Consider the following 42,323-nt stretch of genomic DNA (forward strand, 5'->3'; position numbering starts at 1 on the left):
CAGTTCCAAGGTGTTGCGTCCACTTCCAAAATCAAGGCCTTTGAGTCCGGAAGGGAAAAAAGCTAAACTCGGATAGGTAACGGCTCCCTTACTGGGAGTTGCATGATTTCCTAGACCAGAAAGATCTGACCATTGGCTCACTGGGTTTCCTTCAACAGAGCTGGCATCTGTGGCATTCAAGTGCAATACCAGTTCTGCGGCCCCTGGGCCAGACCCTGAATCGGATTCTTTGGCCCACTTCTGAACTAGAGCTTCCCGTTCAGATGCAAATGTTTTCGCGTCAAGAGAACCGTAGAAAATCTTCACTTCTCCTACCAGACCATTTAGATAACGGTTACTTTTAGTCGTCATACCTAGAAGTACCGGAGCGTTTTTCGAGAAATCTGCCGGAGGAACTATCGCGCCATTCGTAACACCGGATTGGGAATCCCAAAGCTCGAAAAGCTCAGTTCCAGCATGATAGTTTACCCCAACCACAACTGAATTTCCTTCTGCGACCGACCCGTTTTGACTCAATTCCTCACCATCTAAATAAGATTCTATGCCACCATTAGTCATACGAATCAAAAAACCAGATTTCGTATTCGATTCATTACCAATAAGGTCCTCACGGCTATTCCCAGCTTTTTTCACTCGTTTGTAAGCCATGAGCACGCTAAAGCCTGGAGGATTCTTACCTGACTGATCTAACCAATCGTCGGAGTCTTTCGCACTAAACAACTGCAAAGCACTGGCCGTAGAACCAAAATCTAAACCACTAAGTCCTGAGGCGAAGGTTTCTTCACTGGGATAGCTAATCAGACCTGTATTAGCAATTGCGTCATTGCTATTGCTGGACTGATCCTTCCAACGAGTTACTGGATTGCCATCTACTGAAGCGACCAAGGACGCATCTAGATGCTGCACTTGAACTGGATCGACCGGATCAACTGGGGGATCCTTAATTTGCCCAGGTTTTTGTTCCCAATTCCAAAGTAATTTGGAGAGGCGAGCCACTTCTCCAGCATATGCTGGATCATTCGCCACATTAATACGTTCCTCGGGATGCACCTCGTAGTCGTAAAGCTCGACATCGAACAAATCCTTTTTATTGCCCCAGCCTGTGCGCCACTCCACGTAACGATAACGTTCATCGCGAACCGCATGACCGACATCACCACTGCGTTTCACCACATGCCAAGCAGGAGTATTCCAACCAGGGTTGGCAGGATCCTCAAGCAAGGGACGTAAGCTAGCACCATCTCCAACAACGAGGGGGTCTAAGCCGCAAAGATCTAACATCGTCGGGAAAAGGTCGACTGATTCAACCATCTTGCTGGATGTCCTCCCAAATGTTTTAGAAAAGCCAGGTGCTGAGATAATCAAGGGCGCTCCCGCAGTCATTTCTAAATTAGTTGACTTGGTCCAGGATCCCAAATGACCGAGTTGGTATCCGTGATCACTCCAAAAAATGATAATGGTGTTATCGGTGAGCCCGCTTTTGTCTAACTGATTTAGAATTCGTCCGATCTGTGCATCTACAAAGCTGATACAAGCTGCGTAGCCTTGGCGGAGACGCTTTGCGTCTTTACCTTTCGGTTGATTGTTTTTGCTAAAGCCGTCCCCATATTTCCAAAGCTCGTGATTGTTCCGTAGCTGCTTCTTAGAGGCTTTTTCTGGTAAGCTTTCAAGCGTAGGCATAGCTGGCGGGTTATCCGGATCATAGAGGTCCCAATATTTTTTAGGCGCATTAAAAGGAAGATGCGGTTTTTGAAACCCCGCCATAAACATGAAGGGTCGGTCATCTTTTGCTGCGTCCTTAATCCACTTGATACACATGTCCGCTAACTGTCCGTCCATATAAGAATTATCAGGAACATCCAACGGACCCTCAGCCGCAGGGAGCTGGCCCTTGATCTCAGCGCTATTATCGCTATTTAACTTTTCACGAAGAGCAGATAATTTGGGGTCCGCGTAATAAGAACTTGCGTCCCCTTTCCAATACAACTCAAATTTGTCCTCCCTATCTTTTGGGACATCCCCCAAAGTATGCCAAATTTTTCCAAGTGTTGCCGTCATGTAGCCGGCATCAGTAAAAGTCGTGCCCATAGTCTGAACACCTTCTAGATCTAGCCACTGAGAGGGGCCATATGCCTGATTTGTTCGCTCGCAACGCACCCCAGTCAGCATCGCAGCGCGCGACGGTATACAAATGGGATTAGAAACGTAGTGATTGCGAAACAAAACTCCTTGAGCAGCTAGCGAGTCAATATTAGGGGTATGCATCTGGGTGTCGCCATAGCAGTTGAGCTGAGAACGTAAATCATCTACCGCAATGAATAATACGTTGGGACGTGTGTCGGCGTGAGAGGTAAGAGGATTCGTCAAGCAACCTGCAAGACTCAAAGCAGTAATGGACATTAACTTGTAATATATTTTCATAAAAAAGTAATTTTCAATTTATCAACTTAAGCTATCTCACTAGCTTCTACTGCTGATCGATATCCACCTTAATAAATATCCTTTCTTCTACTTCCGGTAGCGCATATATCACCTCTTCGTAATAGGTGTCGAAGTTGTTAGCACCTAGCTCGGTAAGCGTAAGCGGTGACCATGACCCCTGGCTTAAATCAGGACTGGCCAAAATCGTATATTGCAAAGTAGGGTCTCCAAGGCGCCGGAAATGTTTAAACCGCAGGGCAGATTCTACTTCTTCGACACTCATCGCTAGGGCACTGTCAGGACGCATAGGGTTTCCACCAAGAGCATATTCGACCAGATTGAGAATTCCGTCTTGATCGAAATCATCTTCGGGCCCGCCAATATCCATACCCAGTTCTGGCCACCAATAGTTGTCATAACCGTCGCCAATCCATTTTCCAAGCCAAGCAGCTTGTTCCTCAGCAAAGTCTGAAGTGCTTAAGGCTGCATTGTATATTTTAACTTCCCCAATCACACCTTGCGCGAAGCGACTACTGTTGGTTGTGGTACCAACTCGAACTGGATATGCTGTTGTGAAATTATCCGCACTAATATTAGCATTTAAAAGCGTATCATTGTAAGCGTCCCAAAATTGCACAGCGCCGGTGGCTGCATCGTAGTTGATAGCAATAATCGTCGATTGACCAACGGGCAGACTGTTTGCTTGGGTAAGTTTGAGGTTCCCTAAATGGACACGCGGGGCGCCACCTCCGCCCGAAGTAAGCTTGATACATAAGCCTTTACCACCCGAACTGTTGCCAAACAAATCCTGTGGACTTTTAGACCCAATTCGCTTGAAAGACAAAAATATTGCGAATCCTTTACCGTTGTCAGATTGATCAAGCCAGAGTGCTGAATCATCCGCATCAAAAAGCTTGAAAGAGGTTCGCTCGTTGCTGAATCCCACTCCCTTTAAGCCAGATGGGAAGGCCTCTTGGCTTGGATAAATTGGAGTCCCATGTTGTGCTTGGACATGATTTTTGAAGGTCGACATGTCGTTCCATGTAGTCATGACTGAACCCTCTATCGAGGAACCGTTGGCAGCAGTAGAATCTAGATGCAAAACCAAACTTGGAGGATCTTTAACTGGGGGGTCAGGTAAATCAGGATTTTCCCAATTCCACAACAAGCCGGATAGACGTGCGACCTCATCCGCATATGCTGGGTCGTCCACCACATTAATTCGTTCCTCAGGGTGAACTTCATAGTCATAAAGCTCGGTGCCCAACAAATTGCTATTTCGCCTCCAGTCTTTGCGCCACTCGATGTAGCGGTAACGCTCATCACGAATAGCACGACCACAGCCCGGCCCCCCACGCTTTACGACGTGCCATGCCGGATTGTTCCAGGCTGGATTCGCAGGGTCTTCTAACAGCGGACGCAGAGTTACTCCATCTGTCAATTGTAAAGGGTCCAATCCGCAGAGATCCACAAGTGTCGGAAAAATATCAACAGATTCGACAACTTTTGTAGATCGTGATCCATTGGTATTCGCAAACCCTGGAGCCGAAATAATCAAAGGGGCACCAGCGGTCATTTCCATATTAGTTCCTTTGGTCCAGCTACCGAGATGGCCAAGCTGGTACCCATGGTCGCTCCAGAAGACGATGACGGTGTTATCAGCGAGGCGAAGTCTTTCTAATTCAGACATTACTTTACCGATCTGCGCATCTACATAGCTGATACAAGCAGCGTAAGCTTGTCGCAGACGTTTTGCATCGTTTCCGGACGGCGGACGATTAAATCTAAAGCCATCTTCATAATTCCATAGTTCGTGATTGGTTCGTAACTGATTTTCATTTCCGCCTTCGGGGAGTGTTTCCAAAACCGGCATTCCGGGCGGATTATCCGGATCGTATAAATCCCAATATTTCTTCGGCGCGTTAAATGGTAAATGGGGCTTTTTAAACCCACACATGATGAGAAACGGCTTATTTTTCTTAGCCGCCTTGCCTAAGTATTCAATACATTTAGCGGCAATCAATCCATCGCCGTAGGCATCATCTTCTACATCAAGAGGGCCCTCAGCAGCAGGAAGCTTTTTTTTGTCTGTCACATTCTTGTGGCTAGGATCTGCAAAATCGGCGCTGTTTGGGTCTTTCCACGTTTCGTCGAAGCCTTTGCGATTTTCGGGGACATCATTATTCTGCGCGTGCCAAATTTTACCTATTGATACAGTATAATAACCCGCGTCATCAAATACACCCCCGATAGTTTCCACGCCCTCTAAGTCAAGCCACATCGATGGACCAAATTCTTGCTCGGTCCGCTCACAACGAATACTCGTTAGCAAAGCTGCGCGAGAGGGAATACAGACAGGATGAGATACGTAATGGTTGCGAAACAAAACCCCTCGACCTGCCAGCGAATCAATATTGGGAGTATACATTTGCGAATCCCCGTAGCAATTTAACTGCGATCGTAAATCATCAACCGCTATAAATAATACATTAGGGCGAGTATCAGCATTTACTTGTGCCACAGTGATCAATAACCCTGCTGCAATAGTGAGACTCAATCTGCAAGAAAGGAGTAGTAGAAATTTCATAGCGAGAGACCTTACATTGTTTATGCAATTACTAGGAAGTTAGTGTTTAATTTCCACTTCACCATGTCGTAGTTATTCTCGCAGGATTTATAGACGTCTTAGGTAATGAGCTAAAAACCATTAACACAAGCTGAGATTTATGCAAATAGCCCGATCGATCAAAATTGGACCAGGCCAGAAAATCTTCAAAGATAACTTTTATTGACTTTGCTATTTGTAGTGTGTTGCTCATAGTTAGTCCTGTGTTGAATTTAATAATTATAGCTTGTTAGCTAGTTTGTTACAATTTACTTATAGTTAACAGTAAGCGTCTAAAGTCTGCTTATAATACTAATTTATTACAATTATTACAATGTAAAAAATGACGACTGTTGTCAAGACTCTTTGTAATTAGAACCTAACTCATTCAAGCTTAATAAGTTAAGTTAAAGGAAATCCCCAAAATTGGCAATACCATCTTCAAAAAGTTGACGAGTACATGCTAATTAGATCCTTTTTAGAGTGCAGATTACCTCATCAAGCGAAGGGGGAGCTGAAAAACGCGGATAAAGCAGAGAGAACTCTCTCAGTAATCCAGAAAAATGCCACTTCGATAAAGCTCTATCTTATTTGGCCTCAAGACTTTATGCAAATATACAAATCTAGATCACATTTGCGGGTTGCGGCCTTTTCACTATCTCACGATTCAACTGCGGATAGAACGATAGCGAACAACAGGGCAATCTACTCAAGCCACTTATGTGGTAGTCTAAGCAAAAACTAGCTATCCTCATGTGGCATTCCCAAATGGAACTTCGAAGTCTTAGTTTCTTTTTACTCATTAAACTTCAACAAAGGGTCCTTTTTGTGCAGATTCTTATCCAGAACTCAGCTTAGAAGTAAATTTACTTCTTTGTCTTAATCACCGGATTACCCGCAGGATTGTTTACTATAAATATTTTAAATGCCTTTCTTTTACTGGAATTCTTATCAGTAGCGAATGGAGTAATATTGATCAACTTAGAATCCCTATCAATTTTAATAGAATCATTAGTAGCCCAATAGTAGCCTTCGTAATCCTCTTCATATTGGATCTCATAATTTTGAATTGTCATGTATCCGCTATAAGTCCTGATTGTTTTCTTATTAACTTTCTCTTGATTCATTATCTCTTTAAAATTAAATAACGAATAAGTGTAGGTGCCATCAATACTAGTGGATGAATATATCCAACCTTCTCTTCCTGGCACATCAACATCTGGACCAAACCCTGCTGTCTCGAGAAAAGAACCAGGTGGAGAAACAAGACCCAGATAAACATCTTTACCGTTATTAGCATCGGTCATATTGAACGCAGTTAATGTAAAATAATAGTCATCAGTTAAACTAAAACGGTCAAAGTCATTCTGCATGTAATCATCTATGTCCTGGCGTTTGATTACTGAATCTCTTTCATCCAATGTGATACACACCGCATCTTCTCTAAGTTTTGAAGGAGTTCTTTGTAAAAACCGTTGCTTTGCTTTTGAATAGATAACAACTGTATTTGTTGATTCCCCAATGCTAGGAAAATTATCATAACTCAGTATTTCAGGAGAATCCGTGTGCGCCGTATTTACAAGTGCAAAAGCTCCCAGTAATATGGTTAAATTGCTCTGATAAATGATTTTAATTGACTTTGTTATTAGAAGTTTATTTTTCATTATCTTTGAACCTTTCTTTTTGATTTATTTTTTGTCCTTCTCAAAAATTTCATTTAGCCCCCGGATCATCACAGTAAAAAATTTAACTACTTAATTCATTTACTAAGTCAAGTAAATCGGCTATTTTTGCGCTATATTTACACAGATAAAAGTAATGTTTATACTTTTATACAAGTTTGGCCTAGCACACCAATTTCATATCCAAAGAGATGTAGGGTTAGAATCTATTGCTTTGCCTCGGCAGCTCAGACCAGCATTCACCCTAACAAAACTACTTTTAAAATGTCGCCGCCAAGAAAAACGTGATAACCCAGGATAAATTTCTCAAATTTTTTGATTACGTGAGCAGAGCAGGAAAATAAATGGGAGTACGGGCAATTAGAAGCTCATAAGAAATAGATGAGCACGAGATAGAAGCGAAGGTAACCCGGGTGGCAGCGAAAGCTGAACAATTAGGTAGAGCCAAACATTTACCGGCCACAAAATATTAATTTACAGTCAAGCAAAGACTATTCCCGTTGGATTATTTGTAATAGTCACGACAAGATCTGACAAGGTTACCTGTCTGGGGTAGTTGAGATTGTTAGTTGTTCATGTTGTTTTGATTTAGATTATCTACTTTTTTGATCCAATCAAGTTTGCCTTCAAGGAGTGTATGAAGAGGCGTTCTACCGCAGCACATTTTGCCTTGATGGGTGCGTTTAGAGTTATAATCATCAATCCATTGGTCTAAGTCTTTTTGGAGCTCATCAAGGTTATCATATAATTTTTTCCTAAAAGCGATATTGTAAAACTCCTCAAGAATAGTTCGATGGAAACGTTCGCAGATTCCATTGGGTTGAGGGTGTTTAGCCTTTGTTTTAGAATGATCGATATTATGGATAGCCAGGAAAAGCTCGTAGTCATGAGAATCATGCTTACCGCAAAATTCAGTGCCTCGATCTGTAAGGATACGCAGGATCCCCAATTGATGCTCTTCAAAGAAAGGTAGCACCCTATCATTGAGCAAATCAGCAGCTGTAATGGGAGTCTTCATATTGTAGAGCTTAACAAAAGCAACTTTAGAATAAGTATCTACAAAGGTTTGCTGATAAATACGGCCAACACCCTTGATAGTTCCTACATAGAAGGTGTCTTGAGAGCCCAAATATCCAGGGTGCTCGGTCTCAATTTCACCATGAAATTGGTCATGCTCCTTCTTGCGCTCTAAAGCTACCATTTGAGTCTCTGTGAGGATAAGGCCTTCTTTAGCAACTTGTTGCTCCAGAGCTCTTAAACGAAGTTTAAAAGTATGAAGATTGTGTCTAAGCCAAACGCTTCGGACACCTCCACCAGATATACCCATCCCTTCCTGGCGAAGTTGATTACTCATACGGAGTTGTCCAAGTGCAGGATTTTGAAGTGTGAGCTCCAAAATGCGTTTCTCGATGAGAGAATCTACTCTGTTCTTGTGGTTAGGCTTGCGTCTGTTTTGTTCAACTAAAGATTCAAATCCACCTTCATCGCTAAGCTTTTTGTATCTATAAAAGGTATCTCGTGAGTATCCCATGATACTGCATGCTTTCGAGACGTTGCCTAGTTCTTGAGCTAGATTTAATAATCCGACTTTATTTTTAATGATCTTATCGTTTATAGTCATTTTGAGGTTATTCCTTTCTGTTTATGTGTTGGTTTGGTTTTCAACACCCAGGCTGGGTAACCTCTTTTCTTTTTCAAGTGTCAGATTTCATCGTGACTAATACAGATTATTCTTTAAATCTCAAGTCATCGATAACCGGCTGGTAAAGCTTACCTTTTGTACTAAGGTGAACGAGTGGTTTGCTTTTTTCTTTAGATTTTCCTGGTGGCTCAAATGGTGAACCAGACTCTCCCCTCATGGCTCGTCTATTGGATCAAAATTATTTTGAGGCTTTTCCATTTTAAATCTTTTTTGCATTCGTATTGTTTATTCGTTGCGAAAGGACTGATATTTACCATCTTTTTACCGTTGGCAAGAGTGTAATCATCGTTCGTAGTCCAGTAGTTGCTCTCCCAACCCCTTTTCTAGTTCACGATATAATTTTGAATAGACATGTATCCGCTATATGTCTTGATTTTTGCGCCATTCATCTTTCTTGATTCTACATCTCTTTAAAAGCAAAGACAGTTCCAAAGTAGGTGGCATCTTTCTTATCGAGCGAAGCATGTAGCCAACCTAACTTTCTTGGTATTTCCACATCAAGACTGAATGTCACTGTCTGGAAAGTCGAGCCAGGTTGTATGACGCAAGCTATATATACATCTTTAGAAATTTGATCGATACTATGCCCATATGGAAGGTGAGCTAATAATCAATATTGTCTTTCATGCTAGAACTATCGAAGTTATTCTGTGTAATATACAAATCTTGGAAAGTCATTATAACACAATATTTTAGGTGGATCTGCGCGAATTGTATCTAGAGATACAAGAAGGTGAAATAGTGCGGTGAAGTTTCCAACATAATCCTTGAACCGACAAGTCCGTGATAAATCAATGTATAGGGATTCGTGTTATTTTTTTAAAACAATCTACATATCACTAAGATTCACAACCCCAGTTAGACCCAAATCATATTGTATTTGCGTCAGTAGGATCTTTATTAACAGAAAGCCCCGTTTCGTTTGAAAATTCAAACTAACATTTTATTTACGTGAGTTGATTTTCTCTTATATTTAAGATTCAGCTATGGGTGGTAATATTTTTAATTTTGTCAAAATATTAATCCCACGCGGCAAACTCACGCTTTCCTTCTTTTACGGCACGATTAGCATTTTATCACTTTTGACCTTGTCATCTACGCTTCAGGCAAACAAACCCAACCTCTTGTTGATCGTGACGGATGATCAGGGTTACGGTGATCTATCCCTACATGGGAACACGGTATTAGACACCCCCCATTTAGATAAGCTGGGGCAAGAATCCATGAGATTTGAAAGTTTTCACACCACCCCTGTTTGTGCCACTACCAGGGCCTCTCTGCTCACTGGGAAGAATCATCTGAAGGTAGGAGTTTGGGGCGTTCATATCTCTCGCGACTACCTCCATTTGCGGGAAAATACACTGGCGCAAATTCTCAAAGATACGGGGTATGCTACTGGTTTTATTGGAAAATGGCATTGTGGGCGCGCACCAGCTTGGATGCCCTGGAACCGAGGTTTCGACGAAGCCTGGGTTGCGGATCTTTATAATCATTATGAAACCCCCATCAGCTACAACGGTAGGGCTCTTAAAACGAAGGGCTGGGCGGATGAATCTTTTACCAACCTTGCCATTGATTTCATAAAAAAGCAGAAGCAGCCCTTTTTCCTGATGTTGAATTATATGAGTATTCATACCCCGCTCGAGGCGCCAGAAACATCTATACAGAAGCACCGAGATAAGGGGCAATCCGAGTATTTTTCAACACTCAATGGGATGATCGAGTATCTCGATTTTAACATCGGGAGATTAGTTCATTCCTTGGAAACATCTGGACTGCGAAAAGATACAGTCATCGTGTTCATCAGTGACAATGGTCCTATTCACAAAACAAAATCAAATAAGCATAGGTTAACTCGTGAGGAAATCAGACTCCGGTGCCCTCAGAAATATAAAGGGGTGAAAGGAAACATTTGGCAAAATGCCCTTCGGGTCCCATGCTTTATAAGCTGGCCTGGGAAGATTGACCCAGGCTCTATAGATGCGTTTACCGATGTCACAGACCTTTTTCCGACCCTTCTTGATTTGGCAAATGCCAAGCTCCCACAAAACGGAGAAACCATCGACGGACTTTCCCTCAATCCTTTCTTGCAAGGGCAACAAACGAGCTGGCCAGAGAAACGTGATTTTTACAGGCCTCATTGGACCATTTCATTGAGTGGCTCTATGCAAAAAAACAATGTCTTAGTTTCCAAAAACACTCTTAAGTTTGATACACAGATTGGAGCCTGGAGACATGGCCCCTACAAGTTTGTGAAGGTCAAGAAAGAATATTCTCTTTACGACATTTCCAAGGATCCTTCTGAAAAAACTAACATCATGTCTGATCATCCAGAGCTCGCGGACAAGATGAAAGCGCAATTAAAGATGGCGTTTGAAGATGTTGTCCAGCACCCTCGCAGTTTCATTCATCCCCGTTTTCATATTGGCCACCCTGTTTATGACACCTATGACCAGGTGGGAGGCAATCTAAGCGGATCGCAAATTCCTTGCGGTGGTGGTATTCAAATGTCTGGCAATGTAAAAGCTGATATTCACAGCTCTTTGAACTGGAAGGAATCCGGGGATTCACAGACTATACCAGTAGAAGTAATAACCGGTGGAGAGTATGAAGTTCGGATTGATGCTCCGGGATCTTGCCAAGGCACTAAGCTCATGGTAACTGTTGGAGACTCCATTCTGAAAGGAACATTGAAACAAGCGGGAACCGAGTGGAAGCTAGGCACTCTCAAGCTTAAAGAAGGCGCACAAGATCTCACTATTCATCTCATTCAAAAATCTAAAGACTTTTCCATCCTGCGTATGATCAATTTTATCAAACAATAAGTAACTTCTAGAAACAAAAGGCATGACAAACTCTCTACTACTTAAAAATATTAAATTATTCAGTATATTCACACTGGCATGTTTATTAGCTCAAACTGAAGCAGCCGATAAACAACAAAATGTGCTTTTTATAGCTGTCGATGATTTAAGATCTCAACTGAAGTGTTACGGTTATGAAAAAATGGTGACTCCACACATCGACTCGCTGGCGGAAGAGGGAGTCCTCTTCCAGAATCATTACGTGTCGAATCCTATCTGTATTCCCTCCCGAGCAGCTCTTCTCACGAGTATCCGGTGCGAGCGGACGCGGCAAGCCTACGGTCCTTCCAATTGGATTGAACTAGATGGAGTACAGACAATTGGTCGCACCTTCGGTGATGCCGGTTACATGACCGCTTCGCTTGGCAAAGTCTGGCATACCCGAGGAGATGTACCTGAGGATAAAGCGGACCGTTTTGACGTTGTCTGGAAACGTGCCGATAGCGACATCTACGCGGATCCGGAATTTTCGGAACTACGCGAAAATCTCGATTATGGCGACAAGGAAGGGGTACGAAAAATAAAAGCAAAACTGCCTGCTGCCGAAGGACCCCTGGACGTTCCAGATGAAGCCTATGGCGATGGATTAATGGTTCCTGAAGTCATTAAATTGATGAGTCAAGCAGTGGAATCTAAAAAACCATTCATGTTTATCCTTGGCTTCCAAAAACCGCACCTACCCTTCAATGCACCCAAACGTTATTGGGATCTTTACGATCCTGAAAGCCTCCCGGGAACTCCAACTCGAGAGAACTTGCCACAGGATGCCTCTAAGTTTCAACTCCGCTCAAATCATGAGCTGTGGAAATATGCGGACGGCTTTAGCAAGAGTGCCCCCCCCAGCGGAAAGGCTGCCAGCCGGCTTCTTCATGCATACGCCGCATGTATAAGCTATGTCGACACGCAAATTGGAAAAGTCTTAGCAGAGCTGGAACGTCTCAAAATCCGTGAGCAAACGATCATTGTATTTTGGAGCGACCACGGTTATCAGCTTGGACATCTGGGAAGCTGGACCAAACTGACTAATTTTGAAATGACCGCTGGAGCACCCCTAATCATTTCAGCTCCCGGATTCAGTCGCGGGAAAAAGACGACAAAAGTCGTTGAAAGCGTCGATCTTTTTCCCACGTTGTTGGATCTTTGCAGTCTAAGCCCATTACCACTAACAGATGGTGTAACCTTACGCCCTCTACTGCTCAATCCAGAAAACCCTGATTGGAACGAGCCCGCTTTTCACGTCGTCAGACGCGGTAGCAATGCCGTGGGCTTGGCGGTTAGGGATGAGAAATTCCGCTATATTGAATGGAGGAAAGGGTGGGAGCAGGACAGCAAAGTTCTTGAAGTCGAACTCTACGATTATAGTAAACACCCCGAGGAGCGCATTAATGTAGCTGACACCCCGGAGTACGCAGTGGAACGTCAACGTCTTGCTCAATTACTCTGGAGTTGGAAAAATTAAATAACCTTTAAACCCATAAATTAAATGCAAAAACACTTCTATCTTAGAATCATCATTATAGTAACCGGGATCGTAATAACCTCACTATCGGATTTAGATGCCTCTCTCTCCGATCCGGACGCCACCCCGGAAACAGTTATTTTCTATAACAATCTTAAGGAGATCTCCAAGACCCACCTCCTTTACGGGCAATACACACCGTATACCAGGGGGAAGTATATCCAGAATGATGAAGAGCGTATGATGGAACCCCGATTCGACAAAACGGACTCTATGGCGCTTGTCGGGGCGCACCCAGCAGTTGTTGAATTTGGGTTACATAAAGAAATCCATCACGAATACTGGAAAAAGCTGATACCTGAACTGCACCGAAGAGGTGTCGTTATAAGCCTGAGCTCACATCCTAGAAATCCAGATTTAGAAGTTCCGCACAATAACTCGCATAAATCCAACGAGGGCGATCCAGTCACTAAAGTATTAGACCGCAACAGTCCTGACCACAAAGGCTGGATGAGAGAACTGCGCAAATATGGAGAATTTATCAAAACTTTAAAAGATGACAAAGGCCGACCCATTCCTCTACTTCTTCGATTGTATCATGAACATACAGGTGGTTGGTTCTGGTGGGGAACTAAAACTTCAACTCCCGAACAGTTTAATGAGCTCTGGAGAATGACGGTTGATTTTTATCGCCAAGACATGAAACTACATAATTTGATCTATGTGATCTCACCTAGTAAACCTACTACCCGAGAAAAATACTTATCACGTTTTCCAGGAATGGACTATGTCGATGTCTTCGGTTTGGATAGCTATGAAACCGAAGCTGGACCTGAGATTTTGCTACAGTCCTCTCGGGTAGCTGCCCAATTGGCGAAGGAAAACGACAAAATCGCAGCAATCACAGAATTCGGATACAAGAAAGGATTCTCAAAGCTGACTGATGCAAAATTTTTCACAAATATGTTTTTGGAGAACATAAAGAAAGATCCTCTCGCTTCAGAGGTTGTGTATGCCTTGACGTGGTTTGGCCGAAAGCCCCAAACTGAAGAGGAACCCAGTAACTGGAGCGCCTACAAGGACGAGCCGTCAACCAAGCATGTTTTTCCCGATTTTGTCAAGTTCCACAAAAACCCTTGGACTCTCTTTGAAGGCGAGGTACCTCCGCTTTACAAATAATTAATAGGTTAGAGCGCTTTCTCATTCATTTTAAGCACTCATTCGCTGATGCCCAATCTAAGCCAAATGATTAGAGGTTGAGGAAGCTATCAACTATCCTATAAAACAGGAATTAATTCTATTCCACTGATCTTGGCATTTGCCGCGCTTTCTTGACGGAAATTAATCAAGATTGACCCACTGGCATCCGCCGTGGCTTTAAATTCTTTGACCAGTGCAGTAAATGCATCCACCTCCGCGAGTATATCAAATCCAGCAAGCACCTCCTTCCCGTTAATATCCACACCGAAAATTCGCTGGCCTGGCGAAATGAAAAAAATCTCAGCGAAATGCAAGCGTACTGTGTAATCGTTGTTGGGGTTCAAACCAGCGAATACGTATGAGAAATCCCCAGTATTCCAGCGCTCGCTTTGATACAAAGATTCTGGAGCAGGGATGGGAGCATTCGTGCTATCTATCACTATAGCCTGAGAAGTTGAATTCAAATTACTAGCGCTAAATCCCGAGTCAGCGGCAAAAAAATCATCAATAGCTGGGCCTCCAGAATTGATGCCAAATCCAGATATAGATGGCGCGGCTGGACTCAGCTCCACATAGTCCAGATTAAACTTATTGTTTTGAAGTAGAATTCTCAACTCTTGCACCCCGGCCTCAAGAAATAGTGGATCTCCTGACTTCAGTTTCCAATCATACCATCCATCACCATTCGTATTAAAAGTAAGCGAGCTTCCCACGAGCTCACCATCGACTTCAAAGGCTAAACTTTTGTTCGCGCCATTGCCTGACGCAACCCGAGCCACGACATTGTAATAGCCTGTCTCAGCGACATTGATAGTATAAGCTACCCATTCTCCTTTTCGAACCCAACCGATGCAATATCCGCCCTCTTGATTAGAATCCAAATCCACGTCGTCTTCACGGTATAGACCTCCTATATTACCAGTGGTTTTATCAAAATAGCCAACATTCTGCCCCCCTTCATTATAATCTTCTGCTTCAATACGACCGGGGATGCCAATGGAAGGTGTACTCACTTTAGCAGCATTAGCCACGACTATACCATTGATCAAAGCTCCTCCCTTGCTAGACATGAAGCCCAGATCCAGTGAACCGTCCTCAACTACCACATCATACAAGATCTCAACAGCAAGTTTATCACCTACCGCTGCATATAAGTCCAGATCATTCAACACCAGATTCCCTTCTATCGATAGATCGAAGATCCGCTTATTGATTTTGCTTTTTTCGATCTCGGCAAGCTGAACCAAGAGGCTGTAACGGCCATTGGCCACTTCTAATTGATAGTAAGAATGCCCGACACGTGCTGTCCTATAAAGAGGGTCATCATAGGTATCTTCTATTTCCATTTTATTTGAAATTTTCTTTACGGATCCACCTTTATAGAAACGTTTATTATCCGCTTCGTAGTTAAATCCTATGCCGTCACCAAAACCATCACCATCAGCATCATCGGAATTAGCATTCTTATAAGAAGGACCACCCGCATTTATCGCTAGAACGAAATCATTGTAAGAAACCACCTCTACCGTGTATGGTGTAGAAGCTGAGAACAAAGAATTGGTGACCACAACTTGTAAGTTGTAGATGCCCGGCTCACTGAAAATAGCTCGTGTAATTTTAGTATTAGGCTCCCCAAATTGAACCGTCCCTGGGCCCGAAACCTGACTCCATTGCACTGTTGCAGCAACCCCTATGGGGTTAGCAATCAGGCTGGCAGTTCCCCGCTCATGAACTAAAAGACTTCCCGTCACATAGACTTCCAAACCTTGAGGCTCACCCGTGCCTCCAGTAAGAATATCTACGATACCTCGCAAAATTGGCTCGTTGTCTTTTTCTTCAATATCCGAGCCCGGACCATTGTTCCACATCGGTTGGCGATCAAACATCGCAAAAAATTTTCCACTACCCACATCAGCATGAGCGAGAGCCGCATATTGAGGATTCTCAATGGTAATACCCTCAGGATCATCGAGATCTACCAGAAGCCCTTCTACTCTGTGTTCCTCATTGTAAGGAATTAAGATCGTTGCAATGTCTGTATCAACTGCTACAGGAGAAACGCCTTCCCCCTCTAAGATTGGACGATCCACAACTAACGGATCCGTTGCATTTGGTCCTGGACGAAAAGATGCCGTGCCACCACCTAAGTCGACCGTAACTTCCATCCCATAATCAGAGATCAAATTGTTAGTAACAGTTTGGCCAATAGGATTATCTCCTCCTACTATTTTGAAAAAACCACCAGATGCAGAATCGCTGTATATCAAAGCGTTTCCACCAGCGCTAAGCCATCTATGAAGTGCTCTTTTCTCAGTCGCGGTCCAAATTTCCTGATGCAAGCCAAATATAATCCCATCAAATTGATTTAAAAACGCATTATTTAGCCTTATCTCCTTATCATAGTATCCAGTAATTGTATGACCATCTCGCTCAACTAATTCTTTGAATAGACTAAGACCCGTGTCGCCAGAATCAGCCAGTAGCATCTGATCGTAGGGCTCTTCATTAGGACCTGAGGGCACGGCCCCATCTGGTGCGACATCACCGTAAATATAGGCGATATTGCCGGCAATAAGAGGCAAAGTAACGAATGATAACATCAGCACAAGAGCTACATATTTTAGGCCTGAACAGGCGTGATACAATTTCATATGAGTAATTCCGATTTGACTTTTAATCCTTAAATAAGGCATCATTATATCTGAAAAATCGCTATAATTCTTCTCATTATAAAAGAAATCTTTCCCATATTCGAACTTTAGAGGAACTTAGAGATTAATATTACGCTTACAGATGATTTTTATCCATTCGGCCTTCGCGGGCGCCAGGACAATATTCTTCCCATGAAGCGGGCCCATCGGCATATGGAAATTGAATTATTCACCAGCGTGGACTCAAAATTTGTTCGCAGGTTCGGTGACGAAATTGAATACTTTGAAAAAGATGAGCTCGTCATCTTCTGGGGCTGCATCCCACACCAATTATTGGAGATGAAGGAATGCGAGCGCGGTTTCATTGCCTATTTCCCTTTGAGCTTGTTTTTCAATTGGAATTTACCCGCATCATTCCGTCAAGCAATTTTACAGGGTAGAACTCTTAGATTTTCCAAAAGATCCTCAGCAATTCAACTCGCTTTGGATAACTTGAAAAATGTGCTTCCTAAACCGAATGCGATGAATCTGAAAATTTCCCGCTCCGCATACTTACTTGTGCAGGGGTCCGTTCAGGCTATTGCTGAAGAATACATGAAACAAAATCTGGAATACAACTTTACACCCTCCGAAAATATGTGTTTCGAAAAAGTTGTGGGCATGCTTGAGTATTTGGCGGCAAATTATCAACGACCAATCACAGCGAATGATATTTGCTCTAGTGTAAATCTCAATGTGACCTATGGGCGAACGCTGTTTAGAAAAGCAGTGAGCATGACCCTGCAAAAATTCCTTAGGCAACTAAGGGTCGAACAAGCAAAATACCTTCTTTCACAGACAGATCTTCCAATTATAGAGGTTTGTATGGACTCTGGTTTCGCTAGCAATAGTCGCTTCTATGCGAGTTTTCAAGAAACCACACACCTCTCACCCAAAGCTTACCGCCAAGCTGCCCAGAAACGTATTGCTTTGCTGCCAAATGCCTAAGCACTCAACCATTGTCCACTACAACCCCATAATGACAGAAGGTGTGCAAGATACGTTAAAGCTTGAGAGATAGATAAGGAGCACTTACTTGGGGATAGCACTGTCATAAATCCCATAAAACCTATTTACTATCAAGATGTTAAAAGGATTCTTTACTCTCTAATACATTATTCAGGTTTCATGCTAAGGTTTCTGCGTTAACCTTCAAAAATCACTATGAAAAAATACTACACCTTATATCTTAATATTGCTACGACGTTCCTAAGTTTAGGGATTTTGATTATTTCAAACTCACACTCTGCAATTGCGGAATCAAAGCGACCCAATATCGTCTGGATGTGTGGCGAAGACTTGGGCGCTCAACTCAGCCCTTACGGGGAAAAGCACGCCCGCTACGCCAAGACGCCAAATATTGACCATATTGCTAACTTGAGTCTGACCTACAATCTTGCCTGGTCAAACTCACCAGTATGTCGCCCGGCAAGGACGGCCTTGGCCATGGGAATGTATGCGGAGAGCTTGGGCGGTCAGCACATGCGCTCAACAGTGTCACCCCCTCCAGGCTCCAAAATGTATTCACAGATTCTAAGCGAAGCTGGCTACAAAACGGCCAATCATGGGAAAGAAGACTATGCCGTGCGTAAAACTGGCACACTATGGAATAGTAATGCTTCACTAGCTGATATTGAACAACCATTTTTCATGAAGCTGCAATACGGCAAGCTACACGAGGGCGGCATCCGCGCTAAAATGAAAGAGCTCAAAAAGTCTAAAATTCCAAGGTATGACTTGCCCGCCTTTCATCCGGATATCCCCGAAATGCACCTAGCCTGGCATGCCCTATACAAGCGGATCGAAGAATTCGATGGAGTCATTGGCAAATGGCTTGAGACTATGAAAGAGCATAGTCTAATGGAAAATACTATCATTATGATCTGGGGGGACCACGGGCCCGCTATTGCACGTGGGAAGCGCTACGTAAGAGATTTTGGGCTTCGTGTGCCCCTGATTATCTACATTCCTGAGAAATACCGATCTACCCTAGCGCCTAAGGAATACAATCCCGGCACCAAGACAAACCGCCCGGTTAGCTTTGTCGACATTGGCCCGACTATGCTGAGCCTGGCTGGTATCGAACCTCCCCCTACTATGCAAGGCCTCCCATTTATGGGTGTTTACAGTAAGGAGCCACGCCAATATATCTTTGGCGCGCGCGGCCGCATGGACGAGCGTATCGATATGATACGGACCGTACGCAATGAACGCTACCAGCTCATGCGCAACTACATGCCTCATCTACCTTATGGTCAACATATACAGACCCTTCATGAAAACCTCGTCATGAACCCCTGGAAAGCAAAAACCGAGGCCGGTGAGTTAGGTCTACCCTCATCAAGTTATTGGAACCCCAAGCCACCCGTAGAGCTATACGACATGCAAAACGACCCGGATCAAGTAAAGAACCTCGCCGATGATCCCAACTATAGCGATACTCGCAAAGAACTAATGGCTGTCTTGCACAAGCAACAAGAGGAAATTCGTGATATTGGATTTGTCCCAGAGTCACAAATCCATTCGCGCCCGGCCAAGGGTCAAACACCCTACGAATGGGCACATTCAGATGTCTACGACCTCAAAAGAATCCGCACCATTGCTGAACTTGCAGCAGATGGTGAGTTGGAGGCTGTGCCAACTCTTGTTGAATCAATGAATGATGCCGACCCCGCTGTCCAATATTGGGCGACTCTAGGTCTTCTGATCCGCGGGGAAGCCACAATTAAGACACACCGTAAGGCTTTACTAACGGTTCTTGATATAAAATCAGCACCCTCTGCGCGCGTAGTCGCGGCTGAGGCCTTGGCACGCTATGGCGATATCAGTGATCGCGAAGCTGCGCTTGCCACCTTGCTCAAGCTTGCCAAAGCTAAAAACTCTGAATCTGATCAACACATAGAGCTCGCTGCCCTCAATGTCATGGATAGACTGGATGCCATGATGCTACCTTACTACGATCAAATCAAAAAACTGGAAACCAAAGGTTACAGCAAACGAGTTTTAGAATCCAAGCTTCTTCCCGACCTGAAAAAACTCAAAGAGAAATAATTTTCTCTACCACTATCACAGCATATATTGGGGAAAGAATTGCATTCCCAATGCGGCTAGTCCGAGGAAAACAAAAAAACCAATAACATCGGTTACAGTCGTCAACATAATAGCCGAGGCCAGGGCGGGGTCTATTTTAAGACTTTTTAAGCCTAAGGGAATCAATACTCCAGCCACGGCAGCCACCAACATATTCAATGCCATAGCCAGACATGTGATGATGCCCAAACTCAAATTTCCTTTCCACACCCAAGACACTAAACCCACTATTAGACCAATAGATATACCATTGATCAATCCTACAACTACTTCCTTAACCAAAGCCGCTCGCTGTTGCTGTAAGGAAACTTCTGACAAGGCTAGTGAGCGTACTAGGATAGTCAGTGTTTGAGTTCCAGCATTCCCTCCTTGTCCCGCAATGATAGGAAGAAAAATGGCCAAAACTGCATACTGGGCAATCGTCTCTTCAAAAATAGAAACCACAAGTCCTGCAGCAAAAGCCGTTGCTAGATTGACACATAACCAGGGCAAGCGATTACGAACCGACGTACGCCAGGAGGTATCCAACATTTCCTCACCTGAGAGACCCACCATCCTCTGCATATCCTCAGTAGCCTCCTCTTGAACAATCTCGATGACATCATCACTCAGGATAATACCTTGTAAGCGCTGAAAATCATCCACTACAGGAATAGAATTAAAGTGATAACGCTGAAATAAAGTGGCTACTTCTTCTTGGTCTGCATGAACGGAGACACACCTTACATCTCGATCCATCAGTTCCTCGATCATACGATCCGCTTTGGAGAAAAGAAGATCCCTAACCCTCAGAACACCACGAAGTCTGCCATCCTCATCTATTACATAGATGTAAAACAAATCTTCACTGTTAATCTCTTCGTGCGTACGCAGCTTTTCGGTAGCTTCGGCAACACTCAATGACTCGGAGAGCGCAATAAACTCGGTCTGCATGGTACCCCCAGCAGAATCCTCGGGATATTTCAAAAGGCTGCGCATCTCAGCAGCATCTTCGGGATTCAGGGAACCCATGATCTCATTGAGACGCTTAGCAGAAAGTTGCCCTAAGACGTCTGCAGCATCATCCGTAAACATCTCTCCGATAATTCCAGAAAGCCTATTGAGGCGCATAGTTTCAAAAAGCTGCACGGACATCTCAATGGGATACTCCGCTATCACTTCCGCAGTTAATTCATCAGGTAGTTGTCGCAAAACCTCGCGAATTTTACTTACTGGGATAGACCTTGTTTGCTCAGCAATGTCAGCAGGGTGACATTGCTTTAATGACTCTATCCATTGTGGATCTTTGACATCAATGATCAGCTCATCTATTTTTTCCAAAGCGCACCTCCCAAACGGTTTAACCCGAATGATGCCTTAGAGACCTAAAGATCTGTGCAAGATCTTGGGCCAAGAAACATCATCTCCATTGGATCAAACTACGGCAAAGCTTCTGCAGTGTCAGCTAAATTTCCGAATAACATCCTTTACCAAAACAAGCTATTTGCCATAAATAAATCGCTCGCAAGAATTTCCAGAATAGTCTAGCTATTAAACCCCACCAGTATGCATTGATTATGATTCCATTAGAAGACAACCACGAAGATATCATCGGCAAAGCCATTACAGGACTGAACTTATCTCCCAAGGATATTTGTGAAAAATCAGGCATCCATGCAGACGATTTAAAAAAAATTTTAGCTGGCGACACAGACAAGGAAGCCATTTCCAAAATTGCACCAACACTAAATCTCTCTATCCAAGCACTGCTCGACAGTGCAGAAAAAAAGTGGCACCCAAACATCTCTTCCCTACCAGCAGAATTGCACACCTATACCACTCCATTTGATGACATGACGGTAAACTCCTACCTCATTATCTTACCCAAGACCAATCGCGCCATAGCCTTTGACACTGGAACCGATGCAAATCAGATGCTGGACTTAATTTCCAGCGAAAATCTCCAGCTAACGCACATCTTTCTTACCCATACACATGGAGACCATATTTTTGAGCTCGATCGCATGACTGAGAAAACGGGAGCGATAGCTCATGTCAATGTCAAGGAGAAGATCCCTGGAGCTACTACTTTTAATTTTGGAAAACATTTTGAATTAGATTCCGTGACTATTCGCACCTTGCAAACGACTGGCCATAGTATTGGCGGAACAACCTATGTGCTAGAGGGTTTGAGTAAAAAGCTAGCCATTGTCGGAGACGCTATCTTCGCCGGATCTATGGGAGGCGGCATGATTTCTTATGAAGATGCCTTAGAGGCTAATCAATCTCAGATCTTAACTCTGCCAGATGAAACTCTATTATGTCCAGGCCACGGCCCCATCACTCAAGTAGGCTTGGAAAAGCAACACAACCCATTTTTTGCCACAGCCTAAAAATCAATCACAATTGAGGAGGTGGATAAAAGATCGTATTCCTGCTTATCCGAAGCTGGCTTATTATCATATAAATTCTCCAAAGAAAATCGTAGACTCAGATGCTCCATCAGGCGGCTTTCTAATCCTAACTCAAAACTAGCATTCCAGTCCTCAAGGTCCTGGGCATTTTGTAAAAACCCAGCTTCATGATACATTTTAATCGCATCATTAAATTGATATTCTATATGATGGGTCACTCGTCCACGCAGACTTGTGTCTAGACTCGAGTCGTTTAATTCCTCCAGCACGAGCACAGGCCCCGCTTCCAAAGACATAGAAAATTTATCTGTTTCGTAAAACTTATATCCAATTCCAGGCCCAATCGTAAATCGGTAATTAATCCCTAATTGATCATCATAAAGCCCTTCCCCTAGTGCTAACCAATACCAACGATCACCAATCTCTCGGTTGTATTGCAGACGCCCCAAGGCTTTTTGAGCCGTGGTTTCTTCTTCTGTTTCTCCTAAAGACCCCTCGACACGTAATTGTAATTTATCTAGTTCACTCTCACGAGTGGCTTTGGCTTTAAGGTTCAGCAAAAAGGAATCTGTATTGCCGCGCGACAAATTTGCACCAAGTGAGATATCACGCTTCCATTTGACTTTGTTTAAATCAGTGAGTTGTTCCATCTTTGCCTGTGGCGTCAACGGCTTAGCCGTCACTGGCCTGCCGGACAATTGCCCACGTAATGCTTCATTCTCTTTTTTTAGCGATTCAATTTCCTTCAACAAATCATTCCTAGTTCGACTATCCGCCAATCCCACAGACAGGCTTACTGTAAAAATAGCCAATGTGAGTAAAACCGCTCTTGAATATTCTCTCCCTAAAATTTTCATTGCCTCCTAATAAACAGAATCCCTACCAGATATCAATGACTTAGAGGAGGCCATGATGATATGGAGAAGTTGCTCAAAAAATGTGGTCATGATAATCATTGCCTAGAAGCAGTTCTTACCCTATGCTTTTGGGCCATTTAATCAGAGAAAAACCATGGGAAAAACACTCTTCGAAAAAGTTTGGGAAGCGCACAAGGTTCAGGATTTAGCTAATGGGCAAACACAACTGCTTATTGGAACGCATCTCGTACACGAAGTGACTAGTCCTCAAGCGTTTGCTATGCTAAGAGAGCGTGGTTTAAAGGTCCGGTATCCTCACCGCACATTTGCTACCGTTGACCATATTATCCCAACTGATCAACGCGAACGCCCTTTTGCTGACCAGCTAGCAGATGATATGATCGAAGAACTGGGTAAGAACTGTAAAGAGTTCGGTGTTACTTATTTCGATGTCGCTTCAGGAAAGCAGGGAATTGTTCACACTGTTGGGCCAGAGCAGGGCATTACTCAGCCAGGAACCACCATCGCTTGCGGAGACTCTCATACTTCTACTCATGGTGCTTTCGGAGCCATAGCTTTCGGCATTGGCACAAGCCAGGTGCGAGACGTTCTTGCCACACAAACGATGGCCATAGGCAAACTCAAAGTTCGCCGCATCAATGTAAATGGACAGCTCAGCGCTGGAGTCTATGCCAAAGACGTAATTCTTCACATTATTCGAATACTTGGAGTAAATGGCGGCACCGGCTATGCCTACGAATACGCGGGAAATACCTTTGATAACTTCTCTATGGAAGAACGCATGACCGTTTGCAATATGTCGATTGAGGGTGGTGCACGAGTTGGTTATGTCAACCCCGATGAAACAACTTTTGCGTATCTGAAAGGACGCCCGTATTCACCCAAGGGCGTACCATGGGATCAAGCAGTCGAACAATGGCAGTCTTTTGCATCTGATGCTGACGCTAAATATGATGATGTAGTGAATATCAATGCCGCTGATATCGAACCAACCGTAACTTGGGGCATTAATCCGAGTCAGGGCATCGCCATTAATGAAAATATCCCTGCAGTCGCTGATGGTGCCAATGAAGCGGATCAAGCTTCCATTGCTGAAGCTCTCGAATACATGCAATTCGAGGGAGGAGAAGCAATCAAAGGCAAAAAGATCAACGTCGCCTTCATTGGCTCATGCACCAACGGTCGATACTCCGATTTTGTTGAAGTAGCAGAGTATATCAAAGGCCATAAGGTTGCTGAGGGTGTCCGAGCCATAGCTGTGCCCGGATCACAAGTCGTGGGAAGAATCCTCCATGAAAAGGGTATTGACCAAATATTTAGGGATGCTGGCTTTGATTGGCGTGATGCCGGTTGCTCCATGTGCTTAGCCATGAATCCTGACAAATTGGTTGGAGATGAGCTATGCGCTAGCTCCAGCAATCGAAATTTTAAAGGGCGCCAAGGCAGCCCTACTGGTAGAACCCTATTAATGAGCCCATTAATGGTCGCTGCTGCTGCCGTGAAAGGAGAGGTCAGTGATGCTCGTGAGGTCTTTCAACCCGAATCGTTGATCCTCTAATATCTCAAACTTAACATTTAATATGGATAAAATCACTCAAGTTAAAGGCCGTTGTGTTCCCGCACCCGGCAACGATATAGACACCGATCGTATTATCCCAGCCAGATTCATGAAGTGCGTCACTTTTGATGGCCTAGGTGAATATTTCTTTTATGACGTTCGTTTCGACAAGGAAGGTAACAAAACGGATCACGCTCTTAATGACAAAAAGTTTGAGGGCGCGACTATCTTACTTTCAGGAAACAATTTTGGCTGTGGTTCTTCACGCGAACACGCTCCCCAATCCATCTATCGTTATGGAATAAGAGCTGTTGTAGCAGAGGGTTATGCTGAGATTTTCTTTGGGAATTCCACAACTCTTGGCATGCCTTGCGTCACCGCCAACAAAGAGGATATAGCGAGTATTCGTGAAATCATTGAGGACGACCCCTCTGCTGAACTTCTTATTGATATCCATGTACTTCAGTTAAGTATTAAGGACCAAACCTTCCCCTGTGAGATGCGTGACTCAGCCCGCGAGGCACTTACTTCTGGCCGCTGGGACCCCCTTGGCAGCTTAATTGAATCAGAGAAACAAGTTGCCACCGTGGCACAAAAGCTTCCGTATATGTCCATCTAATTAGAACCTTATTGAAATGGCATGGGTTCACATTCCTGTTTTCTCCATTGAGACCTATCCAATGCTTGCTATAGTTCCATATGGATAAAATCCTAAAAATCCTTGAAGAAAATGCTCTAGCGTCGCCTGAGACCATTGCAGAAATGCTCAAAAGGCCTGTCGATCAAGTGCGCCAAGAAATTAAGAAACTTGAGGAGGAAGATGTCATACTCGCCTATAAAGCAATCGTCGATGACGAGAAGGCTGATCGCAAGCTGGTCTTAGCCGTGATTGAAGTGCGGATCACACCCGAACGAGGTGGTGGATTCAATAGGCTCGCAGATAGAATTGCTCAATTTGCGGAAGTTAAATCATGCTACTTAATGAGCGGCTCCTACGACTTACTAGTATTTGTAGAAGGCCCAGATCTAAAACAAGTCGCTAGTTTTGTTTCTGCAAAGCTCTCAACCTTAGAAGGTGTTCTTTCAACGGCTACGCACTTCATGCTAAAAACATATAAGGAGCAAGGCACCTTATTCCGACGTCATAGTTCTGAGGAACGCTTGAGCATCTCACCATGAGCCAACGCCCACCCACTTCCCTCAGCGACTCAGAATCTTTTATCGCCGAACATATACGGAATATCCCACGTTCCGGAATACGCGATTTTTTTGAACTGGTCCAAGGTCGTCAGGACATCATATCACTAGGGATAGGAGAACCAGATTTTGTCACTCCCTGGCATATCAGAGAAGCCACTATCTATGCACTTGAACAGGGCAAGACAAGCTATACCTCTAACCTAGGATTACTAAGCCTCCGTAAGAGCATTTCGTACTACCTTGAAAAGAATTTCCAGATTCGTTATCAACCCGAAAATGAAATTATCATCACTGTTGGTGTATCAGAAGCTATCGATCTAGCGCTTCGGGCTATTATCAACCCGGGAGACGAGATCCTCTATCACCAACCTTGTTATGTATCCTATTCGCCTAGTATTTTACTCGCTCGCGGCGTGCCTATCCCGGTCATGACTAAGCCTGAAAATGATTTTTCGCTAAAAGCAGAGGATATTGCACCTCTCATCACCTCTAAGACCAAGGCCCTCCTTCTCAACTTCCCCACAAACCCTACAGGTGCGGTTTTGCCAAAAGAGGAGGCTCAGAAAATTGCAAAACTTTGCTCGGAAAATAACATCCTAGTCATTTCTGACGAAGTGTACGCTGAACTCACTTATGATGGAGAACATGTCTCAATCGCCTCCCTACCAGGTATGCGCGAAAGAACTATATTCCTCCATGGATTAAGTAAGGCATATGCGATGACAGGATTTCGCCTCGGTTATGCTTGTGCTTCTGCTCCTCTAGTAGAAGCCATGATGCGGGTACACCAATATTCCATGTTATGCGCTTCTATTATGAGTCAAGAAGCAGCCATTGAAGCATTAGAAAACGGCAAAACAGAGATGGAGAGGATGAAATCTTCTTATCAAGAGCGCCGAAACTACATCGTACATCATTTTAAGCGACTTGGTCTTACTTGCTTCGAACCTCAGGGAGCCTTTTATGTTTTCCCTTCTATTCAATCAACGGGCCTAAGCAGCCACGAGTTTGCCCATCAATTAGTCAACCAAGAAAATGTTGCAGTCGTCCCTGGTAATGCATTTGGGGAAGGCGGAGAAGGCTTTATCCGCTGCAGTTACGCAACTTCCATGAAGCTCCTAGAAGAGGCCATGCATAGAATAGAAAGATTTTGCAAAAGCATGACAAACTCTTCAGTCTAAATAAAGTATGGATCCAAGCTTCAGTTATCTAGCGATTCCCTCAAAAAATAAAGATGCGCCTCAGGACAGCCAATTAGCACTGACCATACGCGATCTTAAAGTGGATAAGCAAGGCAATATGCTTCTATCTTCACCTTGTCTCAATATCCAAGAAATAGATCAAGAAATCGATGACCTCATTATCCAATTAGAAAAGCTTCGCTTTGATGCTAAGCACGAACTCACTCGCCTGAAAAAGTTCCCGGATGTCACTCAAGTTGATGTTCACCAGCCACCTTCTAGGCCTAAAAAGCGCGCTACCCGAAAAGATCTACAAGGTAATGATCCAAAACCATCTCAGAAACATTAACCGCGCTAGTAGTAATGAGATAGGATAATGTTATTATCCCAATCAAGAGCGCTAATAAGCAAAGTACAATAACCATGCCGCATTTTTCCCCTTTGTAATTCTTAATAGATGAAGGCGCTTTAAACTACTCATGCGAATACTTTTTCTAATAACTTATATATATATCGCCATTTTTTTGGTAAAATTAACCTCAGCTCCCTCAAACCACCCTCACCCTGAGCTCTTCAATGTAAAAGAGCACTTGCCTACAGCGATTATTGACATGCGCTACGCTACTAAAAATAATTTTGTGGGTAAAAAGCTTTATAAAGACTCCAATGCTTACCTCCGTAAGGAGACCATCGAAGCACTCAAAAAAGTCATCTCCGAATTAGAACCAAAGGGCTTCCGATTAATTATTCTAGATGCCTACCGCCCTCCTTCCGTTCAAAAAGCACTTTTCGAGAGCACCAAATACAAAGCTTTTGTAGCCCCTCCAATCCCTAAGTATAACCGCCATGGAAGGGGAACAGCCGTTGATGCCTCTCTTGCAGATCTCAATGGCAAACCGGTAGAAATGCCTTCCAAATTCGATGAATTTTCTAAAAAAGCCGACCAAGACTTCTCTGATGTATCAAAAACAGCTGGTAAGCATGCAAGGATTTTGATCCGAGCCTTTCATCAAGCTGGCTTCTCAGGCCTTCGCCATGAGTGGTGGCATTTTGATCTTCGTGGCTGGCAAAACTTTGAAATCATTGAAAATTAATGGATTTCTTTTAGATGCCTGCATATAGGTATTATTGAGCTTGGCTAAGCATAGTGATGTCAATAGATTATCACTTCTATAATAATATATTGATATTATAACCGTGACTATTATAATCATAGAACCGTGAGAGACCTTAGCCCCATTATAGACTGCAAAGTCGGTGACTTTTTGAAAAGTCTGCTACACTGTGCACTTAGTGGCCATCTTACTCTAATCAATCCTCAAAAAGGTCAACGTGCTAGGATTACATTACATCGTGGACTCGTTACAGACGTTGAGTATCTCTACGAAGCCGAGCAACAGCTCCCAGTAACAAATTTTATTGATGCACTCTGTTGGCCCAATGCCTCCTATGAATGGGTTGAGGCCCATACAAGTCGAACAGATAGAATCTTTCCCAAGATCACAGAGATCCATGTAATTGCTAATAACCTTCAGCAGTCTCTTAAACACACAAATTTCTCTGCTGGCACATGTAAACAGTACATCGATATGCGGAGAGCATTTTTCCCGTTTACAATGGTTTGCACTCACAGCACAGGTAAGACTTTTGAGTGTCTAATAGAAAATGAAATCGCTGTATTTGGCCAAGATGAGACTGCTCACATCAGTCTGGAAGATACAGAGATTAGCCCCTCTCATACTAAATTAAAAATAAATCAAAATGGCATGTGGCTAACTGACTTAGGTTCCAAGACTGGTACTAAAATTAATGATCTTAAAATACTGCCTCATGATTTATTCCCATTTACATTTAAAGATCAACTCACTTTAGGTCGCTATCAAATTAAGCCATCGACTGAAACAATTCTGAAAGCCTCTTTATATAAAAATCTTGCTGCACGAGAACTTAGACTACTTACGCGTAAGAGTCACTTGATATCCAATCTAGATCTAAAACAACTTATAAGTAGACACAAGATGCAAAAGAAAATGCAAGAAGCAGATACGACCCTACAGTCCTGACAAGCGCCCAGCCCTCTATGCTAATTCTTTAGGCGGGCCAGCCTGTATTCAGTTTTACTATCCTTTGTAGTCCAGCCCAGTGACTCGATTTTCAACCTGAGCTCATCAGCCCTTGCCCAGTCCTTTGCTAACTTCGCGGTCCATCTCTCTTCGGCAAAAGCTTTGATCTCGTCCGGTGCCACTTCTTCAACCACCCTAGGCAATTCAAGCCCCATGGCATTTAAAATGAAGGCAATCTGATTAAGCCACTCATTCGCTTGGTCTGAGTTGATGTCGCCTTTAGCTATTTCTTTTTCAACATCACGAAGCCCAGTAAATAGTTTACCGTCTGCTTCGGGGGTTTTTAAATCGTCCAGTAAGGCCTCCCAAGCTTGCTGAAATAGGCCTAAATGCTCCAGAGGCTTTTTCACTTGTTGCTGATAGCTCGGCAATGACTTTAGTGTCCCTTTATCCAGCAAGAGATCCACTATTTTTTTTATCTTGAGCAGGGCCTGTTGTGCTGCATGCAGTGTATCTAAAGTAAAATTTAGTGTCTGGCGATAATGCCCTCTCATAAGCACATATCTCATATCCATAGGAGAAAAACCCTTAGCTAGAATATCTTCTAGGGTATATAAATTGCCTAGCCTCTTGCTCATTTTTCCTCCATCTACCATCAAGTGAGCAACGTGAAACCAATGGCGGCAAAATCGCTTACCTGTGCAACATTCACTCTGAGCAATTTCATTTTCATGATGAGGAAAAATAAGATCTACTCCCCCAGAATGAAGATCAAAGTCATCTCCTAAATATTTCATACTCATGGCACTACATTCGAGATGCCATCCTGGTCTTCCTTTACCCCAAGGACTATCCCATGTATTGTCTCCATCATCTTTTCGATAAGCTTTCCAAAGAGCAAAGTCCGCTAGTTGCTCCTTTTCATATTCATCATTATTATTCAAAGAATCAGCTGATCCTATGCGAAGTTCTTGCTCATCTAGGTGTGCCAATCGTCCGTAATGCTTAAATGAGCTAATTGAGAAATAGACTGAACCATCCCCTCCAACATAGGCATGCCCTTTTTCCATTAATTTTTGTATAAGATGAATTTGCTCTGCGATATGGTTAACTGCACTTGGCTCAACATGAGGCTTTAATAGATTGAGTAACTCACAGTCCTTAGCAAATCTATTATACCAGTAGGTTGTAAACTCTTTCAGACTTTTACCCTCTGCTTGAGACTGCCGAATAGTCTTATCATCCAAATCAGTTATATTGCGGACATGCTTCATCTTGAAACCTGAAAGCTCCACAACACGGCGAAGCAAATCCTGAAGAACAAAAGTACGAAAGTTCCCTATATGCGCAGGCCCATACACAGTAGGACCACAGCAATAAATTCTAAGTGCTTTGCCGTCGCTCGGCTCTACTGACAATTTCGTTCTACTTAGTGTATCAAATAAATGAAATTTCACTTTAATTTATCCTTAATAAGATGGCTTCCTCTACCTCAACTAACACCTCAATTGGCAATGATAAGTCATTTAATGCTTGGAGTCTACTCCTGGCAACAATTCCTAGTAGCGGCTTGTTCATACTATCTAATTGATGAAAGTCCTCTGCAGTATCCAATTCGATCACTTTTTCAGAAATAGCACCGTAATAGCGACTCCCCAACATCATACCATATGGGTTCAATGCACCGGAGTCTTCTTTAAATGACATACTGATAAATATACCTTCATTATATTTAGTTGCTTTGAGTTCCTCCCCTAATTCTCGCCACAGTTCCACGTAAGGGGCATACTCCTCTCTTTTAAGATGATAATGGTAATGTGCAGTTATCCAACAAGGAATAGAACTAAGGAGAAGCAAGATGACAGATAGCATAGGCCTGTTACCTAATAGTTTTATCCAGGTCCATGCTGCAAAGACAGCCATTATCGGTAGGATGGGAAAGAGATACCTATGCGAATGCCCTGTTAGAGAACTCATTCCTAGAAAAAAGAGGAACACCCATAACGCACTCAACCATAAAACCTTTTCCTTTCTAAATTCTTTTGCCAAAAGAATCCATAGATTTCCTACAAGGGCCAACCCGGCAAATAAAAACCACTTCTTACTCATCCACCAAATGTAAGTGAATGGGCCATAATTAAAGTCACGTCGAACCATCTCAGACAACTCATATTTTATATAGGTATCAAAGTAAGCATTTCCAAAGCGGATGATTTGCAGAGTAGGCCACACCGAGGCAAGCAATAATGCGAATAGCAAACTTCCCCACAGCCAAATATTATGCAAACGCACACGCTCTGTCCTATTGAATCCAAACCCTAGGAGACAAAATAACCAGATAGCAAAGGGTAATGGAGTTTTTTGCAATGCACCTAGAACACAAACTAAGGCTACTCCAGCCCACCACCTCACATCTCTACAGGCTAGTCCAATCAATACCCAGGTGAGGATACAAAAGAATGCTGCGCCCATATCCAAAATACCAATCCGGGCATATTCAAGAAATGGACCATAGACTAATAATAAATAAACGGAGAGTGCACTCAGCCACCTTACATTTGGGCAATAAATTTTTACCCAGAACGGAAGTATAATGAAAAGGGCTAAACAAAAAAAACCATTCACCCAGCGAACCGCCAACTCCTTATCTGTTTGGCCCAGATAGAATAATGCGTTCAACCAATATTGCAGAGGAGGCTTATTAAAATTAGCTTCATGATTCATGTGCACAGCCCCCCAATCTCCAGTAGTCAAAAAAGACGTGGAACGCTCAGCAGACTTAAGCTCATCAAAATATCCAAGAGGCGCTTCCCCTAGGTTTTGGAAGATAAACACTCCCGCTAAAACACACAGAAAAACAATAAACTGCTTCTCCTGCCATACAGAAAGGGACTTATCCTTAAAATTCATCTATGGAAGAACTCTAGCGTTTATGGCCAATCAGATAAAATTGATCGAGCTGCGCTAAAGCCTTTATAAAAAGATTTTTCGAATGTCGTCGCTTTAGATATATGTCTGAACATGTCAGACATACCAATACCTAGAAACTAAGCGGCTGCTTTTTTTACGGCTTTTCTTCTTGCTTGTTGTGAACGAACATTTCCATAACTTCCGTTCTTCGTTTTTCCTCTTCTGGTTCGCTTATCTCCTTTACCCATGATTCTGATTCTCCATTAAATTTAAGGACGAAGATTGAAACAACTCTAAACGGCTATGTCAACAGCAACCAACCGCTATTCAGAACAAGCTATTCGTATATTTATGACTCTACCCACGAACTCCCATTACAATTTACGCCCTTTTTTCTAATCGCATTTATGTGTTCTCTAGGGCAATTTATTCAAGCTATGATCGTAGTTAATACTGAAATTATTCCCGGAAAAACAATCATTAATGTCAAAGGCATCGTACAAGGTAATACGGTGCGGGCTAAGCATGTAGGCCGAGACATTGCAGCTGGATTTAAAAATATTGTAGGAGGAGAGCTAACAGGCTACACCGAGCTATTAGTAGAGGCTCGAAGCGAAGCCACTGAACGTATGCTTGCTCAGGCAGAGGAACTAGGAGCCAATGCAGTTGTTAACGTACGCTTTGCCACGAGCTCGGTCTCAGCCGGAGCGGCAGAGCTCTACGCCTATGGAACGGCAGTTACAGTCGAGTAGCTTAGTCAATCTCCATCATGACTGCCCTCATCGAGATCTTTTTTCAACTAGGAATTTTCCTTTTATTACTGGGGATCGGTTACTTTTTCGGATCTTACCGTGAAAATAGGCACCTCAAATCCTTGGAACGAAGAGAGAAGGAACTTTCTAGTATCACTCGCTGCAATCTTAAGACTGTCCCAGCAGATTGGACTATTGCATCCTCTAAGCTTGTTGTGGGTTCTGTCGTCATCGCAAACGATTATTTCAAAGTAGTTGTGGCATCTCTAAGAAATCTGTTCGGGGGCCGTGTTAATAGCCTTGTAAAACTTGTCGAGCGAGCTCGCCGAGAAGCAATGGTGCGAATGCTAAGTGAGGCAAAAAAACAAGGTGCTCACATTGTCTGGAATGTGCGAATTGAGACCTCAACCATTGCCTCTGTAAGCCGCTCTTCTGCTGGTGTAGAAGTAACAGCATATGGGACGGCTTTACAGATAAGCAATAAAGCAGAGGCAGTCGATGATTATAAGAGATAAAGACGATCCTTTTTCCATTCATGTGGAACCTGCTTTTCGAGGAAAGGGATTCAAAGCAGACCCTAAAGAGAAAATAACCCAACTCATTCAAAAAAAAGCGCTGACTTAGAAAAAATCCGAGACTCTGTCTGGAGTTAAAAAATTTATGATAAAAGCGGGTACGAAAAGAAGTTCAGGCAATAGCTTGATGAAGCACAATCTCATATATCCCAACCTCAAGAGCTCATATCAACGTTACTAGCTGCTGTTCTCGAAGGATTTTTTCCGCACTAGAAGTGCTTATTTTTAAATCCCGGCAGCTTATTTGGTATCTATGTCATCGTTCTATTTGTTCCCATTGCTGAAGAATTAATCAAGCAATCAGAAAATATCTATCTATTAGAGAGAAGACCTTATCTACTTCATTCGGGTTGGCAGTTCCTCTTTATCGGGGAAGGCTCTGCACTCATTTTCTCTTTGCTCCAGAATCTGATGTATATCCATGTCTACATCTCGCCAGAAGACATAGATGATGACGACCTGTTTTTCCCAATTCGTTGGGTCGTCTGCACCTCTATGCGTATTAGCGCAACACTTATCTCGTGTATTGGGCTCAGGCGCGCTTGGGTAAAATGCATCAAGCAAGGCGCACCTTTTCTACTTGCAGTATCCTACCCCTATTTCCTCGACGCCATAATCCTTCACGGCTGTTACAATTTTTTCGCTATCTTTCTTGACCCAATTTACTCAGGTAGCATTTAGAAACGAAGCTCTAGCCCTGAATTTGCCCCTAAGCTCAACGCTTCATAATCTAAAGCAGCCGCATTAGAATGATTGAAAGTCCAACCAGAGGAGATATTGGCTTGCAGCCATTCTGTAAATTTATATTTCAAAGTTAAACTAATATTTTGCCGTAGATCTTGCCTGCGTGTCGGATCTTCCGGAATTGTCTTAAACTGATAATCCACAAAGGAAAGTTTGTAGTAAACTGATGAAGAAAGGTTACGTGTAATGTTTGCGCCATAGCCTGTAAAGATACTGTATAGAACCTTTGTCTCATCAGCGTCATCCGTCCAGAGCAACTCGTTGGAGTATCCTAAATAGGTATAATGAGCTTTGCTCAAGGGCACTACATATTGAATTGTGGCAGAAAATGAGTGGCTCAGAAAAATCTCTTCACCGAACTTGACCGTATTCTCCCTTGGGTCTGTTGGAGGTTCTCGGTCACTCCCCGCTCTTAATAGATTATAATTATAACGCACTCCCAAAGACAAATTAGGTATATCTGGAAGTAGCCACGTTAGACCGCCACCGACATTCAAACTATCAAAATCTAATACTTCCCAATTTTCATCATAGCGAAACCACTGATAGGAGAGTGTTACTTCGCCATATAGCTGCTCATTTATTTTAGGTAAAAAAGACCCTCCTAATCGACCAACGCGAAAACTATCATCCTGTTTATTACCTGTTTCCAGTAACAATGGATTATCCGTATGGTAGTAACCATAATCTCCAAATAGAAAAAAAGATTGGTACACCGGCTCTCTCTTTAAAATTCTCTGCACCCCTAAGTCATGATCGATAACTTCCTCTACTTTTTCATTTCTCTTAAAAGTGTATTTAATATTTTCCGGGGGCCTCAATTCAGGATCTATTCTGATGTTTCTTTCGGTTTCGGTAAGCGCCTGGTTATTATCAGATTGAGAGCCTTGTGCACAAACAAAACCTTCTCGGAACATGATACTTGCTAATAAGAATAGTTTAAAAAGAGTTAGAGAACTTCGGACCATGATCACCAATGAGACGATGCTAGCGAAGATAATGATAAATAAAAGAAGTTAGCTAGAGCTTACTTTAATCACAGGTTATAACGTAAAAAGTCAAAGCTCCAGTTAAACTCAAATGATTTTATAATAGCCGAACAAAATGGGTAAAAACTTGCAGAGATCTTTAAGTCTCTATGGCATCATTCCAGTTTAAAAAGCGGGAGCCGAACTGTAGCCACCTGAAATTGAGATGGCTCCCGTACCACTAAATGATCCTGTAGTTGAGCTATTACCACCTGACCCAGTGAAATTGGCCGTGTCCGTATAAAGCTCAAGATTACCTCCGTTAACAATGACATTGGCACCATTATTGAGTGTGATAGTTGGAGCTGCTGCAGTCTTTCCTCCAGCTCCATCCAATGTAACTGAACCATCGAATATAATACCGGTTCCAGAATACAATTTCATCAAGCTAGTCGCACTTAAGGTCGAACCACCATTAATATAGAGCTGTCCTCCGGAGCCTACCGCACCTATCCTCAACACATCTGCAGCAATATTAGCTCCATTGATAAGCACATCGCCAGTAGCACCATCAGCTACGACGTTGATCCTACCGTTTGAAACGCCGCCTGTGCTACTCATGAGTGCTTGTAATGAAGACGTATTGTCTATTGCAATAGCTGTCCCTGCAGTCCTATGAGAGAGAATGTCAATCAAACCGCCTCTCAAAGCACGGTCAGTCCCAGCATCAGAACCCACAATAATGTCGCCAGCTAAAGTTATGGCTTGATCTGCTTCCATTAGAACTGTGCCACCATCACCAGCTGTTGTTGTTGTACTGCCACCAACAATAGTGCTAATGGTAGATGTTGACCCTGTGGCAATTGCAGCAGTAGCTCCATCCGCTTTAATACCAATAGTGCCACCACTTCCCTCAGTGCCCACACCGCTTCCGCCGCCATTTGCAACTAGATTACCATCTATGGTGATATATCCATTCGTTGCACTTAAGTCTATCGTGCCTGCATTACCCCCTGCCCCAGAACCAGAACCTCCACCATCTACGTCAAGAGAAGATCCCGCATCTATTGATATATAATCTGGTGCCCGAAAATCGATGATTCCACCGTTTCCACCGCTACTATCCGTGGAAGCACCTCCCTCAGCATACACCTGTGCAGAGATCATACCGATGTGACCAGTTGTAGCTGTAGCATTGAAAAAGCCACTGTTAGCGCCACTAAAACCAGTTGATGTTCCGGTTGACCCAGAAAAACTGGCATTATCTATCTGTCCTGCAGTTACTCCAAATTCAATAGAGGTTGCCGAGTTTAGCGTGAGGCTAGCACCACTAAGCTGCGCATCTGCTATTTCCGCAAAATCTATACCATTGACTATTTGTGCCTCGATGGAGTTCACATTGAATGTATGAAGCCCATTGTCAAATTTAACAATTTTGTTTGCAACCAGATCTGTCCCAGAGCCATAAAAATCCCTTACCCTGAGTTCATCAATTACTCCGGCTGCTGGACCTGTTCCTGAATAAACAATTCTACTTGCGGTGACATCTATATTCGTTCCATTGATCTCATTTGCGTAAATGCTTCCACCAGAAATAATTGAATTTCCAGTAAAGGTGATTGTAATATCACCTGTCACATTTACATCACCCACTGAGTTCACAAAGTCAGAAGATAAATTACCATCCACGTAAACACCACCGCCGTATGTATCCAAGCCCGTTAGACCTAGTAAATTTGCTCCCGTGCTCAAACTACCTATGCTGAAATCAGTAATACCACTAATACCCCCAGGACCAGCAATTAAACTGCTACTGTTCAATGCAGATAAGTCATAACTCCCAGAGCCAATGATTTGGTTTGCTGAGACGTGGAAGGCATTTGTAGCATAGGAGTTACTTCCCCAAGCACCGATTTCAGCAACACCACCTGCTAAAATATCCACAGTCGGAGCCTGCAGATAACCAAAAACATTCACATCATTGTAAGCAGTAATCAGCGCGACGCCCATACCCGACAGATTAATTGAGCCGGCGCCCCATATATCAATGTCACCACCAGAGCTTAACTCCAAATTACGTGCGTTCATCACGTGTCCAAAGAAATCGATATCGGACCCCAATCCTCTCGCATAGAAACTAAGATCTAGGCTTGGATTATCAAACACAGCCAAGGTGTTGATAGTGGTGTTACTTTCACTAACAAAGTAAATGCCATTCAAAGGTGAGAAAGTATAGTTGCTTGGCCCTACATTCACATAGCTCTCAGAATAAATACCTACACGGCCCGTTATCCCATCCAGCAGAATTTGAGGATCTCCCGTAACATTTAAACTTTGCGTTCGAAAGACAGCTGTGCTCTCGAATAGGTCACCAGAAGGACGAGGACCTAAGTAGTTTACAAATTGATCTACTGGACTAGGACCTGGCTCTTGCAAGACCAATGTATAAATATTGTCTACCTGAGGATCAAAGACGACACCACTATAACTCCCTCCACTAAACTCTATAGAGGGATTTGTCGAGATACTCACGCTACTATCCAGTGTTAGTCCCCCAGGTATTATATCAAGCACTCTCTCCGTGTTATCGGGGATTACCCCTTCCGGAATAATAATTGACGGTAATACGGGGTCAGGCGTAGAAATAAGGTCCGGAGGAGAATCTATGCTAGGAGGCCCACCACTTTTCTCAGACTTCCCCTCTCTGTCTTGCTCGCCATTTCCCTTTTCGTCCAACCCTATTTCATTTTCCAACCTGTTACTCTCTAGTTCCTTTCTTTTTTCACTCTTGCTTTTTTCGTCCCTTTTTTGATCTTCTGCAAAATTCTCACTTGTTTCATTATATTCATCAATAAGTTCTAGGTCTTCTTCCTCAAGTGTTACAACATCTCTGCCTTTCCCAAGGATCGCAAAACCAGAATCGGATAGCTCTCCGTTTGCCTTTAGCTCCTCTTGCTGGATAATCTCATTTTCTATAATATTCATATCAAGATTATCTCGCGCCTCCCTACTCTCAATTGAATCTCTTTCTGTTTTCATTTGATCTTGAGAGGTCTCATCAGTTTCTGGCCCCATATCCTGATTGCTTGCGAGACCCTCAGATTTCTCTGCGCTCTTCTTTTCTTTTTGCTCCTCTATTGGGCTTAATGAATCTTGATTACTTTCATCCTTTTCGCCTTCATCCATCCCAGTTACCAGTGAGGAGCTCTTGACCAAAGTCTTAATATCAAAATCTACTGGCTCGGGAATGGTTTTAGCGCCAGCAGGCATTAGCAGCATCTTGCCAGGAGTTAAGATTTGTGTTTCGCCCATGCGACCCGGAATCGACATACGTAACGAGCCTTCCAAAACTAGCACTTTGGCATGTTGGTTTGGCTGATACTCCATCATAATAGTCGTTCCCGTGATAGCAGCGGAAACTGAAGCCGTTTTAATCTTAGTGCCCCCTAGCCCTTTGGGGACTTGAAGTAGCATGACTCCTTTCTTTAAATTGAGGTTTCTCGTTCCCTGATCAAAATTAAAAACCGTATTGGAACCTAGCCTAGTTAAAGTGCGATCCGTGAACATAAGTTCAGCGCGAGATTTAACTCCAGTGGTCACGCTATTGTCACCCTGAATGATTTCTTGTGCACGTGCTTTGCGTGAAGTATGTGACTCAACAACTTCTACTTGATTAATAATTCTCGTAATCTTTGCCTTATCTAATGGCCCAGCCATAGACAAATTAAAAGACAATAAACTCAATCCAGATACAAACCACCTAAGCATAAAGGGATCCCTACTTACTAACCAAGTTGACCTTTAACAAATCGACTTAACAAATCTGTGATTTAATCTGGAGAAAATTTATCCTGCCTATTGAGTAATACTTACCGCGATTCGAGAGGCAATATCAGCAAAAACCTCTTGAAGCTCCGTGGAAGTCTGCGCCTTGTAGCAAACCCCCAATTTTTGTTCATCCCATAATTTCTTTCCGGGCTCACTAGCATTCATATTTGACATCGAATAGTGCTCATTCTTCAAATCATTTCCAAATACAACTGTATAGATTGTGGCGTCATGGTCCCTTCTTGCCAGCCAGCACTGAGCTTCGATGAGCCATTCCGCCATACTTACAATGTTGTCATATGAGAACCTTTCCCAAGCACCTGTGTCCCAACGGTAAAATTCTGTAGGATCACCTGAGACAGAGCTTGCCAGATTCTCTCCAAAGTAAAACTCCGGGTAAATTTCTTCCATGCGAAAGCTTCTACTAGTTCTAGCTCTCTCTCTCAATCTATTACGGTTTGTAGCAATAAACCAAGAGTCTTCATCAATATTATCAATCTCCCTATCCCCATTATCCCATGTTCCAAAACGAGCGTCATCTACAGGCGGCCTCTGGTGGTAGCGAATATAGTGATTATTGAAGACTTCACTACCAGGTATAAACTCTAGTTTCTGATGCTCCATATCTCGCGTGGGTTCAATCATGGCACTACCCCAGCGGATTGATGCATCAACAAGAGGTGTTCTGTAGTAGTAATATGGATATTGGTTGGGGGTTGCTTCAAGGGCCTTCCATTCATCTGGCATGTTGTCGTGCAACACCATATTAGCCAGAACGGTATTACTATCCGACGTCCAATTCTGTCTGGGTGAGCGAATGCGCCCTGGAAACAACAAGATGCTTCTTTCTCCCAGTCGGCTTACTTCATTAGCAACCAAGCTTCTCATAAGCTGAGGCCCCACAATATAGTGCTCCTTAGGTGTTGAAGTCTCGGATCCATCCGGGTTTATAAGATATTCCTTAAGTCTTTTATCCACCCCATCATCTATTACATATCCATATTTACTCTCATCGCTCTTATCATTAATAGCAGACATAACAATGGGAACTGGACTCCTATTTATTAAATTAAAGCTACCTGGAGAAACTCCAGCATCCTCTTCCAACCAAGACCAAGGGGCCCAGAAATCATCATGTTGCGAATTCAAATTATTGCCCTCCATAATGGCTGTAACCACTGCATCGGTGTAGCCAGCAGAATCTGCATCCTCATCAGAATATGATTGAGAACTGGCTTGGCTTCTCCAGGCTAGGGAGTTGTTGTTATTAAAATTATTGGTCCATTGTCCTATATTCGCGTTAACACCTTCTAGGGTAGTAATATCTACGCCTTGAATCAAGGAGGCCAAATCATAGCTACCAACATCGTTGCCACTGCTATCTAGTCGGTCAAATCTAACACCTGATAGATTCCCATTGGAACTCAAGGGTTTGATATTATGAGTCCATGGCACACTATTTTGGCTGTGCACTGTGTTGTAACCTGGCCCTCTAGCCAAAGACCTAGTAGTATTAAAATCTCCGTCTGTAAAGAAAACATAGGATACGTTGACATTATCACGCGCTCCTGGAAGTGCTGAAAAGAAATTCTCTACTACATTATAAGCTACTCGCATTCCCTCTTGAGCATTGGTTCTTTCCCCCAATAAATAATCTTGGCTCACATCATCTGTTGTATCCATCATATCAGAGATGACGTCTTTGAAATTCGCTCTGGGAACAAATGGGCCATTGTTTGGAAATACCACCCTTCCTATGCTAGAGAAATAAACAACACCAAAGTAGTCTTGTTCATTATCAAATTCCTGCACAAAGTTCTTAACCGATCTTATCAATGCCTCATAGCGGGGCCCATCGCCGGTATCTTCAGCTTTCATGGAGCTTGAAGCGTCTAAGACCAGCATAATAATAGATGGCCTCCGACCCACTTCCGTTTCTTGCTTGAGATTCATGTAATTAATGCCCGCAAGAGGCAAAAAGAACGTTCTGTGCTTTACTTCCGCTTTTATTCGAACACTTAGAGCGCGCACTTTCCTGTACTTTTTATAATCCAAATTGTCCCACTCATATCCTTCATAAATTGCCTCTCTCAATCCAAGTGTAGACGTATACGTGTAACCACCCCGAGCATCCCCTACGTTATCTTCTCCGTCATAGCCTCTTGTCTCGGGCCTAGGAAATAAGTTCCCACTACCGATTTTTACAGCAGCTTGCTCAGCAACATAGTAAACGGTCGCCCCATTTGAACTTACCGATTTATATTCATAATCATCTGGATCCCCGCTAAGAGCCTCCCAAGGGCCGGATACCCCCCAACCGGGGTAGTTCGCTTCCATCAAATTGGATACTATTTTTTGTTGGAGATTTACATCATCCGTAAAATTACTTCCCAACCGCAGAGCCGCACCATCTACAGCACGAACCAAGCGAGCTTCATCTATATAGTAGAGGCCAAAGTCTAGCCCCATACCTGAAAAAAGTAATATAGGCAGTAATAGAATAGCAAATAGTGCGGTGTATTGACCGCTCTGCTTTTTATGATGTATTCTCTGAGCAGTCCAATGGTTTTCTTTGCTAAATAAAGAATCTTTCATATTTTTAAATATCGTGTCAATGCCGCTTAGCTTTAACTCATTAGTATTTACTCGATAGGTTATTTGTAATCTTACAGAATTTCCGTCCGCATAGTCTTTTTGATTAAAATAGAGCTAGTAGTATGCAACCTCGTATAGCTGATTGAAGTCAGACCAGCCCACCAATTGATCTAGCCCCGTAATCATATCTACTTCTTGGAATACCTCTACAGCTACAATCGTTTGTAAGTAGCCAATAAAGTCCGTGCTCAAGTTATAATTTTCTGGGTTTTTAATCACGTCAAACGTAGTAGGAACCCCGTCTACCCTAATCACCCTCTTTTCCGTAACGAAACGGGACTTATAATTACTATTCGAAGCTGGGAATGACCCCGAATCATCAATTACTAGTAAATCATCTTCTTCCCCGACGATACCATCACCATCCTCATCTCTTTCTCTCTCAATAGATCCATTAGAATCAATTCTTTTGACCACATTCACAAAAATATTCCAAGAATCATTGTGCTTAGCGTTTTCACGATCAGCAAAATCACCAGGTGCCACCATGTTCATCGCTATATCGTAGGCAGCTTCAAACGGTGCAGAGGCGTCAGCTTCATCACTAGTGGCAGTTCCTTTCACTGACACATAAGCTCTGGCTGCTTCCCTAGCCACTGATGCAAGAGCTTGCCCTTTTCCAACTTGTGAAGCTAAGTCAAAGGCTACTAATGATAAAGTAAGTAGAATTGTCGCAAATAAGGCAACTTCGACTACTGCCTGTCCCTTTTGACTAGATCTCTTTGTTATCCTCTTCGTAATACAATCGTTTTTTATTTGCAGCATATAGAATTCCTTTAATTTTTTATTGAATATTAAGAACTTCTTGATCACCCAGACCAACCCTCATCGAAAAAGCAACTGAAAGATCCAGAAATAACACTCGCTTAGACAATTTTATGCATATTTTGATTAGCATCAATTTC

The 42,323-nt window shown here is 43.1% G+C and carries 30 protein-coding genes; 15 read left to right on the forward strand and 15 right to left on the reverse strand.

Annotation, left to right across the window (positions count from 1 at the left end; genetic code table 11):
* The 4 genes from AAGA18_12475 to AAGA18_12490 all read right to left on the reverse strand — a co-directional run.
* A partial coding sequence (locus AAGA18_12475) for a sulfatase (GenBank protein ID MEM9446153.1) occupies nucleotides 1-2,421 on the reverse strand: 2,421 nt, incomplete at its 3' end.
* A gap of 46 nt (nucleotides 2,422-2,467) precedes the next feature.
* Entirely contained in the window at nucleotides 2,468-5,008 is a 2,541-nt protein-coding gene (locus AAGA18_12480) for a sulfatase-like hydrolase/transferase (protein ID MEM9446154.1), read from the reverse strand.
* A gap of 884 nt (nucleotides 5,009-5,892) precedes the next feature.
* Nucleotides 5,893-6,690 (reverse strand): hypothetical protein, encoded by a 798-nt coding sequence (locus tag AAGA18_12485; GenBank protein ID MEM9446155.1) that lies wholly within the window; start codon nucleotides 6,688-6,690, stop codon nucleotides 5,893-5,895.
* A 583-nt stretch (nucleotides 6,691-7,273) separates the two neighbouring features.
* Nucleotides 7,274-8,329, reverse strand: coding sequence for an IS481 family transposase (locus AAGA18_12490; protein ID MEM9446156.1), 1,056 nt, complete (start codon nucleotides 8,327-8,329; stop codon nucleotides 7,274-7,276).
* Nucleotides 8,330-9,396: 1,067 nt separating this feature from the next.
* Between AAGA18_12490 and AAGA18_12495 the strand changes: the two genes are divergently transcribed.
* Genes AAGA18_12495 through AAGA18_12505 form a run of 3 tightly spaced genes read left to right on the forward strand, consistent with a single transcriptional unit; the run spans nucleotide 9,397 to nucleotide 13,912 of the window.
* Nucleotides 9,397-11,235 carry a sulfatase-like hydrolase/transferase gene (locus AAGA18_12495; protein ID MEM9446157.1) on the forward strand — a complete coding sequence of 613 codons (1,839 nt, stop codon included), beginning with the start codon at nucleotides 9,397-9,399 and terminating at the stop codon, nucleotides 11,233-11,235.
* Between the two features lie 22 nt (nucleotides 11,236-11,257).
* The gene (locus AAGA18_12500) at nucleotides 11,258-12,733 is read left to right on the forward strand and encodes a sulfatase (protein ID MEM9446158.1); all 1,476 of its coding nucleotides are present in this window, start codon (nucleotides 11,258-11,260) and stop codon (nucleotides 12,731-12,733) included.
* Nucleotides 12,734-12,757: 24 nt separating this feature from the next.
* Nucleotides 12,758-13,912 (forward strand): glycosyl hydrolase, encoded by a 1,155-nt coding sequence (locus AAGA18_12505; protein MEM9446159.1) that lies wholly within the window; start codon nucleotides 12,758-12,760, stop codon nucleotides 13,910-13,912.
* Nucleotides 13,913-14,010: 98 nt separating this feature from the next.
* On the opposite strand, the gene AAGA18_12510 is transcribed toward AAGA18_12505, so the two are convergent.
* A complete protein-coding gene (locus tag AAGA18_12510) occupies nucleotides 14,011-16,584 on the reverse strand; it encodes a malectin domain-containing carbohydrate-binding protein (GenBank protein ID MEM9446160.1) in 2,574 nt (857 codons plus the stop codon).
* Nucleotides 16,585-16,776: 192 nt separating this feature from the next.
* On the opposite strand from AAGA18_12510, the gene AAGA18_12515 reads away from it, so the two are divergent.
* Together AAGA18_12515 and AAGA18_12520 are read left to right on the forward strand one after the other, a co-directional pair.
* Complete coding sequence (locus tag AAGA18_12515; protein MEM9446161.1) at nucleotides 16,777-17,571, forward strand: helix-turn-helix domain-containing protein; 795 nt, start codon at nucleotides 16,777-16,779, stop codon at nucleotides 17,569-17,571.
* Nucleotides 17,572-17,787: 216 nt separating this feature from the next.
* Nucleotides 17,788-19,674, forward strand: a complete 1,887-nt coding sequence (locus tag AAGA18_12520) for a sulfatase-like hydrolase/transferase (GenBank protein MEM9446162.1) — start codon at nucleotides 17,788-17,790, stop codon at nucleotides 19,672-19,674.
* A gap of 15 nt (nucleotides 19,675-19,689) precedes the next feature.
* Here the strand turns inward: AAGA18_12520 and mgtE are convergent, their stop codons facing one another.
* Nucleotides 19,690-21,033, reverse strand: a complete 1,344-nt coding sequence (gene mgtE / locus AAGA18_12525) for a magnesium transporter (GenBank protein MEM9446163.1) — start codon at nucleotides 21,031-21,033, stop codon at nucleotides 19,690-19,692.
* 236 nt (nucleotides 21,034-21,269) lie between these two features.
* On the opposite strand from mgtE, the gene AAGA18_12530 reads away from it, so the two are divergent.
* Nucleotides 21,270-22,085: an MBL fold metallo-hydrolase gene (locus AAGA18_12530; protein MEM9446164.1), complete on the forward strand. Its 816-nt coding sequence runs from the start codon at nucleotides 21,270-21,272 to the stop codon at nucleotides 22,083-22,085.
* Here the strand turns inward: AAGA18_12530 and AAGA18_12535 are convergent.
* Nucleotides 22,082-22,963, reverse strand: a complete 882-nt coding sequence (locus AAGA18_12535) for a DUF481 domain-containing protein (GenBank protein MEM9446165.1) — start codon at nucleotides 22,961-22,963, stop codon at nucleotides 22,082-22,084. The two genes, AAGA18_12530 and AAGA18_12535, sit on opposite strands and share 4 nt — an antisense overlap.
* A 154-nt stretch (nucleotides 22,964-23,117) precedes the next feature.
* Here AAGA18_12535 and leuC point away from each other — a divergent pair, with 154 nt between their 5' ends.
* The 7 genes from leuC to AAGA18_12570 all read left to right on the forward strand — a co-directional run bounded on the left by leuC (nucleotide 23,118) and on the right by AAGA18_12570 (nucleotide 28,986).
* Nucleotides 23,118-24,542, forward strand: coding sequence for a 3-isopropylmalate dehydratase large subunit (gene leuC / locus AAGA18_12540; protein ID MEM9446166.1), 1,425 nt, complete (start codon nucleotides 23,118-23,120; stop codon nucleotides 24,540-24,542).
* A 22-nt stretch (nucleotides 24,543-24,564) separates the two neighbouring features.
* Entirely contained in the window at nucleotides 24,565-25,161 is a 597-nt protein-coding gene (leuD, locus tag AAGA18_12545) for a 3-isopropylmalate dehydratase small subunit (GenBank protein ID MEM9446167.1), read from the forward strand.
* Between the two features lie 80 nt (nucleotides 25,162-25,241).
* A complete protein-coding gene (locus AAGA18_12550) occupies nucleotides 25,242-25,721 on the forward strand; it encodes an Lrp/AsnC family transcriptional regulator (protein MEM9446168.1) in 480 nt (159 codons plus the stop codon).
* Complete coding sequence (locus AAGA18_12555; GenBank protein MEM9446169.1) at nucleotides 25,718-26,923, forward strand: aminotransferase class I/II-fold pyridoxal phosphate-dependent enzyme; 1,206 nt, start codon at nucleotides 25,718-25,720, stop codon at nucleotides 26,921-26,923. The genes AAGA18_12550 and AAGA18_12555 overlap by 4 nt, the downstream gene beginning before the upstream one ends.
* Before the next feature lie 7 nt (nucleotides 26,924-26,930).
* Nucleotides 26,931-27,272: a hypothetical protein gene (locus AAGA18_12560; GenBank protein MEM9446170.1), complete on the forward strand. Its 342-nt coding sequence runs from the start codon at nucleotides 26,931-26,933 to the stop codon at nucleotides 27,270-27,272.
* A gap of 175 nt (nucleotides 27,273-27,447) precedes the next feature.
* Nucleotides 27,448-28,017, forward strand: a complete 570-nt coding sequence (locus AAGA18_12565; protein ID MEM9446171.1) for a M15 family metallopeptidase — start codon at nucleotides 27,448-27,450, stop codon at nucleotides 28,015-28,017.
* 126 nt (nucleotides 28,018-28,143) lie between these two features.
* Nucleotides 28,144-28,986, forward strand: a complete 843-nt coding sequence (locus AAGA18_12570; GenBank protein MEM9446172.1) for an FHA domain-containing protein — start codon at nucleotides 28,144-28,146, stop codon at nucleotides 28,984-28,986.
* A 20-nt stretch (nucleotides 28,987-29,006) separates the two neighbouring features.
* Here AAGA18_12570 and cysS read toward each other — a convergent pair whose 3' ends face one another.
* From cysS to AAGA18_12585, 3 genes are all read right to left on the reverse strand, one after another.
* Entirely contained in the window at nucleotides 29,007-30,443 is a 1,437-nt protein-coding gene (gene cysS, locus AAGA18_12575; protein ID MEM9446173.1) for a cysteine--tRNA ligase, read from the reverse strand.
* Between the two features lies 1 nt (nucleotide 30,444).
* Nucleotides 30,445-31,896 (reverse strand): hypothetical protein, encoded by a 1,452-nt coding sequence (locus AAGA18_12580; protein ID MEM9446174.1) that lies wholly within the window; start codon nucleotides 31,894-31,896, stop codon nucleotides 30,445-30,447.
* 137 nt (nucleotides 31,897-32,033) lie between these two features.
* On the reverse strand, nucleotides 32,034-32,144 hold the full coding sequence (locus tag AAGA18_12585) for a 30S ribosomal protein THX (protein ID MEM9446175.1): 111 nt from the start codon (nucleotides 32,142-32,144) through the stop codon (nucleotides 32,034-32,036).
* A gap of 189 nt (nucleotides 32,145-32,333) precedes the next feature.
* Between AAGA18_12585 and AAGA18_12590 the strand changes: the two genes are divergently transcribed.
* Nucleotides 32,334-32,648, forward strand: coding sequence for a YbjQ family protein (locus tag AAGA18_12590; GenBank protein ID MEM9446176.1), 315 nt, complete (start codon nucleotides 32,334-32,336; stop codon nucleotides 32,646-32,648).
* Nucleotides 32,649-32,665: 17 nt separating this feature from the next.
* Nucleotides 32,666-33,163, forward strand: coding sequence for a heavy metal-binding domain-containing protein (locus tag AAGA18_12595; protein MEM9446177.1), 498 nt, complete (start codon nucleotides 32,666-32,668; stop codon nucleotides 33,161-33,163).
* A gap of 396 nt (nucleotides 33,164-33,559) precedes the next feature.
* Here the strand turns inward: AAGA18_12595 and AAGA18_12600 are convergent, their stop codons facing one another.
* From AAGA18_12600 to AAGA18_12620, 5 genes are all read right to left on the reverse strand, one after another.
* Nucleotides 33,560-33,787 carry a hypothetical protein gene (locus AAGA18_12600; GenBank protein MEM9446178.1) on the reverse strand — a complete coding sequence of 76 codons (228 nt, stop codon included), beginning with the start codon at nucleotides 33,785-33,787 and terminating at the stop codon, nucleotides 33,560-33,562.
* Nucleotides 33,788-33,900: 113 nt separating this feature from the next.
* Entirely contained in the window at nucleotides 33,901-34,935 is a 1,035-nt protein-coding gene (locus AAGA18_12605; GenBank protein MEM9446179.1) for a hypothetical protein, read from the reverse strand.
* Nucleotides 34,936-35,121: 186 nt separating this feature from the next.
* On the reverse strand, nucleotides 35,122-38,703 hold the full coding sequence (locus AAGA18_12610; GenBank protein MEM9446180.1) for a FecR domain-containing protein: 3,582 nt from the start codon (nucleotides 38,701-38,703) through the stop codon (nucleotides 35,122-35,124).
* An 87-nt stretch (nucleotides 38,704-38,790) separates the two neighbouring features.
* Nucleotides 38,791-41,358, reverse strand: a complete 2,568-nt coding sequence (locus AAGA18_12615) for a VWA domain-containing protein (protein ID MEM9446181.1) — start codon at nucleotides 41,356-41,358, stop codon at nucleotides 38,791-38,793.
* Between the two features lie 114 nt (nucleotides 41,359-41,472).
* Nucleotides 41,473-42,183 carry a TadE family protein gene (locus AAGA18_12620; GenBank protein ID MEM9446182.1) on the reverse strand — a complete coding sequence of 237 codons (711 nt, stop codon included), beginning with the start codon at nucleotides 42,181-42,183 and terminating at the stop codon, nucleotides 41,473-41,475.
* Nucleotides 42,184-42,323: the final 140 nt, after the last annotated feature.

The sequence above is a fragment of the Verrucomicrobiota bacterium genome (assembly GCA_039192515.1).
GTDB lineage: Bacteria > Verrucomicrobiota > Verrucomicrobiia > Methylacidiphilales > JBCCWR01 > JBCCWR01.

Excerpts from the sequence above, each read along its gene's own strand:
- AAGA18_12480 (MEM9446154.1), bottom strand. The coding sequence starts at position 5,008 with ATGAAATTTCTACTACTCCTTTCTTGCAGATTGAGTCTCACTATTGCA.
- AAGA18_12485 (MEM9446155.1), bottom strand. The coding sequence starts at position 6,690 with ATGAAAAATAAACTTCTAATAACAAAGTCAATTAAAATCATTTATCAG.
- AAGA18_12490 (MEM9446156.1), bottom strand. The coding sequence starts at position 8,329 with ATGACTATAAACGATAAGATCATTAAAAATAAAGTCGGATTATTAAAT.
- AAGA18_12495 (MEM9446157.1), top strand. The coding sequence starts at position 9,397 with ATGGGTGGTAATATTTTTAATTTTGTCAAAATATTAATCCCACGCGGC.
- AAGA18_12500 (MEM9446158.1), top strand. The coding sequence starts at position 11,258 with ATGACAAACTCTCTACTACTTAAAAATATTAAATTATTCAGTATATTC.
- AAGA18_12505 (MEM9446159.1), top strand. The coding sequence starts at position 12,758 with ATGCAAAAACACTTCTATCTTAGAATCATCATTATAGTAACCGGGATC.
- AAGA18_12510 (MEM9446160.1), bottom strand. The coding sequence starts at position 16,584 with ATGAAATTGTATCACGCCTGTTCAGGCCTAAAATATGTAGCTCTTGTG.
- AAGA18_12515 (MEM9446161.1), top strand. The coding sequence starts at position 16,777 with ATGAAGCGGGCCCATCGGCATATGGAAATTGAATTATTCACCAGCGTG.
- AAGA18_12520 (MEM9446162.1), top strand. The coding sequence starts at position 17,788 with ATGAAAAAATACTACACCTTATATCTTAATATTGCTACGACGTTCCTA.
- AAGA18_12530 (MEM9446164.1), top strand. The coding sequence starts at position 21,270 with ATGATTCCATTAGAAGACAACCACGAAGATATCATCGGCAAAGCCATT.
- AAGA18_12535 (MEM9446165.1), bottom strand. The coding sequence starts at position 22,963 with ATGAAAATTTTAGGGAGAGAATATTCAAGAGCGGTTTTACTCACATTG.
- leuC (MEM9446166.1), top strand. The coding sequence starts at position 23,118 with ATGGGAAAAACACTCTTCGAAAAAGTTTGGGAAGCGCACAAGGTTCAG.
- leuD (MEM9446167.1), top strand. The coding sequence starts at position 24,565 with ATGGATAAAATCACTCAAGTTAAAGGCCGTTGTGTTCCCGCACCCGGC.
- AAGA18_12550 (MEM9446168.1), top strand. The coding sequence starts at position 25,242 with ATGGATAAAATCCTAAAAATCCTTGAAGAAAATGCTCTAGCGTCGCCT.
- AAGA18_12555 (MEM9446169.1), top strand. The coding sequence starts at position 25,718 with ATGAGCCAACGCCCACCCACTTCCCTCAGCGACTCAGAATCTTTTATC.
- AAGA18_12560 (MEM9446170.1), top strand. The coding sequence starts at position 26,931 with ATGGATCCAAGCTTCAGTTATCTAGCGATTCCCTCAAAAAATAAAGAT.
- AAGA18_12580 (MEM9446174.1), bottom strand. The coding sequence starts at position 31,896 with ATGAATTTTAAGGATAAGTCCCTTTCTGTATGGCAGGAGAAGCAGTTT.
- AAGA18_12585 (MEM9446175.1), bottom strand. The coding sequence starts at position 32,144 with ATGGGTAAAGGAGATAAGCGAACCAGAAGAGGAAAAACGAAGAACGGA.
- AAGA18_12590 (MEM9446176.1), top strand. The coding sequence starts at position 32,334 with ATGATCGTAGTTAATACTGAAATTATTCCCGGAAAAACAATCATTAAT.
- AAGA18_12595 (MEM9446177.1), top strand. The coding sequence starts at position 32,666 with ATGACTGCCCTCATCGAGATCTTTTTTCAACTAGGAATTTTCCTTTTA.
- AAGA18_12605 (MEM9446179.1), bottom strand. The coding sequence starts at position 34,935 with ATGGTCCGAAGTTCTCTAACTCTTTTTAAACTATTCTTATTAGCAAGT.
- AAGA18_12610 (MEM9446180.1), bottom strand. The coding sequence starts at position 38,703 with ATGCTTAGGTGGTTTGTATCTGGATTGAGTTTATTGTCTTTTAATTTG.
- AAGA18_12615 (MEM9446181.1), bottom strand. The coding sequence starts at position 41,358 with ATGAAAGATTCTTTATTTAGCAAAGAAAACCATTGGACTGCTCAGAGA.
- AAGA18_12620 (MEM9446182.1), bottom strand. The coding sequence starts at position 42,183 with ATGCTGCAAATAAAAAACGATTGTATTACGAAGAGGATAACAAAGAGA.